Here is a 57,671-nt window from a genome sequence, read left to right as displayed (position 1 = left end):
CTGTTCGTCACGGTTGAGCACGCGCAACGCCCCGGTCGGCGGCTCGTACGCCCTCCACACCCCCACCCCCGCCGACACCACGGTCACCAGCGGCAGGCAGACGAGGGTCCACGCCCACGAGGGCCGCAGCGCCCCCGCCGAGGCGTACAGAGCCGCCGCCAGCCCCACCCCGACGTAGCCCGCCACCACGCCGCACCACGCCGGCCCGACGGCAACGGGTTCCGCTCCTCCTGCGCCCTCCAGGCCCTTCACGGTCTCCAGGCCCTCCGCGGCCTCCCCGTCCGTCACCTCCCGCGCCGCCCGGTAGAGCAGCCACACCGGCACCACGGACGCCAGCAGCGGCGCGATGCCGACGGGCGCCGGCCCCCCGGACAGCGTCTCGGTGCGGAAGAGCACCACACCGTGCGCCAGCAGCCACGACGCGGCCGCCACCCTCAGCGCCCCGCCGGGCCCGTCGTCCGGGTACGGCGCACTGATCCACAGGACGATCGCGAGCAGGGCGAACGCACCGAGCCCCGCCACCGCGGCAAGGGCTCCACCGAGCAGGCTCGCACCCAGCCCGGGCCACCGGTCGCGCGACCGGGCGAGCAGGGACGGCAACGGAATGCGACGGTCGGTCCATTGAGTCACGCCGCCATGCTCCCAACGACACGCGCTTTCCCGGCGTAACGCATGAAACACGGATGTGTCGCTAAAAATACTTTTATGTACTTTTCGGCACGGCGGGCCGCCCGATGAGGCAGACCCTGACGCCTCAGCAGGCCTTCGACGCGCTGTACGAGTACTGCGCCCCCGCCCTCGTACGGCAGGCGTACCTGCTCACCGGCCGGCGCGCCCTGGCCCGGGAGGCCGTCGAGTGTGCCTTCCAGCTGGCGTGGCAGCGCTGGCCCGAGGTGGCCGTGGACCGCGATCCCGCGGGCTGGGTACGAGCAGCGGTGCACGACCGGGCCCTCTCCCCCTGGCACCGTTTCCGCCTGCGCCACCGGCTCCCCGAGCCGCCGCCCCCGGGCCCCTCGAACCGCGCCCTGCTGCACGCGCTCCTGAAACTGCCGCCGACCCAACGACGCACCCTGCTGCTCTACGACGGCCTCGGCCTCGACCTGCCGGACGTCGCGGCCGAGACGGAGGCGAGCACCCCGGCCGCCGCCGGCCGTCTGCTGCGTGCCCGCGCCACGCTGGCCAGGCTCGTACCGGACCAGGCGCAACCGGAGGCCCTGCCCCGCCGGCTCGCCGAACTGGCCTCCTCGGAGCGCCTCCGCGCCCCCGAGGCGCCCTCGGTCCGCTCCCGCGGCGAACGCCGCACCCGCCACTGCGCCCGCGCGGCGATCGCCCTGACGACGGCGGTCATCGGCGCGACGACCCTGACCCTGCGCACCGCCGCGGACCACTACGAGGCCCCGGTGGGCCGGGGCACTCCCGTCCGGAACATTCCCCCACTCCTGGCCCAGGGGCCCCTGTCCCAGCCGCAGACGGCGCTGCGCAGCAAACTGATGTCGGCCCCGCACCATGGCCCGGCCCGACTGACACCTCAGCCCCGCTGAGCCGGTCAGCCGGTCAGCCGGTCAGCCGGTCAAGGGCTGCGGCGGCTCGCGGAAAGCCCGGTGGGCCCGCACCCCAAGGGGTACGGGCCCACCACGCGTTCAGCCGGGCGGAGTTCAGCCGGCCAGGATCTCCCGCGCGAGCTTCGCGGTCTCCGTCGGCGTCTTGCCGACCTTGACGCCCGCGGCCTCCAGCGCCTCCTTCTTCGCCTGGGCGGTGCCCGACGAACCGGAGACGATGGCGCCCGCGTGACCCATGGTCTTGCCCTCGGGCGCGGTGAAGCCCGCGACGTAGCCGACGACCGGCTTGGTCACGTTCTCCTTGATGAAGGCCGCGGCCCGCTCCTCGGCGTCGCCGCCGATCTCACCGATCATGACGATCAGGTCGGTGTCGGGGTCGTCCTGGAACGCCTTCAGCGCGTCGATGTGCGTGGTGCCGATGATCGGGTCACCGCCGATGCCGACGCAGGTCGAGAAGCCGATGTCCCGCAGCTCGTACATCATCTGGTACGTCAGCGTGCCGGACTTCGAGACCAGGCCGATGCGGCCCGGCTTGGTGATGTCGGCCGGGATGATGCCGGCGTTCGACTGACCCGGGGTGATCAGACCGGGGCAGTTCGGGCCGATGATGCGGGTCTTGTTGCCCTTCTTGCCGGCGTACGCCCAGAAGGACGCCGTGTCGTGCACCGCGATGCCCTCGGTGATGACGACGGCGAGCGGGATCTCGGCGTCGATGGCCTCGACGACCGCGTCCTTGGTGAACTTCTCCGGGACGAAGATGACCGTGACGTCGGCGCCGGTCTTCTCGATGGCCTCCTTGACGGAGCCGAAGACCGGGATCTCGGTGCCGTCGAAGTCGACGGTCTGGCCCGCCTTGCGCGGGTTCACGCCACCGACGATGTTCGTGCCGGACGCCAGCATGCGGCGGGTGTGCTTCTGGCCCTCGGAGCCGGTCATGCCCTGGACGATGACCTTGGATTCCTTGGTGAGGAAGATAGCCATGGTGTTCTGTGACCTCGTCCCTTACTTCGCGGCAGCAGCCAGCTCGGCGGCCTTGTCGGCCGCACCGTCCATGGTGTCCACACGCTGGACCAGCGGGTGGTTGCGGTCGTCCAGGATCTGGCGACCCAGTTCGGCATTGTTGCCGTCGAGACGCACGACCAGCGGCTTGGTGACCTCCTCGCCCTTGGACTCGAGGAGCTCCAGGGCCTGCACGATGCCGTTGGCGACCGCGTCACAGGCGGTGATGCCACCGAAGACGTTCACGAACACGGACTTGACGTCCGGGTCGCCGAGGATGATCTCCAGGCCGTTCGCCATGACCTCGGCGGAGGCGCCACCGCCGATGTCGAGGAAGTTGGCGGGCTTGACACCCTTGTGCTTCTCACCGGCGTAGGCGACGACATCGAGGGTGGACATGACCAGACCCGCGCCGTTGCCGATGATGCCGACCTCGCCGTCGAGCTTGACGTAGTTGAGGTTCTTCTCCTTGGCCGCGGCCTCGAGCGGGTTGGCCGCCGCCTTGTCGTGGAGCTCCTCGAACTCGGGGTGACGGAACTCGGCGTTGTCGTCCAGGGACACCTTGCCGTCGAGGGCGATGACGTCACCGGAGGCGACCTTGGCCAGCGGGTTCACCTCGACCAGGAGGGCGTCCTCCTTGATGAAGACCTCCCAGAGGCTGACCAGGACGTCGGCGACCTTGTCGGCGACCTCGGCCGGGAACTTGGCCGCGGCGACGATCTCCTGCGCCTTCGCCTTGTCCACACCGTCGATGGCGTCGATGTCGATCTTGGCGACGGCCTCGGGGCGGGTGGCCGCGACCTCCTCGATCTCCATGCCGCCCTCGACGGAGGCGATGGAGAGGAAGGTGCGGTTGGCGCGGTCGAGGAGGAAGGAGACGTAGTACTCCTCGACGATCTCCGGGGCGGTCTCGGCGATCATCACCTTGTGGACCGTGTGGCCCTTGATGTCCATGCCGAGGATGTCCGTCGCGCGGGCGACCGCCTCGTCCGGGGTGGCGGCCAGCTTGACACCGCCGGCCTTGCCGCGGCCACCGACCTTCACCTGCGCCTTGACGACCGACTTGCCGCCCAGCCGCTCGGTGATCTCGCGCGCCGCCTCAGGCGTGTCGATGACTTCACCGGCCAGCACCGGTACACCGTGCTTGGCGAAGAGGTCCCTCGCCTGGTACTCGAACAGGTCCACGCGCTTCCGTCCCTATCAGTGATCTCGCGGTTCGTTGGATGCGTGGGCGTGCCGCGAAGGGCAACGTGACGTCCGCTCTGTGTCACAAGGGAGGCGCACACGGTGTCCGAGCGCGCGGCATGTCCGTCTCGCAGGTTATCGCCGCTCGCGGGGCCTCCATAAATCGGGGGTCACACCTGAGCGGTGATACCTGTCACATGATGCCGCGCTCTCTGGCACGGGGTGCCACCGGTGAAGGGCCTCACCCGGATGGGGTCGACCCGGTGAGGCGCCTCGAACAACCGCGTAGGGCTCTGGGCGGCTGATCCCCACCCCAATGGGGACCGGCCGGCCCTTTCCGCGAGGTACCGGACGGACGAACCGACGGCTTTCGGCCGTCCCCCGAGGTCTCGCGGGGAGGAGCGCTGCCCTGATCGGGGAACTCGGGAATGTCACGTGCCGGTCCAGCGCGGTGATGTGTCCGGCTTTGGGATCCCTCGCTCGTCGCCGTCAGGCCGTCTCCGGTATCGGCAGGGGCCGCTTCTCGATCGCCGCCGCCATCACCTCCGGGAAGAGGTCGGGCGTGCACGCGAACGCCGGTGCTCCGAGCGCCGCGAGCGCTGCCGCGTGCTCCCGGTCGTACGCGGGTGCCCCCTCGTCGGAGAGCGCGAGCAGCGCCACGAACTGCACCCCCGACGCCTTCATGGCCGCCACCCGCTTGAGCATCTCGTCGCGGATGCCTCCCTCGTACAGGTCGCTGATGAGGACCACGACCGTCTCCGTGGGCCGCGTGATCTGCGACTGGCAGTACGCCAGCGCCCTGTTGATGTCCGTGCCGCCGCCGAGCTGGGTGCCGAAGAGGACGTCGACCGGGTCGTCGAGCTGGTCGGTGAGGTCCACGACGGCCGTGTCGAAGACGACGAGCCGGGTGGCGATGGACCGCATGGACGCCAGCACCGCCCCGAACACGGACGCGTACACCACCGAGGCCGCCATCGACCCCGACTGGTCGATGCAGAGGACGACCTCCTTCTTCACCGACTGGGACGCCCGCCCGTACCCGATCAGCCGCTCCGGCACCACCGTGCGGTACTCCGGCAGATAGTGCTTGAGGTTGGCGGCGATCGTGCGGTTCCAGTCGATGTCCCGGTGGCGGGGGCGGGTGATGCGGGCGCTGCGGTCGAGGGCGCCGGTGAGCGTGGCCCGGGTGCGGGTGGCGAGCCGCTTCTCCAGGTCCTCGACGACCTTGCGCACCACCGCCCGCGCCGTCTCCTTGGTGGTCTCCGGCATCGCCTTGTTGAGCGAGAGCAGCGTGCCGACCAGGTGCACGTCGGCCTCGACCGCTTCGAGCATCTCCGGTTCGAGCAGGAGTGTGGACAGCCCGAGCCGGTCTATGGCGTCACGCTGCATGACCTGGACGACGGACGAGGGGAAGTAGGTGCGGATGTCGCCGAGCCAGCGCGCCACGGACGGCGCGGACGCCCCGAGCCCCGCCGAACGGTCCCGCCCCTGCTGCGGCCTGTCCCCCTTCCCGTACAACGCGGTCAGCGCCCCGTCCATCGCCGCGTCCTGCCCGCTCAGCGCGTACCCCGTGCCGTCCGCCGCGTCTCCGCCGAGGACGAGCCGCCAGCGCCGCAGCCGCTCGTCGGCTCCGGCGGTGTCCGTCCCGTCGGTCGTGTGCGTGCTCATCCGGCCACCCCCACCAGGTCGTTGACGTCGCTGCCGTCGGGTTCGTCCAGGCCGAGCAGCAGGCGCAGCACCGGGACCACGGCGTCCGCCCGTCCCGTGTCGAGGCCGGTGCCGAACCCGGGGACACCCGCGCCGGTGGCCGCCGCGCTTCCCCGTGCGTCCGGCCCGCGGCGCACCAGCTCGCCGAGGGTTCGCCGCACTCCGGGCTCGTACGCCGAGAACGTCCGTCGCAGCAGCGGCAGTACGTCGGTGAACGCCTCCGCCGGCACCCCGGTGAGCCAGGCGTCCACCAGCGCGAGCAGCCGCTCGTCGTGCACGAGCAGCATCCCGCCGCCGGAGCCGCCTCCGACGAACCCCTCGATCCACGCGGCCGCGTCCGCCGGCGGCGTCCCCGGGGACAGCACGAGACCCATCAGCCGCGCGGCCTCGTCCTGCGCCAGCGCCCCTTCGTCCAGGAGCAGCCGCACGGCCCTCCCGCGGATCACCCCGGGCACGGTGTCCCGTCCACCGAGCACCCGCAGGACGGCACGCCAGCGCCCCCGTATGTCGCCGTGGTCCGCCGCGATGCCGTCCCCGAGCAGCCCCACCGCGCCGTGAACGGCGTCCACATGGCGCCGCATCTCCTCGGCCGCCTCCGCGTCCAGCGCCGCGCACGCCGGTGGCAGCCCGACGAACACGCGCTCGGCGAGACCCGCCGCGACGTCCGCGAGCGCCCGGGTGTCCGTACCGCGCACGTCCCCGTAGCGCAGGGAACGGACCAGGGCGGGCAGGGCCTGGGCGAGGTGGCCGACGTCGGCGTCGAGGGCGGCTCGGTCGGCGAGGACCCGCATCACCACGGGCAGCGCCGCCGGCAGCTCAGCCAGCAGGCACCGCTCGGCGAGCGCGGTGACGTCGGCGAGGGCCTGCGCGGCGGTGGCGTCCGCCTCGGCCCTGGCGGTCGCGGCGGCGAGCACGGTCGTCCCCCACACCCCGGCCTCGGCGACCCGCACCGCGAGCTCCGGTTCCCAGCGCAGCCGCCAGGTCTCCCGGAACGTCCCCGTGCTGCCCCGCGAGGCCGCGGGCTCCCCCCAGCCGATCCCGAGGAGCCGCAGCCGGTGCAGCAGCCGGCTGCGCTCGGCGTCGGTGTCCTTGCGCAGGTCCAGCTCCACGTCCCGCTCCAGCGGCTCGGGTTTGAGCCTGAGCCGCTTCTGCAGCCGGGCGAGGTCCCGCTGCAACGGCACGGCGGGAGCCGATTCCGGCACCTCCCCCATGTCGTCGCCGACCACCAGACGGTCGCGCACCAGCGCCAGCGGCACGTCCGAGCCCTCGCACATCACCGCCCGCACCGCGTCGATCGTCTCCGACAGGCCCGGAAGCGGGCGCCCGCGCAGGACGGCGAGCGTTCCGGCCAGTCGGACCGCCTCGATGACGTGCGCGGACGACACGATCCGGTCCTCCTCGCGGAGCAGCCCGGCGACCTTGGTCAGCCACCGCTCGACGGGCCGGTCGGGAGCGCGGAACAGGTGTCCGTACCAGCCCGGCGAGTCGATGCCCGCCCCGTACCCACTGGCCCGGGCGAGCCTGCGGTGGGTCCAGGGCACCCAGGTCGTGTCCGTCTTCACCTTGGGCAGGCCCTTCAGCAGCGCGCGGTCGGCGGTGACGGAGGTCCGCTCGCGCAGCGCGGGCACGTGCCAGGCCCCGCACACCACCGCCACGTCGGCCCCGAACTCCCGCTCGGCCGCGCGGACCTGGAGCCGCATGCAGGCCTCCCGCACGAGGTCCCGCTCGTGTCCCCCGGCGCCGTACTCCTCCCGCAGGGCGGCCATGGCGTCCCCGAGCACGGTGAACGGCGCAAGCGGGTCCCCCGTCCCCACGCCCCTGTGCTCGACGACATCCTCCCACCATCGCTCCGGGTCGTCGTACCCGGCGGCCTCGGCCAGCACGGCGAGGGGGTCGACACGGACGGTGGCGTCGGAGCCGTCGGCCGCGTCGGGCGCCTCGGCCTCGATCCCCGTGGCTTCTTCCTTGTCCCACACCAGTGTGTGCGCCGCCGGCAGGTCGATGAACCGGGCCGGAACCCCCTGGCGCAGGGCCCAGCGGATCGCCACCCACTCCGGGGAGAACTCGGCCAGCGGCCAGAAGGCCGATCGTCCGGGCTCGTCCACGGCGTGAGCGAGCAAGGCGACGGGGGGCCTCATGTCCGGGTGCTCCGCGAGCGGGATCAGGGCGTCCGCCTCCGGTGGCCCCTCGATCAGCACCGTCCGCGGTCGCGCCGCCTCCAGCGCGGCCCGCACGGCCCGCGCGGATCCCGGCCCGTGATGCCGCACCCCGAGCAGCAGTGGTCCCCTCCGCGGGGAGTCGGAGTCTTTCACGCGGTCACCTCCCGGCACGCGCGGTAGAAGTCGGTCCAGCCGTCGCGCTCGCGGACCACCGCTTCCAGGTACTCCTGCCAGACGACACGGTCGGCCGCCGGGTCGCGGACGACGGCGCCGAGAATGCCCGCGGCGACATCGCTCGGACGCAGCACGCCGTCGCCGAAGTGGGCGGCCAGCGCCAGTCCGTTGGTGACGACGGAGATCGCCTCGGCGGTGGACAGGGTGCCGCTGGGCGACTTCAGCTTGGTCCGGCCGTCCGTCGTGACGCCGCCCCGCAGTTCGCGGAAGACCGTCACCACGCGGCGGATCTCGTCGATGCCGTCGGGCACGGCCGGCAGGTCGAGCGAGCGGCCGATCTGGTCGACCCGGCGGGAGACGATGTCGACCTCGGCCTCCACGCTGTCCGGGAGCGGCAGCACCACCGTGTTGAAGCGGCGGCGCAGCGCGCTCGACAGGTCGTTGACCCCGCGGTCGCGGTCGTTGGCCGTGGCGATCAGGTTGAAGCCGCGGACGGCCTGCGCCTCTTCGCCCAGCTCCGGTATCGGCAGCGTCTTCTCCGACAGGATCGTGATCAGGGTGTCCTGGACGTCGGCCGGGATGCGGGTCAGCTCCTCGACGCGGGCGGTCATCCCCTCGGCCATGGCCCGCATGACGGGGCTCGGCACCAGGGCGTCGCGGCTGGGGCCGTGCGCGAGCAGCCGCGCGTAGTTCCACCCGTAGCGGATCGCCTCCTCCGGGGTCCCGGCGGTGCCCTGCACGAGCAGGGTCGAGTCGCCGCTGATGGCCGCCGCCAGGTGCTCGGACACCCAGGTCTTGGCCGTGCCCGGCACGCCGAGCAGGAGCAGGGCGCGGTCGGTGGCGAGCGTGGTGACGGCGACCTCGACGATGCGGCGCGGGCCCACGTACTTCGGTGTGATGACGGTGCCGTCCGGCAGCGTGCCGCCGAGCAGGTAGGTGGCGACGGCCCACGGCGACAGCTTCCAACGGGCCGGTCGCGGCCGGTCGTCCTGGGCGGCCAGCGCGGCGAGTTCGTGGGCGAAGGCGTCCTCGGCGTGCGGCCGCAGCGCTTCCGCGGGCGCGGTCCCCTTCTCCTGCCCGGGTGTGGGCACGGGTGCGGACTCGGGCCCGCCGGGGTCCGCGCTCCCGCTTCCGTTCGCGGGCGCGGACGGGATCGGGCTCGCTTCGACGGACTTCTGGTCAACGGACGCACGCATGGCCGTATCCCCCTCCAGCTCGGCCGGTTCGGATCTGTCACCAACCGTGCACCACACCACTGACAATGCATGGTGACCTGCGCAAACGCCGTCGCGAGGGTCGATTGTCAGTGCCGGGACCTACCGTCGACGACATGACTTGGCTGGGGGAGCGCTGGACCGCGGAGCAGGTGCTGGCACTGGCACCTGATGCGGCGTCACGCAAAGCGGGAAGCAAACTCGGGACGGCCGGGCCGTGGTCGGAGGCGGGCAGTTCCGACGAGGGGACGGTGTGGGGGCTGTGCAAGGGCAGTGGCAGCAAGCCGTATCAGACGGTCGTCGACATCGCGGACGCGGCCGGGCCCGCCTACAAGTGCAGTTGTCCGAGCAGGAAGTTCCCGTGCAAGCACGCGCTGGGGCTGCTGCTGCTCTGGGCGGGCGGGGACGGCGCGGTGCCGCGGGGACGGGAGCCCGACTGGGCGGAGCAGTGGATCAAGGGGCGCCGTCAGCGTGCGCAGGAGAAGCGGGCGGCCGGTGGTTCCCCGTCGGCCGCGTCCGCCGATCCGGAGGCGGCCCGGCGCAGGGCGGAGCGGCGGGCCGAGCGGATCACGGCGGGGGCGACGGAGCTGGAGCAGCGACTGGCCGACCTGCTGCGCGGCGGCATGGCCGCGGCCGAGCAGGCGGGGTACGGGCTGTGGGAGGAGACGGCGGCCCGCATGGTGGACGCGCAGGCTCCGGGACTCGCCGGGCGGGTGCGGGAGTTGGGGGCGCTCCCGGCCTCGGGGCCGGGCTGGCCGGTGCGGTTGCTGGAGGAGTGTGCGCTGCTGCACCTGCTGGACCAGGGCTGGCTGAGGCGTGAGCGGCTGCCGGAGGGGCTGGCCGCGACGGTCCGTTCGCGCGTCGGCCTGGCGGGTTCGCCCGACGGCTCGCCCGTCCGCGACCGCTGGCTGGTGCTGGCGCAGTACGACACCTCGGACGGCCGGCTGACCACACGCCGGATCTGGCTGTACGGGGAGAAGTCCGACCGCACGGTGCTCCTGCTCTCCTATGGAGCGGCAGGGCGCGCACCGGAGCTGTCCCTGCCGGTGGGGCTGGCCTTCGAGGCCGATGTATCGCCCTACCCGGGCGCGGGGCAGCTGCGGGCGGCGCTGGGTGAGCAGTTCACACCTCCGGCCCCGGCAGCGACGAGACCGCCGGGCGTGACCACTGCGGACGCGGCGGCGCGGTACGGGGAAGCCCTCCGGGCCGACCCGTGGCTGGACGCGTACCCCGTGACGCTGGGCCGGGTCATACCGACCCCGCAGGACGGCTCCTGGCAACTGGCGGACGCGCACGGCGGCACGGCGCTGCCGCTGACTCCGTCGGCGGGCAGCCGACCGGGCCTGTGGCGGCTGGTCGCGCTGTCGGGCGGTGCTCCGGTCACGGTCTTCGGCGAGTGCGGCCACCGCGGCTTCACTCCGCTCACCGCCTGGCCGGAGGGTGCCGGAGAGGCGGTCCCGCTGTGCTGACGACACCCGAGCGACTCGGTACCGACCCGGAAGGGGCCGACATGAATGCGACTCCCGCTCCCCCGGGCACGTCCTCCGCCGTGCCCTGGGAGGAGCTTGTCACGGTGGCCCTGCTGGGCACCGACCGGCGCACCCCGCCCTGGCTGCCGTCCGGCCCGCAGGCTCCGGCGGCGCTGCTGGACCTGGCCGCCGTGGAGACCGTCCGCCGCAGGGCCGGGCTGCGCCCCGCACCGGCCGGACCGCGCCCGGAGCCCGCGGTGGCGGACCCCCGCCCACCGCTGCCGCCCGCGGCGGCCCGCAGACTGGCCCTGCTGCTGTCGGACCGCCCCGGCACGGGCGGTGGCGGCCGCCGGGGGCCGCACCCGACCTCATGGAGTTGCTGCCGCAGTGGCTGGCGCTGGCCAACGAACGCGGCTACGCACCACCCCCGCAGGCGCTGCCGGCGCTGCTGGACGCGGCCCGCGCCCGCACGGATCTGCGACCGGCGGCGCTGGCCTTCGCCGCCCGCGCGCCCTGTGGCTGGCCCGGATGAACCCGGAGTGGCGCTTCGCGCTGCGCTCCGTGCCCGGCGGCGGTTCCGACCTGCCGCCGCCTCAGGAGCCGGACCGCGTCCGCCTGCTGTGGCAGGAGGGCCTGTTCGCCGAGCGGGTGGCCCTGCTCACCTCGCTCCGCGCTCAGCACCCCGCTCTCGCCCGGGACCTGCTGGCCGGCACCTGGGCGACGGAGCGGGCCGAGGACCGCCTGATGTTCCTCGACTCGCTGCGCACGCGACTTCAGCCGGCGGACGAGCCCTTCCTGGAGCAGGCGCTCTCCGACCGCAGCCGCAATGTGCGGGCGACGGCGGCGGAGTTGCTGTCCGCACTGCCGGATTCGGCCCTGGCCGGGCGGATGGCGGCGCGGGCTGCGGCCTGCGTGGCGGTCGACCCCACACAGGGGGAGCCGGTGATCGTGGTCGAGGCGCCGCACGAGTGCGATCCGGGCATGGAGCGCGACGGAGTGGTGCCGAAACCACCGGCAGGACGAGGCGAACGGTCGTGGTGGCTCGGCCAGTTGGTGGAGGCGGCACCGCTCGGCACATGGCAGGCGCGGCTCGGGGGGCGTACGCCGGAGGAGATCGTCGCTCTGCCGGTGGCCGACGACTGGCGGGGCGAACTGCACGCGGCCTGGTGCCGGGCGGCGGTACGGCAGCGGGACGCCGCATGGTCGCGGGCCCTGCTCGGCCCGCCGTCCGCACCGGAGGCCGCGGGCCCGGGGGCGGTGTCCCTGGCCGAGCGGGCGAAGCTGCTTTCGACGCTGGCTCCCGGGGACCGGGCCGACTGGGTCGCCGGGTTCATCGCCACGCACGGCCTGTCGGAGGCGTTCCAACTCCTCGGGGTGTGCGCGGTGCCCTGGGCCGCTCCCCTGGGCCGGGCCGTCGTCGACGCCCTCAACATCGCGCGGGACGCCGGAAGTTACCCGTGGAGCTTCAGCGGGGTGATGGGGTTGGCGGAGCGGTGCCTGGACCCGGCGGAGGCGAGCCGCCTCGACGCGCTGACGGCGATACCCGACGAGCCGGAGGACGCGTCGCCCGGTGCGGGCGGCTACTGGGCGGAGGCCTTCCAGCGTCTGACGACGACGCTGCGGCTGCGGGCGGCGATGGCGGAGGAACTGCGGGGCGCGTGAGCCGTGGGTCCACCCCAGCCCCTCGGTCCTCCGCGCCGGACGCCGATCAGCCCGCCGCGGCCGGCGGGCTGTGCCCGGCCTCCGCCAGTTGGCACCTGCGGAGGCGCGACGACGACGGCTACGGAGCTTTACGCCCCGGCCGGCTGACGTACGTTCGCCCGTACCCAGTCCACGATCGACGCGGTCGTCGCCCCGGGCGTGAAGATCTCCGCGACGCCCTTCTCCTTCAGCAGGGGGATGTCGGCCTCGGGGATGATGCCGCCGCCGAAGACCAGGATGTCCTCCGCGTCGCGCTCCTTCAGCAGTTCGATCACCGCGGCGAACAGCGTGTTGTGCGCGCCGGACAGGATCGACAGCCCGATCGCGTCGGCGTCCTCCTGGATCGCCGTGTCGACGATCTGCTCGGGCGTCTGGTGGAGACCCGTGTAGATGACCTCCATTCCCGCATCGCGCAGCGCCCGCGCGATCACCTTGGCCCCGCGATCGTGGCCGTCGAGCCCCGGCTTGGCCACCACCACGCGGATCGGACCGGCTGCCACACCCATCACTGCCTCCATGAAGCGACTACACACACCCTGTACCGATGGACCGCCTGCCGCCACATCACCGCACCGGCGGACACACGGACCGCACGGTCGGCACGCCTCGAACCGGCGGATCGGCCCCGCCGGCACCGGCGTCCCGCGCCGTACCGACCCGGGAAGTGAACGAACGTTATCGCCAGCATCCCGCAACCGGCAGTTTCGCGGTGGTGACCGAGGGGGAAATCACACAATGGGACACGTTCGCCGCGCAGGGTCCCCCCTCCCCGCGGCACACGCGCCGCGGCAGCGGCTCGAGCGCCGTGGACCGAGGGGATCGTGCGCAAGGAGAGCCGCACCAAGGCGGCCGCACCACCGCCCCACCAGCGGGGCGCCGTGGTGGTGCGGTACGCCGGCGAAAGGAATGCAAGGGCACGAAAGCGGGGAGCACCACCCGTACGAGGAGGACGGGACACCGCGCCACGAGGACGGGCGGGTCATGTCACCACGACGAGAACGGCGCCCGTCGCGTCAACCGGCGCCGTACGCGCCGCACCCGCGGCACGGCCGTACCCGCGGAACCTGCCCCACAGGCCACCGCCACGGCTTTCCATGAGGGCACACGGGGGCACGGAGACGTCCTCGCGCGTGCCGACGGGAGGTCGGCCAATGAAGGTCACCGGGGTAGTAGAGCCTCTGGTTCCGCTGTGCCAGCGCCTGTTCCCCAGCAGACTGGCCGGGCTCTCCATCGCGCTGCTGAAGGCGACCGCCCTGGAGCTGGCGATTCTCGCCGGGCACGTGCTCCTCTACCCGTCGGGAATCATCCAGGAGCGCCGCTGCGCCCCGCTCCCGCCCCCTCCGGACACCACCGCACTCCCCACCGAGGCCAAGCCTCCGGTGATCCTGCTGCACGGGTTCATCGACAACCGCTCGGTCTTCGTCCTCCTGCGCCGGAACCTCGCACAGCACGGCCGTCAGCACATCGAGTCGCTCAATTACTCGCCGTTGACGTGTGACATCCGCATCGCGGCCGAGCTGCTCGGCCGGCATGTGGAGGAGATCTGCGACCGCACCGGCCAGCGACAGGTGGACATCGTCGGACACAGCCTGGGCGGTCTGATCGCCCGGTATTACGTGCAGCGGCTCGGTGGCGACCTCCGCGTCCGCAGGCTCGTCACGCTCGGTACACCCCACTCCGGCACCCGCGTCGCCCCGCTCGCGAACGCGCACCCCATCGTCCGCCAGATGCGTCCGGGCTCGGAGCTGATCGAGGAGCTGCGTGAGCCGGCGCCCGGCTGCCGTACGCACTTCGTGAGCTTCTGGAGCGATCTGGACCCGCTGATGGATCCACTCGAGGCGGCGTGCGTCGACCATCCGGACCTGGTGGCGCAGAACATTCGGGTGAGCGGCATCGGCCATCTGGCCCTGCCGGTGCACCCCGCGGTCGCGGCCGGGATACGGCAGGCCCTGGACCTCGAGGAGCCGACGGCGGCCGCGGCCCACACCGGCGGCCTCACGGTGGCGTGAGCCCCGCCGCGCGCCATGCCTGACACAGCACCCGGCGTCCGTGCCCGACCCGGCATCCGGCCGCCCGGTGCTCACGCTCGTCACAGCACCAGGACGGCCGCCCACACCTCCCCGACACCCACCCGCACTCGAACATTCATCGAACGCAGCACCAAGGCCTTGTGCGGTGACCCCCGAAACACGGCCGAATGCCCGTTTCCTGCCCACCGGAAACCTGCGGAAGATTGTCGCGCCCGCGTACTGCCGGGTACAGTCGCCGCACTGCTCTGGCAGCCCCTGTTGTCGAGGCGAAAGAGAAGTCGGTGCACGACCGTCACCCGTCGGGGACCGCAACTCCCCCGGCTCCGGCCCCCGATGCCGCCTCGGCGCAGTACGCGTCGTACGGCCCCCAGGGTGGCCAGTACGGTGAGTTCACGACCTACGCCGACTCCACCGCGACCTTCGCGACCGATCCCCTCTTCGGCGACCTTCCGGGTGACGGCGGGACCGGTTCGTACGACACCGGCCAGTGGTCCACCGGCAGCCACGACACCGGCAGCCACGAGACCTTCGGCACCGGCACGCACCAGGCGCCGCACTACGACCCGTACGCGGCCCAGCACCACGCCGCGTTCGACACCGGCGCCCATGACACGGCGGCGTGGGCGACCGGGTACCAGCAGCTGGCCGCCATTCCCGCGCAGGCCCAGGCCCCCGACGCCACCGGCCAGTGGGACGCGCAGGCCTGGCTCGAGGCGGAGCAGTCGGCGGTCTTCACCCAGCAGTGGGAATGGGGCACGCAGACCTTCGACACGGGCACGTACGACGCCACGCAGTGGAACTCGGCGGGAAGCCCGGAACACGAGTCGGAACATGCGGCCACCGGCGGCTTCGAGCACGCCGTCCCCGACCCCTTCGCCGACGCCGAGCCCTTCGAACACCAGGCAGCCACCGCCGCCTTCGATGCGCTCCCGTCCGAGCGGCGCACCGACGACGACGCCCCGTCAGGAGCGGCCGACGACGTCTCGCTGCTCGACGACCAGGAAGAGCGCACACCCCTCCCGCCCACGCGTGCCGCATCCCGCGCCGCGAGCCGTTCCCGGCGTCGCACCCCGGCGAGGCGGTCCGCGCTGCTCACGGTCGCGGTGCCGTCGGTGTGTGTGATGGGGGTCGCCGGGATCGCCGCGGCGACCGTCGGCGTGGGCGGGAACGACGGCAAGGACACCACGGCGAGCGCCGCCGACACACCGGTGAAGCCGTCCGCCGCCAACAAGAAGCTGGACTCCCAGCTCGCGAACCTCTCGGCCGGCGCGAACGACTTCGCGGACCGGGCGAGTCGCACCCAGGAACGTATCGACCTCAAGGCCCAGCAAGTGGCCGAGCAGAAGAAGGCGGCGGCCGAGGCGGCGCTCAAGGAGCGGCTTCGCCCCAAGTTCGCGCTGCCGGTCCTGCAGAGGGGCCTCAGCGCCTACTTCGGCCAGGCGGGTGTCAACTGGATGTCCGTGCACACCGGCATCGACTTCCCGGTGGCGTACGGGACGACGGTGATGGCCGCGACCGACGGCACCGTGCAGACCAAGTGGAACAGCGCGTACGGCAACATGCTGATCCTGACCGCCAAGGACGGTACGCAGACCTGGTACTGCCACCTGTCCAGCTACCGGGTCCCCGCCGGTACGACCGTGAAGGCCGGTCAGCCGATCGCGTACTCCGGCAACTCGGGCAACTCCACCGGCCCCCACCTCCACTTCGAGGTGCGCCCCAGCGGAGGCGCCGCGATAGACCCGCTGCCGTGGCTGCGCAGCCACGGGCTCGACCCGACCTGACCGACTCGGCTCGACCGACCGGCTCCCCGAACGACTGGTTGTCGACCGGCTCACCAGACCGACCGGCTCCGCGGCGAGCCCCCGCCGTTCAGCGAGGGCCCGGAAGCGGGGCTACAGCTTCTCCACCGGCGCGTACCGCAGCAGCAGCCGCTTCGGCTTCTCATCCCCGAAGTCGATCGTCGCCTCCGCGTTCGACCCCGTGCCCTTCACAGCGACGACCGTCCCGAGGCCGAACTGGTCATGGGTGACACGGTCGCCCACCGCCAGCGAGACCACCGGCCGCTCCGTCGCCCCGCCCCGGCGCGTGGCGAACCCGGACGCGCCCGCTGCCGACGAGCGCGAACGGGACGACGACAGCGAGGCCGCCACCCCCGAGAGCGGCCCGGACGACGGCGCCGCGAAGGAACCACCCTTCCGCTTCCACTCCACGTGCTGCTCCGGGATCTCCTCCAGGAACCGCGAGGGCGGGTTGTACGACGGCTGGCCCCAGGCGCTGCGCATGGCCGACCGCGTCAGGTAGAGCCGCTCCCGCGCACGCGTGATGCCGACGTACGCCAAGCGCCGCTCCTCCTCCAGTTCCTTGGTCTGCCCGAGCGCGCGCATGTGCGGGAAGACGCCGTCCTCCATGCCGGTCAGGAAGACCACCGGGAACTCGAGGCCCTTCGCGGTGTGCAGGGTCATCAGCGTGATGACGCCGTCACCCTCTTCCCCGTCGGGAATCTGGTCGGAGTCGGCGACGAGTGCGACCTGCTCCAGGAAGTCGGCCAGAGTGCCGCCCGGGACGGCAGCCCCTGCGGTCTCCGCTCCCTCGCCGCGCTCCTGTTCGAACTCCAGGGCGACGGCGGCGAGTTCCTGAAGGTTCTCGATCCGGGTCTCGTCCTGGGGGTCGGTCGAGGACTGCAACTCGGCGAGGTAGCCGGTGCGTTCGAGGACGGCCTCGAGGACCGTGGCCGGTCCGGCGCCCGACTCCACGATCGTGCGCAGCTCCTCCATCAGCGTGTTGAACCGCTTGACCGCGTTGGTGGAGCGGGCCGCCATGCCGTACGCCTCGTCGACGCGGCGAAGGGCCTGCGAGAAGCTGATCTTCTCGCGCTGGGCGAGGGCGTCGATCATCGCCTCGGCGCGCTCGCCGATGCCCCGCTTGGGCACGTTCAGGATGCGCCGCAGCGGCACGGAGTCCTCCGGGTTCGCCAGCACCCGCAGGTAGGCCAGGACGTCCCGGACCTCCTTGCGCTCGTAGAAGCGGACGCCGCCGACGACCTTGTAGGGCAGGCCGACGCGGATGAAGACCTCTTCGAAGACACGGGACTGTGCGTTGGTGCGGTAGAAGACGGCGACGTCCCCGGCCTTGGCCTCGCCCGCGTCCGTGAGGCGGTCTATCTCGTCGGCGACGAACTGCGCCTCGTCGTGCTCGGTGTCGGCGACGTAGCCGGTGATCCGGGCGCCGGCGCCCGCGTTGGTCCACAGGTTCTTCGGACGGCGGGACTCGTTGCGCTCGATGACCGCGTTGGCGGCGGAGAGGATCGTCTGCGTGGAGCGGTAGTTCTGCTCCAGCAGGATCGTCGTGGCGTCCGGGTAGTCCTCCTCGAACTGGAGGATGTTGCGGATGGTCGCGCCGCGGAAGGCGTAGATCGACTGGTCGGCGTCGCCGACGACGCACAGCTCGGCGGGCGGGACGTCGTGCTCGTTGGGCGGGACGTCCTCGTCGTGCGCGCGGGTGCCCACGAGTTCGCGCACCAGGGCGTACTGGGCGTGGTTGGTGTCCTGGTACTCGTCGACGAGGACGTGGCGGAAACGGCGGCGGTAGTGCTCGGCGACGTCCGGGAAGGCGCGCAGCAGATTGACCGTCGTCATGATCAGATCGTCGAAGTCGAGCGCGTTCGCCTCGCGCAGCCGGGACTGGTAGAGCGCGTACGCCTGGGCGAGGGTCTTCTCGAAACCGTCGGCCGCCTGGGCGGCGAAGTCCTCCTCGTCGATCAGCTCGTTCTTCAGGTTGGAGATCTTGGCGCTGAAGGACTTGGGCGGGAAGCGCTTGGGGTCGAGGTCCAGGTCACGGCAGACGAGGGCCATCAGGCGCTTGCTGTCGGCGGCGTCGTAGATGGAGAAGGAGGACGTGAAGCCGAGCCTCTTGCTCTCCCGGCGCAGGATGCGGACGCAGGCGCTATGGAAGGTCATCACCCACATCGCGTTCGCGCGCGGGCCGACGAGCTGCTCGACCCGCTCCTTCATCTCGCCCGCGGCCTTGTTGGTGAAGGTGATCGCGAGGATCTGCCCGGGGTGGACGCCCCGCTCGGCCAGCAGGTACGCGATGCGGTGGGTGAGCACACGCGTCTTGCCGGAGCCGGCGCCGGCCACGATGAGCAGCGGGGAACCGGCGTGCACGACGGCCGCGCGCTGGTTCTCGTTCAGCCCCTCCAGCAGCGCCGCCATGTCGACGGCAGGGCGGTGCGTGCCGTTGCGGTAGTACGCGTCCCTGTCCGGTGGCAGGTCGAACTTCCCGCCGAACAGATCGTCCGGAACAGGCTCCGGAGCGTGCTGGTCCTCGGGCGGCGGGGGCTCCTCCTCGTGGGCCGGAGTGGCCTTGAGGTCCGCCAGGAAGCTGTCGTCAAAGAGGCTGCTCATCGCTCTCCGAGTCTAGGCCGCCCCACCGACAGCCCGCCGCCACCCCGGAAACTCCGCCTCGGAAGCGACCGCCCGGGCCATTGCCACCGGCAGGAATCACCCGCTCACCCTGCGCGCCCGGAAAGCGCTGCCGGCGTGAAGGTCACAAAAACGTATCGGGCATATCACGCATCAACCTTCACAGCAGCCACACCAGTTGGCTACCGTGCCGGGCGGGTCGTACGACCACCACCGGCGAACGTCGCCGGGCCGTGCGGCCTCCGCCGAGTCCGGTGCCCGATGGACAGCCGGAGCCGGGGACCCAACCGACCTTGGGGTGAATCGGCCGGCCGCCCTGCGCGGCACGGCCGTAGGGCACACCTTCCGGAACCACCCGCCCGAACCCGACAGCTAACTCGGTAGGCGGACTACGGAAGGAGACGCCTTTCATGGCGCCGCACCGCAAGGCGCGCCCCGCGGGCACGCGTATCGCCGGCATACGGACCCCCGCCCTGGCGACGGCAGCCCTCACCTCCGTGGCCCTGCTCTCGCAGACCGCCAACGCCGCGCCCTCCGCCGACGGCGGGCCCAGCGTCGAGGAGGTCGAGAAGAAGGTCGACGACCTCTACCGCCGCGCCGAGTCCGCCACCGAGCAGTACGACGCGGCGAAGGAGAAGAGCGACCAGCAGCGGGGACGCGTCTCCGCGCTCCTCGACGACGTCGCAAGACGCACCCAGAAGCTCAACGAGGCGCGGGACCGGCTGGGTTCGTTCGCCGCGGCGCAGTACCGCACCGGGGAGGCGGCCCCCGACACGGCCACCTTCCTGCTGGCCGACACGCCGCAGGACTACTTCGACCAGGCCCAGCTGATGAGCCGGCTCACCAGCCGTCAGAAGGAAGCGGTCGACGAGTACGTCACCGAGCAGGCCGCGACGATGAGGAAGCGGCAGGAGGCCACCGAGAGCCTGCGGTCGCTCACCGAGTCGCGGCTGAGGCTCCGGGCGGCCAAGGCGGAGGTGCAGAAGAAGCTCGCCGACGCGCGGGACCTGCTGTCCGAGCTGACCGCGCAGGAGAGGGCACGGCTCGCCGCGCTGGAGAAGAAGAAGCAGGAGGAGGCGCAGCGGCAGGCGCAGGAGTTGGCGCGGCAGCAGGCGGCACAGCAACAGTCGCCCCCCACGGCCCCCACCACCACGACGACCGGCTCGCCGGGCTCCCCCACGGGGGCCACGGACTCCATAGACCCCTCGTACGCGACGAAAGCCGCCAAAGCGCTGGCGTTCGCCCGTGCCCAGATCGGCAAGCCGTATGTGTGGGGCGCCACCGGGCCCGGCTCGTACGACTGCTCGGGCCTGACCCAGGCCGCCTGGAAGGCTGCCGGGGTGTCACTGCCGCGCACCACCTACGACCAGGTGAACGTGGGCACGACGGTCCCGCTCGCCGACGCGCAGCCCGGTGATCTGATCTTCTTCTACGACGACATCAGCCATGTCGGCCTCTACATCGGCAACGGCATGATGATCCACGCGCCGAAGCCGGGGGCGTACGTCCGCGAGGAGTCGATCTACTACGGGGGCGCGCCGATCATCCACAGCGTGGTGCGCCCGGCCTGACCCACGCTCGCCGAGCAGGTGCGCGTGGGGACGCCCGCCGTCCGGCACGCGCGCGTGGGGTTGTTTTCCGTCCTCGCGCGCGTGCCCCCGTACGCAACCCGTGTGCGCGTCCCTAGCATCGGGCGCATGTCAGGCACCTCCGCGCTGCGCACCTGGTGGGCGCCGCGTCCGCCCGCCACCGGGTCCGCCGTCATGGCGACCGGCATCCTGTCGGTCGGGCTCCACCTGACCGGCCAGCAGATCCTCTCCCGCCTCGCCCTGGTCCTGGCGGGTGCCGCCTGGCTGGGGCTCGCCGCCGACATCGCCCTGCAACTGCTGTGGGACCGGGAGCAGTGGCGGGCCCGGGCCGGCTCGCCGGCCGCGCTCACCATGGTGCCGGCGACCACCGTGCTGGGCTCAGGGGTGTCCGCTCTGAACGGGCAGCCGCTCGCCGAGGCACTGCTCGCACTGGCCGTGGTGCTCTGGGCCTGCCTGGTCCCGTTGACCGTGCCGGACTGGGAGCGCCGGATGCCCGGCGCGGTGTTCCTCGGGTGCGTGGCGACGGAGGGGATCGCGATGCTCGGGGCGGTGCTCGCGGCGGCCGAGGGGGTGGCCTGGCTCGCCCACACGGCGCTGGTGTTCTTCTGGTTCGGGCTGGTGTTCTACCTGATCGGGCTGGGCTGCTTCGACCCTCGGCAGGTGGTGACCGGGCCGGGCGACCAGTGGATCTCAGGTGGCGCACTCGCCCTCTCGGCGCTGGCCGGTTCGCAGCTCATGAGCGCCGCGCACAAAGGGCCCTACTTGTGGAACAACGACGACAGCGGCGTCCTGCGCGGTGTGACCGTCGCCCTCCTCGTCCTCGCCCTGGCCTGCTACGTCGTCCTGGCGGTGGCGGAGGTGCTGCGGCCCCGGTTCCGCTACGACGTCCGGCGCTGGTCGACCGTGTTCCCGATGGGGATGACGGCGGTGGCGGCGCTGTCCGTCGCCTCCTCCGTCGGCGTGCCGTGGCTGCGCGGCCTCGGCCGGGTGTTGCTGTGGATCGCGGTGGCCGCCTGGCTCCTGGTCCTCGCCGGAGCGGTCGCGTCCGCCGTGGACGGCGTCAGGTCCAGAGCACGGCGATGAAGATGTTCGCCAGGGTCGCGGCGCCGACGAGGCCGAAGAGGGGCTTCTCGACGGTCTCCTCGTCCCGCTTCACATAGACCAGGCCCAGGATGACGATCAGCAGGGCCAGCTTGATCCCGATCTTGATCGTGTTGACCGAGTGGTGGTCCGCCTGGTTGAGGCCGACCAGCGCCACCCCCGTGACCAGCATGGTCAGCGCGCCGTGCAGCATGGCGGGCACGAAGCGGGCCGTGCCCTTGCCCAGCGCCTTCATCTGGGTGAGGAAGCCGCCGAGGAGCGCGGCGATGCCGACGATGTGCAGCCCGACGAAGAGGTGGATGAGTACGTCCATGGGGCCGGAGCCTAATCAGCGCGTCTGTGCCCGCTGACACCGCCCCGGCGGATGTGACGCCGCTCGCTCGGCCCTCCGGATCGGCCGCATATATGCGCCCTATAGCACTCGACGGCCGCCCGGTGCGCCGGATGCGCCGCATTGGTCATCGCAGAGCGTGAAGACGGCGACCCGGCATCGGGATCGCGGTCACATACGGTCACCGTCAGTCCGGTCGGGCCACTTCCGTACATCCGGTCACCATCGCATCACGGACGGGTTTAGCGTCCTCCCCCAGGTGCCCGGCTCCCCATCGCCGCCCGGGCCAGGGGCGGCCGTCGGGCACCACCGCCGAGAAGGTCCGGCGGCGGCCTGTTCCCCCTGTGCGGACCGCCGCCGGACGCGTGACACCGCCCGCGGCCCCGGCGGTCGTACGAAAGGACGTGACGTCCAGGTGGCAGCGCACCGCAAGCCCAGACAGCGTTCGCTCGGGGGCGGCACGGCCCGCACCGCCGCCACGATCGCCCTCGCGGGAGCGGCTACCGCGACCGGTTTCGACGGCACGGGGCACGCCGAGCCGCCCCTCTCGCCGGCCCAGGTCAAGGCCAAGGTCGACAAGCTGTACCAGGAGGCGGAGGCCGCCACCCAGAAGTACGACGGCGCCGAGGAACAGGCGGAGGCGGCGCAGAAACGGCTGAACGCCCTGCGGGACGAGGCGGCCCGCCGCACGGACCGGCTGAACTCCGCCCGGGACGCCCTGGGTTCCTCGGCGGCGGCGCAGTACCGCGACGGGGGCCTCGACCCCGCGGTGCGGCTGCTGCTCTCCTCGGATCCCGGGCAATACCTCGACAACGCCGCGTTCGCCGAGCGCGTGGACAACCGCCAGGCGGCGGCTGTGACGCGCGTACGCGACCAACTGCGGGAGATCGAACGGCTGCGCGGTGCGGCACGGGTCGAACTGGCCTCACTGGCGTCCCGGCAGGCGGAGCTGCGGCGGCAGAAGCGGACGATCACCGAAAAGCTGGGCGAAGCACGACAGCTGCTGTCCCAGCTCACGCAGGGACAGCGGGCAGGGGCCTCGGCGGACGGGGGCGCGGGACGGACGTCGCGGTCCGTGGGGCGCGATCTGCTGGGCGCCGTGCCGCCGCGACAGCGACGGCCGAGGCGCCGGACGCCCGGGCGGCGGCCGCGGTGGCGTACGCGTACGGCAAGCTCGGCAGCCCCTACGTCTGGGGCGCGACCGGACCGAACGCCTTCGACTGCTCGGGACTGGTCCAGGCCGCGTACCGCTCGGCGGGCATCTCGCTGCCCCGGACGACCTACTCCCAGATCGGCGCGGGCCGGCGCGTCCCGCGCTCCGAACTCCTCCCCGGTGACCTGGTGTTCTTCTACTCCGGGATCAGCCATGTGGGGATCTACGTCGGCCACGGGCAGATGATCCACGCCCCGAACCCCTCGGCACCGGTCCGCCTGGCGCCGATCGACGAGATGCCGTTCGCGGGAGCCACGCGGGTGGTGTGATCCGGAGGTCCGTGCTCACACCAGCCGGCGTGCCGTCGCCCAGCGTGTCAGCTCATGCCGGTTCGACAGCTGGAGCTTGCGCAGGACCGCCGAGACATGGGACTCGACCGTCTTCACCGAGATGAACAGCTGCTTGGCGATCTCCTTGTACGCGTAGCCGCGGGCGATGAGGCGCAGGACCTCGCGTTCGCGCTGGGTGAGGCGGTCCAGGTCCTCGTCGACGGGCGGCGCGTCGGTCGAGGCGAAGGCGTCCAGGACGAAGCCGGCCAGGCGCGGGGAGAAGACGGCGTCGCCCTCCTGGACGCGGAAGATGGAGTCGATGAGGTCCGAGCCGGTGATCGTCTTCGTCACATAGCCGCGGGCGCCACCGCGGATCACGCCGATCACGTCCTCGGCCGCATCCGACACCGACAGCGCCAGGAACCGCACCGGCTGCTCGGGGTCGGCCGTCAGCGAAGCGCAGCGGCGCAGCACTTCCACCCCGCCGCCACCCGGCAGGTGGACGTCGAGAAGGACGACCTCGGGGCGGGTGGCGATGATGACGGCTACCGCCTGGTCGACGTCGGCCGCCTCACCGACGACCTCGACGCCGGTCAGCTCCGTCTGCCCGATCTCGGCCTGGACTCCCGTACGGAACATACGGTGGTCGTCGACGAGTACGACCCGCACCCGCCGGTCCGCGTTTCCACCGGACACCGCGGCCTCCCCGTTCGCGTCGCTCATGACGTCGTCTCCGCCCTCTCCATCTCCAACTCGACCTCCGTGCCGCCGTCGGGCACCGCGCGCAGTCGTGCCGTGCCGCCGTTGCGCTCCATACGGCCGATGATCGATTCTCTGACACCCATGCGGTCGGCGGGTATCGCGTCGAGGTCGAAGCCGGGCCCGCGGTCGCGGACGGACACGAACACCGTCCTGCCCTCGACCTCGGCGTAGACCTGGACGGCGCCGCCCTCGCCACCGTACTTGGCGGCGTTCACCATCGCTTCGCGCGCGGCCTGCATCTGTGCGCCGATCCGTTCGTCGAGGGGGCAGTCGCCGACGATGACGACCTCTATGGGGACGCCGTGCTTGTCCTCCACCTCCGCCGCGTTGCGCCGGACCGCCTCCGCCAGGGTGTCCGGCTCCTCGGCCTCGTCCTTGCCGGTGCCCTCCGGTTTGTACAGCCAGGCGCGCAGGTCGCGCTCCTGGGCGCGGGCGAGGCGGCGCACCTCGTTCGCGTTCTCCGCGTTGCGCTGGATCAGGGTCAGGGTGTGCAGCACCGAGTCGTGGACGTGGGCGGCGACCTCGGCGCGCTCCTGGGCGCGGATGCGCATCAGGCGCTCCTCGGACAGGTCCTGGGTGATCCGCACCAGGTACGGTCCGGCGAGCAGCGTGATGCCGACGAGAACCGCCAGCGCTGCCTGGAGGACCGAGCCGAGGTGGGCGGCGGAGCCCTGCAGTACGAACATGCCGGAGACACCCGCGGTGACCAGCAGGACACCGGCCGCGGCACGCAGCAGGGTGAGCGTGCGGCGGCGGCTGCCGACCTCCATCCAGCGGGCCCGTCGCGCGTTGTCCGCCTGGCGCCAGACCAGGGCGACGCCCGCGGCGACGAGCACGGCCGGTATGAGGTAGACCTTGGCGACGCCGTCGAGCTTCATGCTGCCCACGAAGGTCAGCGCGACGACGACCATCAGGAGCAGAGCGACGATCTGCCCCCGGTCGGGCTTGCGGGCGACCAGTCTGCGGCGGCCGTGGGGTGAGGTCTCGGTGCCGACCAGGGACGGGGCACGCCGTTCGTCGACACCGCCGACCCCGAGCGGGACGAAGAACCAGAACGCCGCGTACAGCAGCGCGCCGAAGCCGTGTGCCAGGAACAGGCCGACGAAGACGAGGCGCACCCAGATCACGGGCAGCCCGAGATGCCCTGCGAGCCCCCGCGCCACGCCCCCGAGCCAGCGTCCGTCGCTGCTGCGGTAGAGCTTGCGCGGCGGCCGCGGATCGACGAGGGGCAGGGTTGCGGCGTCCGGCATGCCAACGATGGTCACACGACCGGACCGGCCGGGCATCAGGGTCGGCCCCTTAGACACCCCTGATCTTCGAATGACGGGTGATCGAACACTTCCCCCGGCAGCCCGTCAGGGCAGATTTCAGGGTTGGGCCAGGGTCGTCCCGACTGCCGCCCGGCGCCCGCGGCGGCGACCATGGACGCATGACAGATCAGCAGCACGCGGCAGCGGGGCACGGCCCTGGTGCGGGGCACGCCTCCACCGCGGGGCGCGGCCCCGGCGGGGAGCGGGGTGGCCGGCCGCCGGGGGACGGCGCGCCGGGCGCCGCCCCGCAGCACGCCGTGCCCGCGTCCGGCCCTGCCGGGTCCGCTGCGAACGAGGAGCCGCGCGCGCGGGCGGGCGCGGACGTGCGGCAGGATGCGGCCGTGCGCGAGAACGGAGGCGAGGACGCCGGCATGGGCCAGGACGCGGGCGGACACCGGGAGCCGGGCGCCCGCACGGGTGCGGCCGCGCGTGAGCGGGCCGGGGCCGGGAAGGACATGCCCGGACGCGGCGGAACCGCCACGTCCGACCACGCGGCGGTGGCCGAGGAGCCGGGCCGGTTCCGGCGTGACCGGCGGCACAAGATGCTGGCGGGGGTCTGTTCGGGCCTGGCCCGGCAGTGCGACATGGATCCGGCGATCTTCCGGATCGTGCTGGCGGTGCTCTCGGCGGCGGGCGGCCTCGGCCTCATCTTCTACGGCTTCGTCTGGCTCCTCGTGCCCTACGGGGACGAGGAGGAGAACGAGATCCGCAAGCTGCTGACGGGCCGCGTCGACGGTCAGGCCCTGGCCGCGGTGCTCTTCGCCCTGGTGGGCTGCGGCATCTTCCTTTCGATGCTCAGGAACGGCAGCGTGCTGACCTTCGCCGCCGTCCTGTCCCTGCTCCTCGCGGGCGCGGCGTACTGGTCGCGGCAGCGCGGCGCTCCCGACGCCGACCCGCTCACCACGCAGGCGGTGGCCGACGCCCCGCCGGAGGCCACGGCACCGCCGGTCCCCGCCTCCTACCCCTCCTGGTGGCGCGAGCCCATCGTCAAGGACGGCACCCACGTGGGCGGCACGGGCTATCTGTGGGGCCCGACCGACACCGCCGGCCGAGACGTCGCGGCGGCGGTCGCCATCGCCCGCGGTTCCTCTTACGCCGAGCGCATACGGACCGAGCAGCGGCACAGACCTCGGGGGCCGCGCTGGATCGGCGGCTGGGTGTTTCTCCTCGCCCTGCTCGCGGGCGGCCTCGGCACCCTGCTGACCTGGGACGACCGGGCGCTTGGCACGAGTCTGCAGACGGGCCTGGCGTGCGCGCTGGTGGTGTTCGGCGTGGGCATCGCGGTCAGCTCGTTGCTGGGGCGTACGGGGGCGGGGTCGGTCTTCCTCGCGGTACTCACGGCGGCCCTGCTCGCCGCCTCGGCGGCCCTGCCGAAGGACATCGGCACCCAGTGGAGGCGTGCCACCTGGGCGCCGGCCTCGGTGGCCGCCGTGCGGGAGAAGTACGACCTGGGCACCGGTGTCGGCACTCTGGATCTCAGCCGTCTCAGGCTCGCCGGGAACCAGACGGTGACGACGCGGGCCCAGGTGGGGGTGGGTCAGCTGAAGGTGGTGGTTCCCAGGGAGGCGACGGTGGAGCTGAACATCGACACGGGTGTGGGCGACATCCGGTTGCCGGGGGAGACCCACAAGGACGTGGATGTGAAGCCGGGCAAGCACCGGACGGTGACGCTCACCCCCGCGGCGGGGACGAAGAAGGCGGCCACGCTCCGCCTCGACCTCGAGGTCGGCGTGGGCCAGGTGGAGGTGGACCGTGCTGCGTCATGAGTTCCAGCCGGGTCGGCTCGTGGCCGGGGCCTTCCTGGCCGGCGCGGGCGTCGCTTACGTCGGTGATGCCGACGGGGCGTGGGAGACACCCTGGTTCGCGATCATCCCCATCGTGATGGGCGGCCTCTGCCTCGCGGCCGTGACCGGCCTGCTGGCCCGCGCGATACGCAGGCACCGGGCGCCCCGCGCCGGCCGGCAGGCCGAATCGGAGGGGCGGGGGCGGCCGCGGTGCCGCCGACTCAGCGGTAGCCGCCCGTGCGTTGCCGTCGTCGGGCCCGCAGGGCGGCGTCGAGGGACAGGACCGGGGTGCCGGCGAGGACCAGGGGGATCCAGGCCATCAGATAGGCGAGGTCGTTGCCGTAGTAGTAGGGGGTCGAGGCCCAGCTGACGGTCAGCCACAGGCTCAGCGAGATCAGCGCGCCGCCGAGCGCGGCGAGGCGTCCCAACAGGCCGACGAGCGTGCCGATTCCGACGGCGAGTTCACCGAAGGCGATGGCGTAGCCGAAGCCGACGGGATGCTTCAACGCCAGGTCGACCAGGGCCGGGATCGCCGACGAGCCGCGCACGGAGTGCATCAGCTCACCGATGGACCCGGAGCCGGAGGCATGCATGAAAGCGCTGTTGGTGAGCTTGTCCAGGCCCGCGTAGATGAAGGTGATGCCGAGGAAGACGCGCAGTGGAAGCAGTGCGTACCGCACGGCGGTGTCCCGCCAGGTGCTGCCCTCGTCGACGTAGGAGGTGTGGGAGTCCGTGCGAATGCCATGAACCATCGTGCCGCCGCCTCTCGCCCGCCGTGCCCAACCCTTGCCCTCAACAGACCATACGTACGAAAGGGGGCAACCGCTCAACCACTGCGCACACACTTTTCCGGCTCCTTGGCCCGGGAGTTCCGCATCGGCCCCGGACCGACGGGACGACGCCCCCGATCGGCAGGGCGGACCGGAGGCATCCCGGCTGGACCGAACGGGGCACCGCACCCGGCGGTCACGAGACTCCGGAGCCTGCTCGCCCAGCCCGTGCCCGGTCACTCCGTCACGTCGATGGCCACCCGGTTGGTCTCCACCCCGGCAGCCGTCACCACCTGCACCTCGACCCTGCCCGGTTCCACATCCGCCGGCACCGGCACCGTCAGCAGGGTGTCCGTCGGGTTGCTGAAGCCGCCGGTGACCGGGACCAACGGGACATGGACGTGCACGGAGCCGATCCGGACCACCATCCGGGACAGCCGGTCCGCGTTCTGGGCGCCGGGCGGTACGAAACCGGCGCCGCGGATCTCGATGTCGTCGCCCGTGCGGATCGGCGCGTCCAGGTCCCCCGCCTCCCGCGCCCGGACCACCGAGAGGATCACCGGACGTCCGCCCTCCGCGTACTTCCCGGCGAGGTAGGTGGCCGCCGAGACCAGGACCAGCAGCGCGAGTCCCCACGGCAGATCGGGCAGTTGCTCGGGGCGGCGGGCCAGCCGTACCACCGCGAAGACCAGGGCGACCGCGCTGACGATCACGTACTGGGTGTCAGGGAAGCTGCCCCGCCCCGAGTCGTCCGTGAGCAGGTCCGCCGCACGCGGCCGGTCGGCGCGCACCTTCTGCAGCCGCTGACCGAGCACCCGCAGCCCCACCACCCGCCGCACCAGCACCGCGATCCCGCACATCACTGCGACCACGGTCACCACACCCACGCCGCGCGCGAGGCCGAGCCCGGCGATCAGTTCGTCGCGCCGGCCCTCGGCCGAGGCCGCCGTCAGCTCAACGACCAGCACCAGCACCGCGTACAGGATGAACAGCACCCAGCCCGTCGCCACCGCACGGGAGGTCGACAGCCGGTTGTCCTCCCCGATGACGGGCGCGAACACCCCGCCGCGCGCGGTGCAGATACCCCGCGGCGGTCAGCGCCGCTCCCACCAGCACCGCCGCGACCAACCCGGCCGTGCGCGCCACGGTCCACCCCCGCCGATCGCGGTGAGCGCCTGTGCCAGCAGCAGGACGCCTACGGCACCCCACACCGCGATCGCCGTGCGTCGCCACAGCCGGCCCAGCCAGGCCTCGGCGTCCGCGCGACCGCGCTCGGCGACGACCGCGGCGGACTGGGTCAGCTCGTCGGACACCCACTGACGGGAGGCGGACGCGGAGTGCGCGACCGCCGCGGGCAGTCCCCGCCCGGACGCGAACTCCTCCCGCTTCGCCAGGAACTCGGCGACCGCGCGCCGGTGTCCCTCGCGTGCGCCGTGCGGGCAGTCCTCACAGGTGCAGCCACCCTCGTGCGCACGCGGGCCGCTCCCGCGCCGTTCGTCCTGCCTCGCCTCCTGCACCGCCACGCCGCTGCCGCCTTCCCCGCGCCCGAACACCACCCCGCGCCCGGCCGCCGATCGGGCCGGACGTACGCTCACCGGAGCCACCCGGCCCCGCCGTACAACTTCCGTGTGACGACAGCGACTTGTGCCGTACGGAACGCCTTCCGCGTCCCTGAGGTGCGGTCAGGACGGGTGAAAGCGCGAACCCCCGGTTGACCTCGTCGGTCGCCGTCGATGATCCCTGACCGACCGCCGCCGGAATACCCCTGGTGATCCGGCTGCGAGAACGGACACCGCTGCGGAACGGACGAGGATTTCGCTGCCACGCAGCCGGTCGTGCTGCGCGGCTTCCGGGCGTTGCGGCGTCGGCGGGTCAGCCGAGCAGATCCGGTTCGCTGCGGGTGATGTCCTGCCACAGCGGCTGGTAGTTGATCCAGGCCACCAGGTCGCCGCCGAGCTGCTCCCGGGTGGCCACCGCCTGTCGGTGGTCGATCAGGACGGGGCGTCCCGCGGCCTTCGCGGTCAGCTGCACCTGGCAGGAGCGTTCCATCGACAGGAACCACCAGGCCGCCGCGTCCACCGAGTCGCCCACCGTCAACAGTCCGTGGTTGCGCAGGACGAGGGCCTTGCGGCTGTCGAGCGCGGTCGCGATCCGGCGTCCCTCCTCGGCGTCGACGGCGACCCCGGTGTAGGCGTCGTACACGGCGTGGTCCTCGTAGAAGGCGCAGGACTCCTGGGTGATGGGGTCCAGCAGGTCGCCGAGTGCGGCGAGGGCCCGTCCGTGCACCGAGTGGCAGTGGGCGACGGCGACGACATCGGGGCGGGCGGCGTGGACCTGGGCGTGCACGGTGAACGCGGCCTGGTTCACGTGGTAGCGGCCGTCGATCACCTGCCCGTCCTGGTTGGCGAGCACCAGGTCGCTCACGGTGACGTGCCGGAACGACATACCGAAGGGGTTGACCCAGAAGCAGTCCGTGAACTCCGGGTCGCGTGCGGTGATGTGTCCGGACACCCCGTCCTCGAAACCGAGCCGCCCGAAGATCCGCAGGGCGCCCGCGAGCCGTTCCTTGCGGTGCCGTCGCTCGTCCTCGACCGACTCGTGCATCGGCGGCATGGCGAACCGCAGCTGGTCGGTGGGCAGGGGCGGGGGCGGAGTGGGGCCGTGCATGGGTCCTCCGGCACTTGACTTCGTCAACGGGCCGGAAGGTACCGCCGGTCGGGCGAGGATGACAGCGCTGGTTGGTAAAGATGCGGCGCAGGCGGTGCCGGGAGGCAGCTTGAACCCGAGCCGGATGCGCCCGACACCCGAGCCCGCAGACCCGCCCCGCAGACCCAAGCCCCGCAGACCCAAGCCCCGCGGACCCGACACCCGAGCCCCGCGGGCCCGACACCCGAGCCCCGCGGGCCCGACACCCGAGCCCCGCAGGCCCAACCCCCGCCGACCCGACACCCGAGCCCCGCAGACCCAAGCCCCGCAGGCCCGACACCCGAGCCCCGCGGGCCCGACACCCGAGCCCCGCGGGCCCGACACCCGAGCCCCGCAGGCCCAACCCCCGCAGGCCCGAGCCCCGCGGGCCCGACACCCGAGCCCCGCGGACCCGACACCCGAGACCGGCGGATACGACACCCCGCCCCGCGGATCCGATACCCGACAAAAGATGTCGGGTATCGGCGTCAGACTCGCCGTATGGCAGCAACGAGCATGTCGACGAGCTGGGCGGCCTTCGCCGAAGCGGAACCGGACCTGGCCCGGACCGTCGAGGAACGCTTCGGTTCCTTCACTCACCACGTCCTGGCGACGCTGCGCAGGGACGGCTCGCCCCGCACCACCGGTCTGGAGGTCCGCTTCCTGAACGGCGAGCTCTGGCTCGGCATGATGCCCGGCTCGCTCAAGGCACTCGACCTGCGCCGCGACCCCCGCTTCGCGCTCCAGGCGAACCCGGGGCCGGGCACCGGGATGGGCGGCGGTGATGTGCGGATCAGCGGGCGGGCCGTGGAGGTCGAGGACGGCAGGACCAAGGGCGCGTACGTGAAAGAGGTGGAACCGCCGGAGCCGTTCCACCTCTTCCGCACCGAGCTGACGGAGGTCGTCAGGACCTGCGTCGAGGACGACACGTACCTCGTCGTCCAGGTCTGGAGGCCCGGAGAGCCGGTGCGCACTCTCAGACGGACGTGACCTGCGGGCTCACTCCCACTCGATGGTGCCCGGCGGCTTGGACGTGACGTCCAGGACCACGCGGTTGACGTCGCGGACCTCGTTGGTGATCCGGGTGGAGATCTTCGCCAGGACGTCGTACGGGAGCCGGGACCAGTCGGCGGTCATGGCGTCCTCGGAGGAGACCGGGCGCAGCACGATCGGGTGGCCGTACGTGCGGCCGTCGCCCTGGACGCCGACGCTGCGGACGTCCGCGAGCAGGACCACCGGGCACTGCCAGATCTCCCGGTCGAGGCCGGCCGCCGTCAGCTCCTCGCGAGCGATGGCGTCGGCCTCGCGCAGCAGGTCCAGGCGGTCCTTGGTGACCTCGCCGACGATACGGATGCCGAGGCCGGGGCCCGGGAACGGCTGGCGCTGGACGATCTCGTCCGGCAGGCCGAGCTCCTGGCCGACCATGCGGACCTCGTCCTTGAACAGCTTGCGCAGCGGCTCGATCAGCTTGAACTCGAGGTCCTCTGGCAGGCCGCCGACGTTGTGGTGCGACTTGATGTTGGCGGTGCCGGTGCCGCCACCGGACTCGACCACGTCCGGGTACAGGGTGCCCTGGACCAGGAACTCCACGGCCGGGCCCTCGTCGGCGATGATCTCGGCCTGCGCCTGCTCGAAGACGCGGATGAACTCGCGGCCGATGATCTTCCGCTTCTCCTCGGGGTCGCTGACCCCGGCGAGCGCCTCGAGGAAGCGCTCCTCGGCGTCGACGACCTTCAGCTGCACGCCGGTGGCCGCGACGAAGTCCTTCTCGACCTGCTCGGTCTCGCCCTTGCGCATCAGGCCGTGGTCGACGTAGACGCAGGTCAGCTGGGAGCCGATGGCCTTCTGGACGAGGGCGGCGGCGACGGCGGAGTCCACGCCGCCGGACAGCCCGCAGATCGCGCGCTTGTCGCCGACCAGCGCGCGGATCGCCTCGACCTGCTCCTCGATCACGTTGCCGGTGGTCCAGGTGGGCTTCAGGCCCGCGCCGCGGTAGAGGAAGTGCTCCAGTACCTGCTGGCCGTGCGTGGAGTGCATGACCTCCGGGTGGTACTGGACGCCGTAGAGCTTCTTCTCGTCGTTCTCGAAGGCGGCGACCGGGACGACGTCCGTGGAGGCCGTGACGGTGAAGCCCTCGGGGGCGGCGGAGCAGGCGTCGCCGTGGGACATCCAGACGGACTGCTCGGCCGGGGTGCCCTCGAAGAGGGTGGACGACGGCTTGGAGACGGCGAGGGCCGTACGGCCGTACTCCCGCGCTCCGGTGTTGTCGACGGTGCCGCCGAGGGTCTGCGCCATCAGCTGGAAGCCGTAGCACATGCCGAAGACGGGGACGCCGGACTCGAAGATCTCGCGGTCGAGACGGGGGGCGCCCTCCTCGTACACCGACGAGGGGCCGCCGGAGAGGATGATCGCCGCCGGGTTCTTGGCGAGCATCTCCTTCACCGGCATGGTGCTCGGCACGATCTCGCTGTAGACCCGGGCCTCGCGGACGCGACGGGCGATGAGCTGGGCGTACTGCGCACCGAAGTCGACGACCAGGACGGTGTCGGGAGCGGCGGCAGCGGGGGTCGCTGATGACACGGGGTGCCTTCCGGCGGTTGGGCGGGTCCTTGTGCCACCCGATTCTACCGAGGTGGCCGTGGGTGCCGTCCCGCGCTGCCGGGGCCGCCGCCTGTGGAGCACGTCTCACCATGCGGGCCGCTTTGGACGCCGCCTTCCCCCACGGCATACTGGCCCCATGTTCAAGCGTGCGACGATCTTCGTCTTTACCTATGGCAACCGGCCCACCGGCTGCCATGGTCGTGCTGCTTGAGCTACTGACAAGCGACTTCCCAGGCGCCCCGGGCCGACAAGGTCCGGGGCGCCTGGCGTTTCCCGGGTCCTGTCGCTCCAGGGCACCGCGCACCCGTCCACGAGGAGCCCCGCATGACCGCCACCGCAGCCACCGAGAAGACCGGCGCCCGCACCGACGACGCCGCGAACCTGATCAGCGACGCCCGTGAACGCATCGACTCGCTCGACGACCGCATCATCGGCCTCATCCAGGAACGGATGGCCGTCTCCGCCGTCATCCAGGAGGCCCGTATCGCCTCCGGCGGTCGGCGCGTGAACCTCTCCCGCGAGATGGAGGTCCTCGGCCACTACCGGGACGCGCTGGGCAAGCCCGGCACGGCCCTCGCGATGACCCTGCTCGAGCTGTGCCGGGGCCGGATCTGAGGCCGGGCCCGACCGGATCCGCGTTCCGCGGACGTGCGTACGCATATCCCCTCACCCGTACGGCGCGTGACCGGGCTCATGACGACTTCGTTGAGCCGGGCGTCCGTGCCAGCCAGGGGCGGGCCCGAAAGAACCACGCGTGGCTCCGCTGGAGCGATGAGACGTACGCATCGTGCTGTGCGTCGTGGGACCTCGCTCCAGGGATGTGACCGGACGGCAGGGGACAGCAGCCCGGTCACCAGTAAACGGTCGGCTCCGGGGACGCCCGGAGCCGACCGGCGGAATCTGTTCAGAGGTGGTCGAAACGGTTGCGGAGGCCGTGACCCATCCAGCACGATGCGAGGAACAGAGAGTCGACGTCACCCCGCACGGTCCCTGGCAGACAACAGCATCGCTCCTCCCACCGACTGCCAATGGTCGACACCACGCGCGCTCCTCGCGCGCGCCGGAGCGCACCACCGGCGGTCACACAGACAAGCGGCGCACCCCCCGGCGCCGCCCCGGGCACCGGCGCTGCCCTGACGTCGGTGCTGACGGAGAAGGGCCCCGCGGATTCCCCGAGCCCTCGGCCACGCCGAGCCGGGGTCCCCCCGCCGCGGGGCCTTTCGCCGTCCCAGGGCTCTGCCGACGGTCCCGTGTCGTGTGACGCAGCACACATAAGAATTCTGTGAATGTGAGCGCAACCATTCACATCGCACACAGGTCACACCTGGCGAATCACGGGCCACACCCGCGCCGCCACGCGGCGGTTCCCCAAGATGCGTCGCGTCGTAGCGGCGCACCGGACTCTCTTCGAGGTCTTCATGAAGCTTCGCCGTGCCCTGGCCGCCGCGGCGGCGACGGCTGCCATAGCCCCGCTCGCGCTGCTGTCGGCACCGGCCGCGTTCGCGTCGGACGACACGTCGTCTCCGTCGGCCACCGTTTCGCCCTCCGACACGTCGTCCGCCAGCGCGTCCACGTCCGCGTCCGCGAGCCAGTCGGCGTCCTCCAGCGCTTCCGCTTCCGCGTCCGCGAGCCAGTCGGCGTCCTCCTCCGCCTCGTCCTCCGCCTCGCAGTCCACCCCGGCCGGCACACCGAGCAACACCTCCACGCCGAGCGACGAGCCCACCGAGCCCGTCGGCGAGTGCACGGACTCCAAGGCCGACGTCAGCATCAGCGGACTGCCGGGCAAGATCGCCGCGGGCAGCGGTTGGCACAAGTTCTCACTGAACGTGGCCAACAACTCGGACTCGACGCTTGAGAATCTCAGCTTCTTCGCCGGGGCCTCTGCCGACAAGAACGGCGACGACCTGTTCAAGAGGAAGCAGGTTCAGCTCCAGGCCTGGAACCCGGACAGCAAGAAGTGGGAGACCCTCAACGAGGACGGCTACGCGGTCGGTTACGTCGGCACCGCCGATGAACTCAAGCCCGACTACGAGATCGACATCCCGATGCGCATCAACGTCACGTCGTCCGCCCCGGTCGGCGCCGGCTTCTCACTCGGCGCGACGATCTACGACGACAACGCCGAGAAGTGCATCGGTCTCGGCGAGATCGCGTACAAGTTCCAGATCGTCGCAGCCGGCACCGACACCGACGGTACGAAGCCGCAGGAGGGCGGCAAGGCCCCGGTCACGACCACGAAGCCGAGCAGCAGCACGCCTGAGGTGACCGGCACCCTCGCCTCCACCGGTTCCTCCTCCGCGCTGCCGACCATCGCGCTCGTCGGCGGTGTCGCCGTCGTCGCCGGTGGTGGCGTGATCTTCGCGGTGCGGCGCCGCAAGGCCGGGGGCCACGCCGCCGCGTAACGGTCGCGGGCGTGGGCGGACCGTGTGAGCGGTTCGCCTCGCACCAAGGAGAAGGACCTGGGCTCGGAGGGGGGCTCAGGTCCTTCGTCACCTCTCCGGCGCTACTGCTTCGGCGGCACCGCGGGCATCCCGAGGAACGGCAGCCGCAGCGCCCCGAACGCCTCGGCCGGCACCGCCGGGTGACGGGGTTCCACCGGCTTGAGCCGCTCGTACCGCGCCCCCTGCGCCGGGCGCGGATCCGCCTCGCCCTTGTTCGGCCAGTACGACATGGCCCGCTCGGCCTGCGCGGTGATCGTCAGCGAGGGGTTGACGCCCAGGTTCGCCGACACCGCCGCGCCGTCGACCACCGAGATGCCGGGGTGGCCGTAGAGCCGGTGGTAGGGGTCGATGACGCCGGTCTCGCGGGAGTCGCCGATCGGGCAGCCGCCGAGGAAGTGGGCGGTCAGCGGGGTGCCCATCAGTTCGCCGACGTTGCTGCCCGCGAAACCGTTGATCTCGGCGGCGAGCACGGACGCCGCCTCGGAGGCCGCCCTGATCTGCTTCGGGTTGGGTCGGCCATGACCTTGACGCGCCGTCAGCAGGCCCTTGCCGACGCCGTTCGGCTTCAGATACGTCGTCAGGGAGTTGTCCAGCGACTGCATCACCAGGCCGATGATGGTCCGCTCCGACCAGCGCCGGTTGGACAGGGAGCGAACCATCAGCCACGGGTGACGTGCCGCGTTCGTGAGCCAGGCCAGGGCGCGGGAACGGCCCTCCGCGTAGGGGACCTGGAGGATCGACAGGCCGCCCATCGCGTTCGAGCCCTTGCCGTAGCGGACCGGCTCGATGTGCGTGTTCTCGTCCGGGTGGATCGAGGACGTGATCGCCACGCCCCGCGTGAAGTCGACCTTCGGCGCACCGTGCGTCGTGCGGTAGCGCCGGTTGTCGGTCTGCGCGCCCACCAGTGCCTCGGAGTTGGTGCGGGTCAGCTCGCCCAGCCGGTCGGAGATGTACGGCAGTTGGCCGTTCGTCTTCATGCGGTGCAGCAGGGTCTGGGTTCCGTACGTGCCCGCCGCGAGCACCACCTTCCGCGCCTTGAAGACGCGCCCCCTGCCCTTGCGCCGGTCGTCCGTCGGCAGGGTCGCCACGGCGTACCCGCCCTGGGAGTCGTCCGTGACCGACACGACCGTCGTCATGGGGTGCACGACCGCGCCCGCCTTCTCGGCGAGGTGGAGGTAGTTCTCGTTGAGGGTGTTCTTCGCGCCGTGCCGGCAGCCCGTCATGCACTCGCCGCACTCGGTGCACGCCCGGCGGGCCGGGCCGGCGCCGCCGAAGTACGGGTCCGGGGCCTCCTCGCCCGGCCGCGCCTTCACCGTTCCGTCGGCGTCCTCGCCGTCACCGAAGAACACGCCCACCGGTGCCAGGTGGAAGGTGTCCCCGACCCCCATCCGCTCGGCGGCCGCCTTGAGGTGCACGTCGGAGGGGGTCATGGTCGGGTTGAGCCGTACGCCGAGCATGCGCCGGGCCTGGTCGTAGTACGGGTTCAGCTCCTCCTGCCAGTCGGTGATCCCCCGCCACTGCGGGTCGTCGAAGAAGGCCTTCGGCGGTACGTAGAGGGTGTTGGCGTAGTTGAGGGAGCCACCGCCGACGCCGGCGCCCGCGAGGACCATGACGTTGCCCAGCAGGTGGATGCGCTGGATGCCGTACATGCCCAGGGTGGGCGCCCAGAGGTAGTTCTTCAGGTCCCAGGAGTTCTTCGGCAGCGTCTCGCGGGTGAAGCGGCGGCCCGCCTCGAGAACCCCGACGCGGTAGCCCTTCTCGGTCAGCCGGAGCGCGGAGACGGATCCGCCGAACCCCGAGCCCACCACGATGACGTCGTAGTCGTACCCGTCCTCGTCCCGGGTCTGGACAGACTTCTCCTGCGACACGTGCTCTCCTCGTTGAGAACGGGTTGCCTGTTGGGGAACTAGCGGAGGCGGAGCGCCTTCATCACCTTCAGGCTCCGGCTCATGAACGCCGCGTACTTCTCGTCGTCCATCCCCAGCGACGGGGCCATCGGCAGCAGTCGCTGCTGGGCGACCGTCTGGGCCTCGGTGTACTTGAGGATGCCCTCCGAGCCGTGGCGGCGGCCGAGGCCGGAGTCCTTCATGCCGCCCATCGGGGACTGGACGCTGCCGTACGCCGGTGCGTAGCCCTCGTTGACGTTGACGGTGCCCGTGCGCAGCCGGGCCGCGACCTCGCGCCCCCGTCGGCCGTTCTTCGTCCAGACCGACGAATTCAGGCCGTACGGCGTGGCGTTGGCGCGCTCGATCGCCTCGTCCTCGCTCTTGAAGCGGTAGATCGACACGACCGGGCCGAAGGTCTCCTCCGCGCACACCGCCATCGGGGCCTCGACGCCGTCGAGGATGGTCGGCTCGTAGAAGTACGGGCCGACGTCCGGGCGGGCCACCCCGCCGGCCAGCACCTTCGCCCCCTTGGCCACGGCCTCCTCGACATGCCGGGTCACGGTCTCGAGCTGCCGCTCTCCGACCAGCGACCCCATGTCGGCGCCGTAGGCGAGGGACGTGCCGAGTCGCAGGGCCTTGGTGCGGGCGACGAACCGCTCCAGGAAGGCGTCCGCGATCGACTCGTGGACGTACAACCGCTCGATGGAGATGCACAGTTGCCCGGCAGAGGAGAAGCAGGCCCGCACCGCGCCCTCGGCGGCCTTCTCGATGTCCGCGTCCTCGAGGACCAGCATGGCGTTCTTGCCGCCGAGTTCGAGGGAGACGCCGACGAGCCGGGCGGCGGCGCCCTGGGCGACCTCCCGGCCGGTGCGGGTGGAGCCGGTGAAGGAGACGTAGTCGGCGTGCTTGACGACCTCCGGGCCGACGACCGGGCCGTCGCCGATGACGACCTGGAAGACCTCGGCGGGCAGTCCGGCCTCGATCAGCAGGTCGCGCGCCCACAGCGCGGTCAGGCAGGTCTCCGTGTCGGGCTTCATCACGACGGCGTTGCCCGCGGCGAAGGCGGGGAGCGCGTCGCCGACCGACAGCTCCAGCGGGTAGTTCCAGGGGGCGATCTGGCCGACCACGCCGCGCGGGTGGCGCAGTTCGGTGACCTTGGTCAGCGTCGGCACGGCGCCGGTGTGCCGCTTCGGCCTCAGGTACGAGGGCGCCTTGCGGCCGTAGTGCCGGGCCGCGACGGCGACGGCCTGCACCTCCTCGTGGGCGTGCAGACGGGCCTTTCCGGTCTCCAGCTGGATCAGGTCGAGGACCTCGGCCTGCCGCTCCAGCACCAGGTCGTGGAAACGGAGGAGCACCGCGGCGCGCTGCCGTACGGGGGTCCCCGCCCAGGCGACCTGGGCGACGCGGGCCCGCTCGAAGGCGAGAGCGACGTCCTCGGGGGTGGACTCGGGCAGGTCGGCCAGCTTCTGGCCGGTGAACGGCGCGTGGTTGGCGGTGCGGCCCGAGCCGGCCACGCCCTTGGTGAGCTGGGCGACCAACTCGGGCGTCACCACGTCGACGGCGGTGCGGGCGCCCGTGGGGGCGGGAGCGAGGGGGTTGGTGCCGGCCGTGCCCGTACCGGTCTGTGCGGTGGCCTTCTCCGGGGCCTGCGAGTCCGTCATGAGGCGCAGGGTATGCCGGGGCGGAGCGTTTGGGTACCCGTCGGTAACGCGCTTTCACGGGGCGTCCACACCGCGCCAGTGACCGCTGGCAGCGAACGCGCTGATCAGGGCGTCGTCAGGACCCCAGCATGTCCTTGCCCACTTTCAGGCGGTCCCGGGCGCCCTTGAACAGCGAGGTGCCGCGCTTTTCGTCCGGGGTGCCCTTCGGCATGTCCACGCGCAGCACGTAGTACTCGCGGGCGGTTGTGACGATCAGCAGTTGCAGGACGCGGTACCGCTTCTTCCCCACCGTGTAGGTGGTGTCGGTGAGCATGGCGTCGTCGCCGTGGAAGCTCGTAGGGGTGTAGAGGGTGCCGGGGTCGTCGGCGCGCAAGGAGGCGGTGGCCTGCCGCGCCCAGGCCTTCAGCGGGGTGGGGACCGATGTCTCCCGGGTCAGGCGGAGCCGAACGGTGTCGTCGCCGTAGGTGACCGTGCGTTCCGTGGCGGTGCCCCGGGCGATGTCCGACGGTACGGAGACGACCGCGCCGAGTTTCGCCTCGCGGTGGGCGGTCCAGGAGCTGGGGGAGGCCATGGCCGGGGCCGAGCCGTAGGTGGCGGTGTGTTCGGTGCTCCCCTCGCTCTCGGGGGTGTCGAAGTAGGAGGTGCCGAACCAGGTGCCGCCGACGAGGAGGACGCCGAGCGCGGCGACGGGGGCCGGGCGGAGGAGGGCGGGGCGCTTGGGCTTCGCCACCGGCACCGGCACCGCCACGGCGACGGTCGCCGGGGCGGACGGCGCGGGGGCCTCCGGCTCGGACGGCTTGGCGTCGGCGGCTCTGACGGCTTGACGGCCCCCGCTCGGACGGCGGCGGGGCCTCCGCCTGCGGCGCGGTTTCCGGTGACGTGTCGGGACCGCCGTCGTCCACGGTGCCGGGACCGCCGTCGTCCACGGTGCCGGGACCGCCGTCGTCCACGGTGCCGGGGCCGCCGTCGCTGGAACCGTCGTCCTCGGCAGGCCGCGGCGCCGCGGCCCCGAACCGTACCGTCCCGGTGTCATCGGCGAACTCGCTCAAGGTGGAAGCGTCCTGAGCATCCGTCGACTCCCCCCGTTCCGCACCCGGCACCGGCCACCCCCCGGCCACCGTCTCCAGCACCGCACCGACCTGCTCCGCGTCGGGCCGCCGCTCGGGTTCCTTGACCAGCAGCCGTGCGATGAGCGGCCCGAGCCTCCCGGCCTGCCGGGGTTCGGGAGGATCGGTGGCGAGGATCGCGGCGAGCGTGGACTCCACCGTCGTACGGCGGAAGGGGGACGATCCCTCGACGGCGGCGTACAGCAGTACGCCCAACGACCACAGGTCGGAGGCGGGACCGGCGATCCGGCCGGACATCCTTTCCGGTGCGATGAACTCCAGCGAGCCGACGAACTCCCCGGTGACGGTGAGGGATTCCTCGCCCTGGACGTGTGCGATGCCGAAGTCGGTGAGGACCACTCGGCCGCGCGGACCCAGCAGGACGTTCGCCGGCTTCACGTCGCGGTGCACGATGCCGACGCGGTGCGCCGCGTCCAGCGCGCCGACGACGGCGAGCCCGATGCGCGCCGCCTCCTCGGCCGGCAGCGGCCCACGGCGCAGCGCGTCCGCCAGGGACTCCCCTCGGACCAACTCCATGACGATCCAGGGGCATCCGTCCTCGACGGTCACGTCGTGGATCGACACGGCCGCGGGATGGTCGACGCGGGCCGCGGCTCGTGCCTCGCGGTAGAGACGGTGGGCGGCGCGCCGGTGTGCCTCGTCCTCCGGATCGCCGGGCAGATGGGGCTGCTTGACGGCGACGTCGCGCTCCATGAGCTCGTCCACGGCACGCCACACGGTGCCCATGCCGCCGGAGCCGAGGCGTTCGGTCAGCCGGTAGCGACCGTCGATCAGACGTCCCGCGTCAGTACGCATGTCCCATGAGTACCTTGCGGGATCACGAGTTGTCGAAGCGGGGCCCCGGTCGTCGGACGCATACCGTTACCGTCCTACGGCGAGGCACATGAGGTCAGAGTGTGTCGATCTCCAGGTTCGCCATCGCCGTCCGCGCCACTTCGCGGCCGCGTTCCGTGAAGTCGCCCTTCCCCGGGTAACTGACCGTCAGTTTGTACATGTCGCCCCGGGAGTTCTTGTAATAGAAGATCGTCAGCTCGCGCGGGCGCGGATTCAGGCTGTCGTCGGTCGTGTAGGCGACGGTGTTCTCGGCGGCTTTCCTGTCGTGGTACGTGATGTCGTCCTTCGGGGCCGTCCTCGGGCTCTTCGGCATGTCGAACTGGTAGGCGCCGCTGTTCTTGAAGGCGTCGTTGTCCGCGTACATCTCGGCTGCCGACGAGTCCTTGATCTGGTGGGAGGTGTCCTGGGACTTCCTCGCAAGGTGCAGGCCGATCGAGATGCTGCCGCTCCAGTCGGTGTACGTCACCCAGTTCTTGTCGGTGTCGTCCTTCTTCGGCCGGCTCGGCTGGTAGTCGGCGGGCACGGCGAGTATGGCGCCCAGCGCCTTCTCCGGCTGCTGCCGCCAGCCGCCCGGCAGCGGGCCGGCGAACGGGTCCGCGACCACGAGGTACGCCGCCACCACCGCGGCCGCGACGACGGCCGCCCCGGCCGCGAGCAGGGTGCCGCGGCCCAGGCGGACGCCCTTGCGGCCGGGCACGGCGATCCGCACGGGCGCCGGTTCCCTCGCCGCCTCCTGGAGCAGCCGGCGCACCTCGGCCGCGTTCGGGCGGCGCGCCGGGTCCTTGTTCAGCAGGCCGCCGATGGCGTCGGCGAGCGGGCCACGGGCGGAGGCCGGGGGCGCCGGAGTGGAGTTGAGGACCGACTGCAGGATGGCGGGCGTGTTGGTGCGCCGGAACGGCGAGACACCCTCCGTCGCCGCGTACAGCACCACCCCCAGCGACCACAGGTCCGACTCGGGGCCCGGGCGCCGGCCCAGCACCCGCTCCGGCGCGATGTACTCGGGGGAGCCGACGAAGCCGCCCGTCTCCGTCAGCTTCGTCTCGCCCTCGATCTGTGCGATGCCGAAGTCGGTGAGCACCACGCGGTCGTACCGGCCGAGCAGGATGTTGTCGGGCTTCACGTCCCGGTGCAGGACGCCCGCCGCGTGGGCGGCCTCCAGAGCGCCGAGCACCTCCAGGCCGATCCGTGCCGCCTCGCGCACGCCGAGCGTGCCCTCCTGGAGGGCATCGCCCAGGGAGCGGCCCCGCACCAGCTCCATCACGATCCACGGCCTGCCGTCCACGACGGCGACGTCGTGCACGTCGACGACCGCGGGGTGGTCGAGGCGGGCGGCGGCCCGTGCCTCACGGCGCATCCGCTCGTAGGCGTTGGCCTGTTCACGTTCGGGAAGGTGGTCGGGGACCCTGGGTTCCTTGACGGCGACCTCCCGGTCCACCGTCTCGTCCTTGGCCCGCCACACCGTGCCCATGCCGCCGTGCCCGAGCTTGGCGAGCAGCCGGTAGCGTCCGGCGACGAGCCGCCCGGTGCCCGGGTCCCGCGGCGCCTCGGGGGCGGCCCGGGTGGGGACGGCGTGGGTCTCCGGCTGCGGCCGGGCGTAGGGGTTCCCCGGGTACGGCACGGCCGGCCGCGGCGGTTGCAGTCCGAAACTCGTCGGTTCGCCCGCCTGCTGAGGTGCTCCCCCGTGGTCGCTCATGCGCTCATGCTTATCGCGTCGGCCGCCCCCTCAGCCACCCTTGTCCCCTTGCGGTCACAGACCCGTGACGCAGGGGCTTGATACAAGGTCACCCCGGAGCGAACGTGTCCACCGCCACGTCGAAGTACTCCTTCGCCTCCCGGACCTTCCCGACCGGCGCCGACACCCATACGTCGTACATCCGGCCGCTCTCGTCCCAGCACAGGTCGTAGGTGTGCCGCGGGCCCTCGGCCGCGGTGAAGCCGTCCCAGGTGAACTCCCACAGTGCCGCCGGGTTTCCGCGGTGCGAGGTCTCGGTGACCCGGCCGTCGTGGTAGCCCGGGTTGGTGGACGGCCCGTCGGCGTCCGAGCGCCGCATCACCGCGAGGGGGCCGCCCGCCGCGGGGTCCGCCACCTTGACGCCTAGGCGGAAGGTCCCTCCCGGCGACACGTAGAAGATGCGCTCGCCCTGCGGACTGCGGGTGAACCCGTCCGGTACGGCCAGCGAGAAACCGTTCGGGTCCCGCACCAGCCGGTACCCGGAGGGCGCCCTGCGGGTGACCTCCGACGTCGCCGAGGCCGGCGTACGCGTCACCGTCACCGTGGGGGCGGGCCGGGCGGTGGACGGGAGCATCGGCCCCCGGCTCACCGACGTGCGCTCCGGCCCCGGGCTCGCCGGCGCTCCCCCGCCGTCGCCGCCGTCGCGCAGCAGCAGCGCCGCCGCCGAGACACCCGCGCCCGCCATGGCCGCGACCAGGGCGGCCGCCACGAACACGCCCCGCACGGACTGCCTGCCGGAGGCCGCGCGCCACGGGCGCGTCCTGCGGCGACGGCGGGGCGCTGCGAGGCACGTCCCGCTGCGTCGGCGTGTACGGCACAGACGCCGTCGGTGTACGCCCGGTCTCCAGGAACTCACGCAGCAGCCGCTCCGCCTCCGCCGCGTCCAGACGCCGGTCGGGATCGCGTTCCAGCAGCCCCCGGATGACGGGCAGGATCGGACCGGCCTGCTCGGGCGGGCGGATCTCGCCCGCGACCACCGCGTGCAGGATGCCGCCCAACGAGTCGCGGCGGAACGGCGACTCGCCGCTCAGCGCCGTACACAGCAGGGCCCCGAGGGACCACAGGTCGGACTCGGGCCCGGTCCGTTCGCCGGACATCCGTTCGGGCGCGGTGTACTCGGGGGACCCGACGAAGGCGCCGGTCTCGGTGAGCGTGGTGGCACCCGTGACCTGGGCGATGCCGAAGTCGGTGAGGACGACGCGGCCGGTGCCCGACTCCATCAGGACGTTCGCGGGTTTCAGATCGCGGTGCAGCACGCCTGCGTCGTGCGCGCGGCGCAGCGCGCCGAGCAGGGCGATGCCGATGCGGGCGGCCTCCCGGGCGTCGACCGGGCCGCGGGTGGCGATGCGCTGGGCCAGCGAGCCGCCGACGATCAGCTCCATCACGATGTACGGGCGTTCGTCGTGCTCCACGACGTCGTGGACGACGATGATGTGCGGGTGCCGCAACCGCGCCACCGCGCGCGCCTCGCGCAGGGTGCGCTCACGGTGCAGCCGGGCCTCCTCGGCGGACAGGGAGAGGTCGAGGACGAGTTCCTTGACGGCCACCTGCCGGTCGAGGAGTTCGTCGGACGCCCGCCAGACGACGCCCATGCCGCCGCGGCCGATCCGCTCCTGAAGCCGGTAACGCCCCGCTACGAGCCGGCCGTTCTCCCCCTCGGTCCCCATGCGCCCCATCATGCCGCACCGGACGAGGACCTCCGGAACGACGCCGCGACGGTGGCCGACAACCGACCCACCGGGGGCTCACGAGCCGCGCACGACGGCCCGCCCGGGCCCGGTGCCCGTCAATCCGTAGGCGGACGCCACCCCCGCAGCACCGCCTGGAACTGCTGCCGCGTCGTCGTCCAGTCCGCCTCCGGGCCGGACATGTAGATGGCGTACTCGACGCCGTCGCGGGAGAAGTACGTCTCCTCGACGGCGTGGCGCGGCCCGGGGGCGGTCGTCGAGTCCTTCGCCAGCGCGGTCCAGGTGTACTCCCACAGGGACCCCGGGCGGTCGCGGTAGATGTTCTTCCGCAGGACCACGCGCTTGTAGTCGACCAGCCGGTGGAGCTGCTGCTCCAGATCGATCTGGTGGTCGTACGCGGTTTCGAAGTCGGGTGAGCTGTCGACGGCGATGCGGATGAAGTGCTCGCCGCTGTCGGGGGTGTAGTCGACCTGGTGGGTGGCCTCGTCGAACACCTTCCGCTTCCAGTCCTTGGAGGGCACGGCGAGGCTGAATCCGTAGGGGTCGCGGTGGCGCACCCAGCCGGCGGGGAGGTCGCCCGTCGCGTCGGCCTCCTGCGTTCCCTGGGCGCTGGGCAGCAGGGACGGCGAAGCGGAGGAGGAGACGGACGCACCGGCCTGCCGGTCGCCCCCGTCCCACTTCTGCCACGCCACCGCGCCCCCGCGCCGACGACCGCGGCCAGCGCGAGCACGAGCGCGGCCGTACGGGCCCGGTGCCGCTTGCGGGACCGGGGTGGTGCGGGCGGCATGGCGGCTGGGGCACGGTGCCGCGGGCCGTCGCCGCCTCGCGCGCCTGCCGGGGGTGCGGCACATTCGCGGTCGTGTCCCCGAACCCGCTCAGGTCGACGTGCTGCGTCGCCACGTACTCCTGTGCCGCCCTCGGCCGCCGTCCCTCGACCGCCTCGGCCAGCATCGCCTCCAGCTGGGACGCGTCGGGCCGCTCGGCCGGATCCTTGCGCAGCAGGCCCGAGATCACCGCTTCCAGGGCGCCCGCGAACCGCGGCGGCGCCGGCTCCTCGTCGACGACGGCCTGCATGGTGGTCAGCGGCGAGGTCCGCCGGAACGGCGACCTGCCCTCCACCGCCGTGTACAGCGTGGCGCCGAGCGCCCACAGGTCGGCGGCCGGGCCCGGGTCGTGGCCGCGGACGCGCTCGGGCGCGAGGTAGTCGACCGACCCGACGATCTCTCCCGTGCGGGTGATGGTGGTGTCGCCCTCGACCTGCGCGATCCCGAAGTCGGTGAGCAGCACCCGCCCGTCGGCGGCGAGCAGGACGTTGCCGGGCTTCACGTCGCGGTGCAGCACGCCCGCGGAGTGCGCCGCACGCAGTGCGCGCAGCACCCACAGCCCGATCCGCGCGGCTTCGGTGGGCTCGACCCGGCCGCGTTCCTTGACCGCGTCGGCCAGCGAGCCGCCCTCGACGAGCTCCATGACGATCCACGGCCGGTTGTCGTGCTCCAGGACGTCGTGCACCGTGACGACGGCCGAGTGGTTGATGCGCGCGGCGGCCCGTGCCTCGGCGTGGGTACGGGCGAGGAGTACGGCTCGGTCACTTTCCGTGACGTACAGTGCGGCCGTCAGTTCCTTGATGGCGACCGCCCGGTGCAGCACCTCGTCGTGGGCGCGCCACACCCGGCCCATGCCGCCGCTGCCGATCGAGTCGACGAGCCGGTAGCGGCCCGCGAGGAGCAGGCCCTGCATCTGATTCACGTTTCCCCGCAATGTTCTTGACGAGGTCACATTAAAGAGCGGTCCCCGTGCAGGGAACCGGCGGGGCCGTAACGGAGACCGCACTGTGACGGTTCTCCCTTCCCCGTACGGGACGGAACCACCGCACACTCAGCGCAATCGGACCACTGTGGGGCCCGGGATCGGTCAGTTCGTCACCCTGTAGGTCGCCTCGGCCTGTTCGAACAGCCGGGTGACCTCGTCGCGTTCGGCGTCGGGGCCGCGCACCTGCACCACGTGATAATGGCCGCCGACGAGGACGGCGAGGTTGCGCACGAACAGCTGCTGCCCGTTGCCGTTCGTCCAGGTGAACTGGCCCTCGACCATGGTCCGTCCGCCGACGTCGATGCGCCGCATCCCGCTGGAGGTGGCCCAGGTCGAGTCGCGGAACGGCTGCAGTTCGGGCTCCGACTCCCTCTGGTACGTCAGCGGGTCGCTCCCGTACCTGCCGGTGGTGTCGCGTCCGGGCACGACGATCAGCTGGAAGTCGCCCTGGGAGTAGACGACCTGGCCCTGCGCGTTCTTCGGCGTCCGGTCCCAGCCGTCGGCCACGGCGACGCTGAAGCCTTCGGGGTCCTTGCGCAGGGTGAACCCTTGGGCGACTTGGGTGCTTGTGGCCTGCGTCTGCGGTGAGTCGGCCGGTTTCGAGGGGCTGGTGGAGCCGCCCTGCTGCGGCTGACCCGCGCCGTCCGTGTCCGACTGCTGCGGGGCGGGGCTCGCCTTCCCGGCGGTGCCGGTGCGCTCCCCCGCCGTGCCGCTGCCACTGCTGGTCCCGGCCTTCGGCATGAACGCCATCGCGTACGCGATCGCCGCGGCCAGCGCGAGCAGGATCAGCAGAAGAAGGGTGCGGCCGAGGCGGCGGGGCTGGGGACGGCCGTCCTTGGCCCGTTTGTGGCGGGCGTGGGTGGTCGCGGGCAGCCCGGCGCGCCGTCTGCGGACCAGTTCGCCCCGGCGTCGCACGATCGGCAGGCGGGCGGGGTCGACGGGCGGTGCCGCTATGACGTGCGTCCCCGCCTCCGGTTCGGGTGCGGACCGCACGAGGGAGCGCAGCCAGCCGCGCAGCTCCTCGAAGTCGGGCCGCTCGGTCGGGTCCTGGCGCAGCAGCGACTCCACGACCGGACGCAGCGGGCCGCACTCCTCGGCGAAGGCGGGCGGCTCGGAGCAGACGAGCTGCACCAGCTCGGCGGTACTCTCTTCGGGGTAGGGCGCGTGCCCCTGGACGGCCCGGAACAGCAGCGCGCCCAGCGCCCACAGATCGGTCGCGGGACCGATCGGCGGTGCCAGCTGCCAGTTCTCGTGCACGGGCCCGGCCTGTTCGGGCGCCCACCGCTCGGTGACCGGCCCGACCACGGCCATCCGGGCCTGCCGCGCCCGCTCGGCGGCGAGGGGGTGGCGGGGCCGCGGTGGGGCCAGGGGGTGGCGGAAGGGGGAGCGCGGCCTTGTCGTACGGGCCGCTGCCGTTGCCCTGAGGCCCGGGTGCGGCGTCGTGGGTGGGGGCCGTGGGGCGGGGGACGGCGCCGTGCCAGGACGCCGTACGGCCCGTCCCATACTGGTCGGCGATCCGGCCCGGGGGCGGGGTGTCGGGGCCGCCGCCCTGGCCGGACGGCGGCTGCGGCGGGGTGTCGGGGCCGGTCTCGGCCGGGCGGGGTGCGGGCAACGCCGTGTGGGTGCCGCGCTGTTCCTCCTGCACCCGTGCCGCGGCCCGGGCTCCGGCGCGGTAGGCCGCGATCGCCCCGGCCCGTGCCGCGCGCACGTCCTCCGCGGATTCCAACGTGCGGGGCGCCACGGCGGGCACACCGGCGCCGGCCGGGCCCGCGCCCGGAGCGGCACCGTTCGCCCGCGCCTCGATCGCTGCCCGCCGCGCGGCATCGGCGTCCACACCGCGCAGCGACCCCCGGGCCCGAACGGGTCCCCGCCGGATCCACCGGGCCGGGGGGCGGGCACCGGGGCCGTGGAGTCCCGATCCGTCGTACCGGGCTCAGGCTCCGGCTCCCGTGCCGGCACCGGGTCGTACCCGCACAGCGCCTCTTCGGCCGCTCCGGCGGCCAGGCCGGTCAGTATCACGCGGCCGTCCTCGCAGACGAGCACCGTGCGGGCGGTGATGTTGCGGTGCACCCAGCCGTGGGCGTGCAGGACGCGCAACGCCATGAGGACGTCGGAGGCGACCTCGGCCGCGCGGTACGGCGTCAGCGGCTGCTCCGCGAGCAGCGCGGTGAGCGGGGTCGCGGCCACGAGTTCGCTCACGATCCACAGCGAGCCGCCCTCGGCGAACACGTCGAAGACCTGGTCGAGGCGAGGGTGGTCGGGTATCTGCGCCGCGGCCTGCGCGGCCTCGACGGCGCGCCGCACGGCCGGGTCGGCGGGCGGCGCGTGGCCGTCGTCCGGCCCGGACCACCGCCGGGGCCGCCGCGGCCGTCGCGCGCCACGAACCCCGCGGGCAGCCCGTCCGCGTCGAGCACCTCCGCCTCGACGACCTCGGGCAACGGCACCTGCCGTATCAGGACCTCCTGCCCGCTGTAGGTGTCGAAGGCCCGTGTCTCGGCCAACTCGTACTCGTCGGCGGGGGGCAGCGGCAGGCGGTAGCGGTCGGCGAGTACCCGTCCCGCATAGTCGTCCACGATGCCTCCCCCGGCCGCCCGGTCGGTCAAGTCCGTTCGTCCCGCGTCCTGTTCCGGATGCGTACGGTTCGCGATCCGTCCTTCACGATACGTGCCGGAGGCAACCCGCAACCCGGGGATGTCATATCTGCCCGCGACACGATCGGACGGAACGTCAGACGGACGCTCGGTACGTCACGACTTCGGCTGGAACGTCTGGGTCAGCGTCTTCCAGGTGTTCTTGCGCAGGTCCCCGTCCCAGTCGTCCGCCTTCGCCGTGTACATCAGCCCGTACCCCAGGTGCGAGTTGACGACGAATCCGCGGTCGATCACCCGGTAGGTGGTGCCCGAGTCCACGTAGGTGAACTCCCAGTCGGCGGTGTTCCAGCCGCGGTAGTCCACCTTCTCGATCCCGATCCGGTGGTACTGGGGGCGCACCATGTAGCGCTCCTGGCTGTTCCAGTCCGCCACCGGGTCGTCCTTGGGCGTGGACGTCCAGGCGACCAGCAGCTTCTGCCCGTTCGGCCCGGTGAAGCGGTCACCGGCGTCATCCGACGACGCGTACTTCCAGCCGGTCGGCAGCCCGATCGAGTAGCCCTGCCCACCCTTGTGCGTCGTCACCGCGGCGCCGCTGCCCGCCGCACCGGAGGCCAACGCACTGGCGCTCGCGGCGGACGTGCTGTCCGCCGCGTTCTGCTGGTCCGATCCGTCCGTCGTGGTCGTGCCGTTGCTGCCGCTGCCCGAGGGGGTCCCGCCACCGCCCTTGCCGCCGCTGCCCTTGCCGCCGCCGGTGGTCACGGCGGGCTTGGTGGCACCCTTCGAGCCGGTCTGCGAGCCGTCGTCCCCGCCCCACGGGATGAGCGCGAGCACGATCCCCAGAACCGCGAGCGCCACGACGACGGCGACGATCACCAGCGTCCGCTTGGGCACCACGTCGGTGAGCGGTGCGCGGGGCGGCGTCACCGGCCGCGGCGGCCGGTCCGGGTCCGGCACGATGGGCCATCCCGAACTCGGCTTCGCCGGACCGGAGTTCGATCCGAGGGCAGCCGTGTGTGACCGTGCGTCCGCCGAGGTGACCCCCGCGCGTCCGGCGTCGGAGGCCCCGGTCGCGGGAGCATCCACACGCGCGGCCACCGCACCCTCGGCCACCTCGGCGGGGGCGGACCCCTTGGTCCGCGCGGCCGTCGCGGCACCGGCCGTCGCCGCGCCCGCCGACGCAGCCGCCTTGCGCACCGACCGCAGGGCCCCGCGCAGCCGATCCGCGGCCTCCTCGCCCCGCTTGGCCCCGGAGCCCGACGCGCGCTTCTCCTTCTCCTTGGACTCCTCCGGCACCGGGGGCAACGCCACGACCCGCGTCGCGTCCGCCGGCACCTCCTCCTCCGTATCGGGCGCGTGGATGACCTCGTTGAGCATCGCCCGCGCGCCCGCGTCGTCGAGCCGCTGCCCCGGGTCCTTGGTGAGCAGCCCGTAGATGACGTTCTTCAGCGGGCCGGCGTTCTTCGGCTCCTCGAGCGGCTCGGTCATCACCGCGGTCAGGGTGGCGATGGCCGACCCCTTGTCGTACGGCGGCACGCCCTCGACGGCCGCGTACAGCAGTCCGCCGAGCGACCACAGGTCCGCCGCCGGGCCGGGCTTGTGCCCGCGGGCCCGCTCCGGCGAGATGTAGGAGGGGGCGCCGACGAGCATGCCGGTGGAGGTGATGGACGGGTCGCCCTCGACCTGAGCGATGCCGAAGTCGGTGAGCACGACCCGGCCGTCCTCGTCGATCAGCACGTTCGACGGCTTCACGTCGCGATGCAGGATGCCCTCGCGGTGCGCGGCGCGCAGCACGTCGAGGATCGCGAGCCCGACCTCGGCGGCGCGCTTAGGTTCGAGCAGACCGTCCTCGCGGATGACCTCGGCGAGCGACTTGCCCTCGATCAGCTCCATGACGATCCACGGCCGGTCGTCCTCGTGGACCACGTCGTAGACGGTCACCGCGCCGTTGTTGCGGATCCGGGCGATCGCCTTGGCCTCCCGCAGCGTGCGCGTGATGAGCCGGCGCTTCTCGTCCTCGTCGATGTTCGACGGGAACCTGAGCTCCTTGACGGCGACCGTACGCCCCAGGGTCTCGTCCTCGGCCCTCCACACCGTGCCCATGCCGCCGCGGCCGAGTACGTCCCCCAGCCGGTACCGCCCGGCGAGGAGACGTTCGCTCTTGTCCTGACGGGTTGTCCCCGCCCGCTCCGCCTCCGACATGCGTCCCCTCATGCAACCCGCCCTGACAGAGCCTCCATTGTCCCCCACGCACGGACCGCCCCACGCCCAGGGTGCCCCTGATTCGACGGCTCCCCCCGGTCGGAGGACGCCCGGAGGCGGCGCACCGGGGCGGTGCGGCGGCCCGGGCGTACGCCGGGCACCCGGATGGCGCCGATGTCGCACCCTGCCGCGCCGCACAGCGCCCTACCGCGCCGCCACGGCCTGCCCGTCGGCGTCCCCCCACACAGTACTTTGACGCGCCTTCAGGCCGTACGTGTCACACTCGCGCCCGCCCGCGCCCTTCCTCGCCCTTCCTCGCCCTTCCTACAAGGGCACTATGTCCGGCGCTCCCAGCCTCGCCGCGTCCGCCGTCAGGTCGTCGGGCTGCCGCTGGGACTCCCTCTCCGCCTGGACCCGTTTCTCGTAGTGCTCCACCTCGCGCTCGATCTGGTCGCCGTCCCAGCCCAGCACCGGCGCCATCAGTTCGGCCGCCTCCCGGGCGCTGCGCGCGCCGCGGTCGAACGTCTCGAACGAGATGCGGGTCCGCCGGGTCAGCACGTCGTCCAGGTGGCGCGCTCCCTCGTGCGACGCCGCGTAGACGACCTCCGCGCGCAGGTAGTCGTCGGCCGCGTGCAGCGGTTCGCCCAGTGACGGATCGTCGGCGATCAGGTCGAGCACTTCCTCCGCCAGCGAGCCGTAGCGGTTCAGCAGGTGTTCCACCCGTACCACGTGCAGCCCCGTGCGCGCCGCTGTGCGGGCACGCGCGTTCCACAGCGCCCGGTAGCCCTCGGCGCCCAGCAGCGGGACGTCCTCGGTGACGCAGTCGGCGACCCGCCGGTCCAGGGCGCGCACCGCCTCGTCGACGGCGTCCTTGGCCATCACCCGGTACGTCGTGTACTTGCCGCCCGCCACGACCACCAGGCCGGGCACCGGGTGCGCCACGGTGTGCTCGCGGGAGAGCTTGCTGGTCGCGTCCGACTCCCCGGCGAGCAGGGGCCGCAGGCCCGCGTACACGCCCTCCACGTCGTCGCGGGTGAGCGGCACCGCCAGGACGGAGTTCACGTGCTCCAGCAAGTAGTCGATGTCCGCGCTGGAGGCCGCCGGGTGCGCCTTGTCGAGGCTCCATTCGGTGTCGGTCGTCCCGATGATCCAGTGCCGGCCCCAGGGGATGACGAAGAGGACCGACTTCTCGGTCCGCAGGATCAGGCCCGTCGTGGAGTTGACCCGGTCCTTCGGCACCACCAGATGGATGCCCTTGGACGCCCGCACGTGGAACTGGCCCCGCTCGCCCACCATCGCCTGGGTGTCGTCGGTCCACACCCCCGTCGCGTTGACGACCTGCTGGGCGCGGATCTCGTACTCCCCGCCGGCCTCCACGTCCTGCACCCTCGCGCCGACGACCCGCTCGCCCTCCCGCAGGAAGCCGGTCACCCGCGCACGGTTGGCGACCTTCGCGCCGTACCACGCGGCCGTGCGCACCAGCGTCGCGACGAAGCGGGCGTCGTCCATCTGCGCGTCGTAGTACTGCAACGCCCCGACGAGCGCGTCCTTCTTCAAGCAGGGAGCCACTCGCAGAGCGTGACGACGGCTCAGGTGACGGTGCAGCGGCAGGCCCCGGCCGTGGCCGCGCGCCATCGACATGGCGTCGTAGAGGGCGACGCCCGAGCCCGCGTACAGCCGCTCCCAGCCCTTGTGCTGGAGCGGATACAGGAACGGCACCGGCTTCACGAGATGGGGCGCCAGGCGCTCCAGCAGCAGCCCGCGCTCCTTCAGTGCCTCGCGTACGAGGGCGAAGTCCAGCATCTCCAGATAGCGCAGGCCGCCGTGTATCAGCTTGCTGGACCTGCTCGAGGTGCCCGACGCCCAGTCACGCGCCTCGACGAGACCCGTGGACAGACCACGTGTGACGGAGTCCAGCGCGACGCCGGCACCGACCACGCCGCCGCCCACGACCAGTACGTCCAGCTCGCGCTCGGCCATTCCCGCCAGTGACTCGGCGCGCTGCGCCGGCCCCAGTGCCGCTGTCCTCACCGCTGCCTCCCGCTCGGTCGCGCCGGCCGCACCCGTCAGTCAGGCGAAGCCCTGCTCCTTTCCCCCATGCCCAAAGTCTGACCGTGATGCCCGACTTCGGCCACCACGCGCCCGCGGCCTGTGGACAACACTCACGGAAACGCCACCAGTCAATACCGCAAATCGGTCATATTTACTCCTAGTCTGACATTGCGCTCGCTCGTTCTGTCCACAGCGCTTGCGCACCTCTCCCACCTCGGCTATTGGGAAGGACGGCCCACGCCATGCCCGCAGATCTCGCCGTCATCGGACTCGGTCATCTCGGCCTGCCCCTGGCCCAGGCCGCCGTCGCCGCCGACATCTCCACGCTCGGCTACCGGACCGGCCCCGAGGCCGGTTCCCTCACCGCCGCCGAACTGCGCCGGATGCTCGCCCGGGGCTTCCGCCCGACCGCCAACCCCGCCGAGCTCGGCCGCGTCCGCACCGCCGTCATCTGCGCCCCCGTCCCGCGCGGCGCCGACGGCGGGCTCGACCTCACCCAGGTGGAGGCGGCCGCCCGCACCCTCGCCGCGCGGCTGCGCCCGCACACCACCGTGATCCTGGAGTCGCCGGTGCCGCCGGGCACCACGGAGGGGTTCCTGCGCCCGCTCCTCGAGAAGACCTCCGGGCTGCGCGCCGGACGCGACTTCCACCTCGCGTACTCACCGAGCCGCGTCGACCCCGGCAACCGCGACTTCCACGCCGCCAACACCCCCAAGGTCATCGGCGGCCTCACCCCCGCCTGCACCGAGTCGGCCGCCACCTTCTACGGGCGCCTCACCGACAAGGTGGTACGCGCGCGGGGACCCCGCGAGGCGGAGACCGTGCAGGTGCTGGAGACGAACTACCGGCAGGTCAACATCGCCCTGGTCAACGAGATGGCAGTGCTCTGCCACGACCTCGGCGTCGACCTGTGGGACGTCATCCGCTGCGCGGAGACCAAGCCGTTCGGCTTCCAGGCCTTCCGCCCCGGCCCCGGCGTCGGCGGCCACTCCGTCGCCCAGGACCTGTCGGACACGGCCGGGCGCACCCTGCGGATGGTCGAACTGGCCCAGCAGGTCAACGGCCGTATGCCCCAGTACGTCGTCCAGCGCGCCGCCACCCTCCTGAACGAGCACGGCAAGTCGGCCCGCGGCGCCCGCGTCCTGCTGCTCGGCGTGACGTACAAGCCGGACGTCGCCGACCTGCACGGCTCCCCCGCGCAGGAGGTCGCGCTACGGCTGATGGAACTGGGCGCGTCCGTCAGCTACCACGACCCGTACGTCCCCGCGTGGAGCGTCCTCGACCGGCCGATCCCGCGCGCGGATTCCCTGTACGAGGCGGCGGCGGGGGCGGACCTGACGGTTCTGTTGCAACAGCACCGGACGTACGACCTGCAGGGGCTGTCGGTGAAGGCGCAGTTGTTGCTGGACACGCGGGGGGCAACGCCTACGGGGGCGGCGCATCGGTTGTGAAGTCGGGGCGCGTGGGTGCTCGGGCCGCTGGGTCTGGTGGTGCGGGGCAGTCCGACGTCGGTCGGCCCGGCCCACCCCGAAGGGTGAACCGGGCCCCTGAACGCCGTACGGCTACCGGCGGTGCTGCGAGTCCGCCACCGTCACCTCGACCCGCTGGAACTCCTTCAGCTCGCTGTACCCGGTGGTGGCCATCGCCCGCCGCAGCGCGCCGAAGAAGTTCATCGAGCCGTCCGGCGTGTGCGACGGGCCCGTGAGGACCTCCTCGATGGTGCCGACCGTGCCGAGGTCGACCTTCTTGCCGCGCGGCAGCTCCTCGTTCACGGCCTCCATGCCCCAGTGGTGGCCCTTGCCCGGGGCGTCGGTCGCACGCGCGAGCGGCGAACCCATCATCACCGCGTCCGCACCGCAGGCGATCGCCTTGGGCAGGTCACCGGACCAGCCGACGCCGCCGTCCGCGATCACGTGCACGTACCGGCCGCCGGACTCGTCCATGTAGTCGCGGCGGGCCGCCGCCACGTCCGCGACCGCCGTCGCCATGGGCACCTGGATGCCGAGCACGTTGCGCGTGGTGTGCGCGGCGCCGCCGCCGAAGCCGACCAGGACGCCCGCCGCGCCGGTGCGCATCAGGTGCAGGGCCGCGGTGTACGTGGCGCAGCCGCCGACGATCACGGGGACGTCGAGCTCGTAGATGAACTGCTTCAGGTTCAGCGGCTCGTGCGAGCCGGAGACGTGCTCCGCCGACACCGTGGTGCCGCGGATGACGAAGATGTCCACGCCCGCGTCGACGACCGCCTTGGAGAACTGCGCCGTGCGCTGCGGGGAGAGCGCGGCCGCGGTGACCACGCCCGAGTCGCGCACCTCCTTGATGCGCGCCCCGATCAGCTCCTCCTTGATCGGGGCCGCGTAGATCTCCTGCAAGCGCCGGGTCGCGGTCTCGGCCGGCAGTTCGGCGATCTCGTCGAGCAGCGGCTGCGGGTCCTCGTACCGCGTCCACAGGCCCTCGAGGTTGAGCACGCCGAGGCCGCCGAGCTCGCCGATCCGGATCGCGGTGGCCGGGGAGACGACGGAGTCCATGGGAGCGGCCAGGAACGGCAGCTCGAAGCGGTAGGCGTCGATCTGCCAGGCGATCGAGACCTCCTTCGGGTCCCGCGTACGGCGGCTGGGGACGACGGCGATGTCGTCGAAGGCGTACGCCCGGCGGCCGCGCTTGCCGCGCCCGATCTCGATCTCAGTCACGTCTGTGGCCTTTCCCTGATGCGTTTCAGCGTCTTCCAGTATCGCCGACGGCTGCGACGGCGGCCCTCCGCAGGTACGGCGAGGGCGGCCCCGGTGTCCGGGACCGCCCTCTGTAGAACCTTCACGCGTGCGTGTGCGTCACTTCTGGGCGCTGTAGTTCGGCGCCTCGACCGTCATCTGGATGTCGTGCGGGTGGCTCTCCTTCAGGCCCGCCGAGGTGATGCGCACGAAGCGGCCCTTGGACTCCATCTCCTCGATGGTGGCGGCGCCCACGTAGCCCATGGTCTGGCGCAGACCGCCCACGAGCTGGTGCAGCACGTTGGACAGCGGGCCGCGGTAGGGCACCTGGCCCTCGACGCCCTCGGGCACGAGCTTGTCGTCGGAGGAGACCTCGGCCTGGAAGTAGCGGTCCTTGGAGTACGACTTGCCCTGGCCGCGGGACTGCATGGCACCGAGCGAGCCCATGCCGCGGTACGACTTGAACTGCTTGCCGTTGATGAAGAGCAGCTCGCCCGGCGACTCCTCGCAGCCCGCCAGAAGGCTGCCGAGCATCACCGTGTCGGCACCGGCGGCGAGCGCCTTGCCGATGTCGCCGGAGTACTGCAGGCCGCCGTCGCCGATCAGCGGGATGCCCGCCGGGCGGGCGGCGAGGGAGGCCTCGTAGATGGCGGTGACCTGCGGGACACCGATGCCGGCGACCACACGGGTCGTACAGATCGAGCCGGGGCCCACGCCCACCTTGATGCCGTCGACGCCGGCGTCGATCAGGGCCTGGGCGCCGTCGCGGGTGGCGACGTTGCCGCCGATCACGTCGACGTCCACGCTCGACTTGATCTTCGACATCCAGCTGAGGGCGTTGCTGTTGTGGCCGTGCGAGGTGTCGACGACCAGGAAGTCCACCCCGGCCTCGGCGAGGGCCTGGGCGCGCTCCAGCGCCTCGGGGCTGGCGCCCACGGCGGCACCGACGAGCAGGCGGCCCTCGGCGTCCTTGGCGGCGTTGGGGTACTTCTCGGCCTTGACGAAGTCCTTGACCGTGATGAGGCCCTTGAGGAGCCCGGCGTCGTCGACCAGGGGAAGCTTCTCGATCTTGTGGCGGCGCAGCAGTTCCATGGCCTCGGTGCCGGAGATGCCGACCTTGCCGGTGACCAGCGGCATCGGCGTCATGACCTCGCGCACCTGCCGGGAACGGTCGGTCTCGAAGGCCATGTCGCGGTTGGTGACGATACCGAGCAGCTTGCCGGCCGGGTCGGTGACCGGGACGCCGCTGATGCGGAACTTGGCGCACAGGGCGTCCGCCTCGGCGAGCGTCGCCTCGGGGTGCACGGTGATGGGGTCGGTGACCATGCCGGACTCGGACCGCTTGACCAGGTCGACCTGGTTGACCTGGTCCTCGATGGAGAGGTTGCGGTGCAGCACGCCGACGCCGCCCAGGCGGGCCATCGCGATCGCCATGCGGGACTCGGTCACCTTGTCCATGGCCGCCGAGAGCAGCGGGATGTTCACCCGGACGTTGCGGGAGATGCGGGACGAGGTGTCGACCGCGCTCGGGAGCACCTCGGACGCTCCCGGCAGCAGCAGCACGTCGTCGTAGGTCAGCCCGAGTGTCGCGAATTTCTCGGGCACTCCGTCGACGTTTGCAGTCATGACACCTTCCCCAAATGGCCTTGATCGGTGCGGATGTCCATGCTAACGGGAAGCATGGGGCTCTCATTCCACGGTTGAGGGTGCTGCTCGGCTTCGTATGTTCCTACGGAGTCCGTGAGCTGCCTGTTCATGCACGGGCCCGACGGCCTCCGTCCCCACGGCAACCGAGTTGGGTACCGCCGGAACTGCGCCGTCGTGGCTGGTCGCCGTCGCGGCGGACAGGAACTCGTTACTGCTCGGCGAGCGCCCGCAGGCGGCTCAAGGCCCTGTGCTGGGCCACCCTC

Annotated in this window: 36 protein-coding genes, 6 pseudogenes and 1 riboswitch (2 of these 43 cut by a window edge); of the genes and pseudogenes, 13 read left to right on the top strand and 29 right to left on the bottom strand. The window is 72.3% G+C overall.

From position 1 onward, the window contains the following. Window positions 1-630: the start of a cell division protein PerM gene (locus N8I84_RS24490; RefSeq protein ID WP_263231533.1), read on the bottom strand. 969 nt of this gene lie to the left of the window's left edge; only the first 630 of its 1,599 coding nucleotides appear in the window; it begins with the start codon at window positions 628-630; its stop codon lies beyond the left edge, outside the window. Window positions 631-734: 104 nt separating this feature from the next. Between N8I84_RS24490 and N8I84_RS24485 the strand changes: the two genes are divergently transcribed. Next, window positions 735-1,541 carry a sigma factor-like helix-turn-helix DNA-binding protein gene (locus N8I84_RS24485; RefSeq protein WP_263231532.1) on the top strand — a complete coding sequence of 269 codons (807 nt, stop codon included), beginning with the start codon at window positions 735-737 and terminating at the stop codon, window positions 1,539-1,541. A 114-nt stretch (window positions 1,542-1,655) separates the two neighbouring features. Here the strand turns inward: N8I84_RS24485 and sucD are convergent, their stop codons facing one another. The 5 genes from sucD to N8I84_RS24460 form a co-directional block, all read right to left on the bottom strand. Next, complete coding sequence (gene sucD, locus N8I84_RS24480; RefSeq protein WP_263231531.1) at window positions 1,656-2,540, bottom strand: succinate--CoA ligase subunit alpha; 885 nt, start codon at window positions 2,538-2,540, stop codon at window positions 1,656-1,658. 21 nt (window positions 2,541-2,561) lie between these two features. Then, window positions 2,562-3,743, bottom strand: coding sequence for an ADP-forming succinate--CoA ligase subunit beta (sucC, locus tag N8I84_RS24475; protein ID WP_263231530.1), 1,182 nt, complete (start codon window positions 3,741-3,743; stop codon window positions 2,562-2,564). A 489-nt stretch (window positions 3,744-4,232) separates the two neighbouring features. Further along, a complete protein-coding gene (locus N8I84_RS24470) occupies window positions 4,233-5,411 on the bottom strand; it encodes a VWA domain-containing protein (protein ID WP_263231529.1) in 1,179 nt (392 codons plus the stop codon). Further along, complete coding sequence (locus tag N8I84_RS24465; protein ID WP_263231528.1) at window positions 5,408-7,762, bottom strand: DUF5682 family protein; 2,355 nt, start codon at window positions 7,760-7,762, stop codon at window positions 5,408-5,410. The genes N8I84_RS24470 and N8I84_RS24465 overlap by 4 nt, the downstream gene beginning before the upstream one ends. After that, window positions 7,759-8,979 (bottom strand): ATP-binding protein, encoded by a 1,221-nt coding sequence (locus N8I84_RS24460; protein WP_263231527.1) that lies wholly within the window; start codon window positions 8,977-8,979, stop codon window positions 7,759-7,761. Before N8I84_RS24460 ends, N8I84_RS24465 begins: the two co-directional genes overlap by 4 nt. Before the next feature lie 134 nt (window positions 8,980-9,113). Here N8I84_RS24460 and N8I84_RS24455 point away from each other — a divergent pair, with 134 nt between their 5' ends. Together N8I84_RS24455 and N8I84_RS24450 are read left to right on the top strand one after the other, a co-directional pair. Then, window positions 9,114-10,466: an SWIM zinc finger family protein gene (locus N8I84_RS24455; RefSeq protein WP_263231525.1), complete on the top strand. Its 1,353-nt coding sequence runs from the start codon at window positions 9,114-9,116 to the stop codon at window positions 10,464-10,466. 41 nt (window positions 10,467-10,507) lie between these two features. Beyond that, a pseudogene (locus tag N8I84_RS24450) lies at window positions 10,508-12,128 on the top strand (DUF5691 domain-containing protein). Window positions 12,129-12,256: 128 nt separating this feature from the next. On the opposite strand, the gene N8I84_RS24445 reads toward N8I84_RS24450, so the two are convergent. Then, window positions 12,257-12,673, bottom strand: coding sequence for a cobalamin B12-binding domain-containing protein (locus N8I84_RS24445; RefSeq protein WP_263231524.1), 417 nt, complete (start codon window positions 12,671-12,673; stop codon window positions 12,257-12,259). A 645-nt stretch (window positions 12,674-13,318) separates the two neighbouring features. On the opposite strand from N8I84_RS24445, the gene N8I84_RS24440 reads away from it, so the two are divergent. Further along, a complete protein-coding gene (locus N8I84_RS24440) occupies window positions 13,319-14,176 on the top strand; it encodes a lipase family alpha/beta hydrolase (RefSeq protein ID WP_263231523.1) in 858 nt (285 codons plus the stop codon). Between the two features lie 188 nt (window positions 14,177-14,364). After that, complete coding sequence (locus tag N8I84_RS24435; protein WP_390898940.1) at window positions 14,365-15,981, top strand: M23 family metallopeptidase; 1,617 nt, start codon at window positions 14,365-14,367, stop codon at window positions 15,979-15,981. Window positions 15,982-16,092: 111 nt separating this feature from the next. Here N8I84_RS24435 and pcrA read toward each other — a convergent pair whose 3' ends face one another. Further along, on the bottom strand, window positions 16,093-18,603 hold the full coding sequence (gene pcrA, locus N8I84_RS24430; protein WP_263231521.1) for a DNA helicase PcrA: 2,511 nt from the start codon (window positions 18,601-18,603) through the stop codon (window positions 16,093-16,095). Between the two features lie 251 nt (window positions 18,604-18,854). Beyond that, window positions 18,855-19,023: riboswitch (cyclic di-AMP (ydaO/yuaA leader) on the top strand. 8 nt (window positions 19,024-19,031) lie between these two features. Between pcrA and N8I84_RS24425 the strand changes: the two genes are divergently transcribed. Beyond that, a complete protein-coding gene (locus tag N8I84_RS24425) occupies window positions 19,032-20,192 on the top strand; it encodes a C40 family peptidase (RefSeq protein WP_263231520.1) in 1,161 nt (386 codons plus the stop codon). Window positions 20,193-20,318: 126 nt separating this feature from the next. After that, complete coding sequence (locus tag N8I84_RS24420; RefSeq protein WP_263231519.1) at window positions 20,319-21,293, top strand: tellurite resistance/C4-dicarboxylate transporter family protein; 975 nt, start codon at window positions 20,319-20,321, stop codon at window positions 21,291-21,293. Here N8I84_RS24420 and N8I84_RS24415 read toward each other — a convergent pair. Continuing rightward, entirely contained in the window at window positions 21,271-21,624 is a 354-nt protein-coding gene (locus N8I84_RS24415) for a hypothetical protein (RefSeq protein WP_263231518.1), read from the bottom strand. The two genes, N8I84_RS24420 and N8I84_RS24415, sit on opposite strands and share 23 nt — an antisense overlap. Before the next feature lie 433 nt (window positions 21,625-22,057). Between N8I84_RS24415 and N8I84_RS24410 the strand changes: the two are divergent. Continuing rightward, window positions 22,058-23,124: pseudogene (locus tag N8I84_RS24410) on the top strand (NlpC/P60 family protein). Between the two features lie 15 nt (window positions 23,125-23,139). Here N8I84_RS24410 and N8I84_RS24405 read toward each other — a convergent pair. Together N8I84_RS24405 and N8I84_RS24400 are read right to left on the bottom strand one after the other, a co-directional pair. After that, on the bottom strand, window positions 23,140-23,847 hold the full coding sequence (locus N8I84_RS24405; RefSeq protein WP_263231516.1) for a LuxR C-terminal-related transcriptional regulator: 708 nt from the start codon (window positions 23,845-23,847) through the stop codon (window positions 23,140-23,142). After that, complete coding sequence (locus N8I84_RS24400; protein ID WP_263231515.1) at window positions 23,844-25,136, bottom strand: ATP-binding protein; 1,293 nt, start codon at window positions 25,134-25,136, stop codon at window positions 23,844-23,846. Before N8I84_RS24400 ends, N8I84_RS24405 begins: the two co-directional genes overlap by 4 nt. Window positions 25,137-25,315: 179 nt before the next feature. On the opposite strand from N8I84_RS24400, the gene N8I84_RS24395 reads away from it, so the two are divergent. Then, window positions 25,316-26,962 carry a PspC domain-containing protein gene (locus tag N8I84_RS24395; RefSeq protein ID WP_263231514.1) on the top strand — a complete coding sequence of 549 codons (1,647 nt, stop codon included), beginning with the start codon at window positions 25,316-25,318 and terminating at the stop codon, window positions 26,960-26,962. Between the two features lie 239 nt (window positions 26,963-27,201). Here N8I84_RS24395 and N8I84_RS24385 read toward each other — a convergent pair whose 3' ends face one another. The 3 genes and pseudogenes from N8I84_RS24385 to N8I84_RS24375 form a co-directional block, all read right to left on the bottom strand. After that, window positions 27,202-27,732, bottom strand: coding sequence for a DoxX family protein (locus tag N8I84_RS24385; protein WP_263231513.1), 531 nt, complete (start codon window positions 27,730-27,732; stop codon window positions 27,202-27,204). Window positions 27,733-27,986: 254 nt separating this feature from the next. Then, window positions 27,987-29,273 (bottom strand): annotated as a pseudogene (locus N8I84_RS24380) (hypothetical protein). 349 nt (window positions 29,274-29,622) lie between these two features. Beyond that, the gene (locus tag N8I84_RS24375; protein ID WP_263231511.1) at window positions 29,623-30,417 is read right to left on the bottom strand and encodes a class II aldolase/adducin family protein; all 795 of its coding nucleotides are present in this window, start codon (window positions 30,415-30,417) and stop codon (window positions 29,623-29,625) included. 534 nt (window positions 30,418-30,951) lie between these two features. On the opposite strand from N8I84_RS24375, the gene N8I84_RS24370 reads away from it, so the two are divergent. Then, window positions 30,952-31,425 (top strand): pyridoxamine 5'-phosphate oxidase family protein, encoded by a 474-nt coding sequence (locus N8I84_RS24370; protein WP_263234874.1) that lies wholly within the window; start codon window positions 30,952-30,954, stop codon window positions 31,423-31,425. A gap of 9 nt (window positions 31,426-31,434) precedes the next feature. On the opposite strand, the gene guaA is transcribed toward N8I84_RS24370, so the two are convergent. Continuing rightward, window positions 31,435-33,015, bottom strand: coding sequence for a glutamine-hydrolyzing GMP synthase (gene guaA, locus N8I84_RS24365; RefSeq protein ID WP_263231509.1), 1,581 nt, complete (start codon window positions 33,013-33,015; stop codon window positions 31,435-31,437). A gap of 345 nt (window positions 33,016-33,360) precedes the next feature. Here guaA and N8I84_RS24360 point away from each other — a divergent pair, with 345 nt between their 5' ends. Together N8I84_RS24360 and N8I84_RS24355 are read left to right on the top strand one after the other, a co-directional pair. Further along, window positions 33,361-33,651 (top strand): chorismate mutase, encoded by a 291-nt coding sequence (locus N8I84_RS24360; protein WP_103837487.1) that lies wholly within the window; start codon window positions 33,361-33,363, stop codon window positions 33,649-33,651. Between the two features lie 758 nt (window positions 33,652-34,409). Next, window positions 34,410-35,438 carry an LPXTG cell wall anchor domain-containing protein gene (locus N8I84_RS24355; RefSeq protein WP_313884281.1) on the top strand — a complete coding sequence of 343 codons (1,029 nt, stop codon included), beginning with the start codon at window positions 34,410-34,412 and terminating at the stop codon, window positions 35,436-35,438. A gap of 101 nt (window positions 35,439-35,539) precedes the next feature. On the opposite strand, the gene N8I84_RS24350 is transcribed toward N8I84_RS24355, so the two are convergent. From N8I84_RS24350 to N8I84_RS24305, 11 genes and pseudogenes are all read right to left on the bottom strand, one after another. Then, complete coding sequence (locus N8I84_RS24350) at window positions 35,540-37,345, bottom strand: GMC family oxidoreductase N-terminal domain-containing protein (RefSeq protein WP_263231506.1); 1,806 nt, start codon at window positions 37,343-37,345, stop codon at window positions 35,540-35,542. Window positions 37,346-37,383: 38 nt separating this feature from the next. Then, window positions 37,384-39,024: a succinic semialdehyde dehydrogenase gene (locus tag N8I84_RS24345; protein ID WP_263231505.1), complete on the bottom strand. Its 1,641-nt coding sequence runs from the start codon at window positions 39,022-39,024 to the stop codon at window positions 37,384-37,386. Between the two features lie 115 nt (window positions 39,025-39,139). Continuing rightward, window positions 39,140-39,754, bottom strand: a complete 615-nt coding sequence (locus N8I84_RS24340) for a hypothetical protein (protein WP_263235069.1) — start codon at window positions 39,752-39,754, stop codon at window positions 39,140-39,142. Between the two features lie 364 nt (window positions 39,755-40,118). Beyond that, window positions 40,119-40,946, bottom strand: a pseudogene (locus N8I84_RS24335) (serine/threonine-protein kinase); the annotation flags it as partial. Window positions 40,947-41,040: 94 nt separating this feature from the next. Beyond that, complete coding sequence (locus N8I84_RS24330) at window positions 41,041-42,678, bottom strand: serine/threonine-protein kinase (protein ID WP_263231503.1); 1,638 nt, start codon at window positions 42,676-42,678, stop codon at window positions 41,041-41,043. Then, window positions 42,678-44,384, bottom strand: a pseudogene (locus N8I84_RS24325) (serine/threonine-protein kinase); the annotation flags it as partial. The gene N8I84_RS24330 and the pseudogene N8I84_RS24325, both read right to left, overlap by 1 nt. Before the next feature lie 119 nt (window positions 44,385-44,503). Continuing rightward, window positions 44,504-46,142 (bottom strand): annotated as a pseudogene (locus N8I84_RS24320) (serine/threonine-protein kinase). Between the two features lie 174 nt (window positions 46,143-46,316). After that, window positions 46,317-48,518: a protein kinase gene (locus N8I84_RS24315; RefSeq protein WP_313884280.1), complete on the bottom strand. Its 2,202-nt coding sequence runs from the start codon at window positions 48,516-48,518 to the stop codon at window positions 46,317-46,319. Continuing rightward, a complete protein-coding gene (locus tag N8I84_RS42775) occupies window positions 48,410-48,787 on the bottom strand; it encodes a hypothetical protein (protein ID WP_313884279.1) in 378 nt (125 codons plus the stop codon). The genes N8I84_RS24315 and N8I84_RS42775 overlap by 109 nt, the downstream gene beginning before the upstream one ends. A 174-nt stretch (window positions 48,788-48,961) precedes the next feature. Continuing rightward, entirely contained in the window at window positions 48,962-51,004 is a 2,043-nt protein-coding gene (locus N8I84_RS24310; RefSeq protein WP_263234872.1) for a serine/threonine-protein kinase, read from the bottom strand. A 324-nt stretch (window positions 51,005-51,328) separates the two neighbouring features. Next, window positions 51,329-53,035 (bottom strand): glycerol-3-phosphate dehydrogenase/oxidase, encoded by a 1,707-nt coding sequence (locus tag N8I84_RS24305; RefSeq protein WP_263231501.1) that lies wholly within the window; start codon window positions 53,033-53,035, stop codon window positions 51,329-51,331. A gap of 263 nt (window positions 53,036-53,298) precedes the next feature. Between N8I84_RS24305 and N8I84_RS24300 the strand changes: the two genes are divergently transcribed. Next, on the top strand, window positions 53,299-54,507 hold the full coding sequence (locus N8I84_RS24300) for a nucleotide sugar dehydrogenase (RefSeq protein WP_263231499.1): 1,209 nt from the start codon (window positions 53,299-53,301) through the stop codon (window positions 54,505-54,507). A gap of 111 nt (window positions 54,508-54,618) precedes the next feature. Here the strand turns inward: N8I84_RS24300 and N8I84_RS24295 are convergent, their stop codons facing one another. From N8I84_RS24295 to N8I84_RS24285, 3 genes are all read right to left on the bottom strand, one after another. Continuing rightward, a complete protein-coding gene (locus N8I84_RS24295; protein WP_263231498.1) occupies window positions 54,619-55,743 on the bottom strand; it encodes a GuaB3 family IMP dehydrogenase-related protein in 1,125 nt (374 codons plus the stop codon). A gap of 138 nt (window positions 55,744-55,881) precedes the next feature. Further along, window positions 55,882-57,387 (bottom strand): IMP dehydrogenase, encoded by a 1,506-nt coding sequence (guaB, locus tag N8I84_RS24290; RefSeq protein ID WP_263231496.1) that lies wholly within the window; start codon window positions 57,385-57,387, stop codon window positions 55,882-55,884. Between the two features lie 229 nt (window positions 57,388-57,616). After that, on the bottom strand, window positions 57,617-57,671 hold the end of the coding sequence (locus N8I84_RS24285; protein WP_055493219.1) for a sigma-70 family RNA polymerase sigma factor. The gene runs 521 nt beyond the window's last position; the window shows 55 of its 576 coding nt (coding positions 522-576); its start codon lies off the right edge, out of view — the gene reads right to left on this strand; the stop codon is at window positions 57,617-57,619.

The sequence above is a fragment of the Streptomyces cynarae genome (assembly GCF_025642135.1).
Taxonomy (GTDB): Bacteria; Actinomycetota; Actinomycetes; order Streptomycetales; family Streptomycetaceae; genus Streptomyces; species Streptomyces cynarae.
The sequence above is the reverse complement of the archived record's forward strand: the minus strand, read 5'-3'. Positions and strand labels throughout refer to the sequence as shown.

Excerpts from the sequence above, each read along its gene's own strand:
- N8I84_RS24455 (WP_263231525.1), top strand. The coding sequence starts at position 9,114 with ATGACTTGGCTGGGGGAGCGCTGGACCGCGGAGCAGGTGCTGGCACTG.
- N8I84_RS24405 (WP_263231516.1), bottom strand. The coding sequence starts at position 23,847 with ATGAGCGACGCGAACGGGGAGGCCGCGGTGTCCGGTGGAAACGCGGAC.
- pcrA (WP_263231521.1), bottom strand. The coding sequence starts at position 18,603 with ATGAGCAGCCTCTTTGACGACAGCTTCCTGGCGGACCTCAAGGCCACT.
- N8I84_RS24420 (WP_263231519.1), top strand. The coding sequence starts at position 20,319 with ATGTCAGGCACCTCCGCGCTGCGCACCTGGTGGGCGCCGCGTCCGCCC.
- N8I84_RS24395 (WP_263231514.1), top strand. The coding sequence starts at position 25,316 with ATGACAGATCAGCAGCACGCGGCAGCGGGGCACGGCCCTGGTGCGGGG.
- N8I84_RS24425 (WP_263231520.1), top strand. The coding sequence starts at position 19,032 with ATGGCGCCGCACCGCAAGGCGCGCCCCGCGGGCACGCGTATCGCCGGC.
- N8I84_RS24345 (WP_263231505.1), bottom strand. The coding sequence starts at position 39,024 with ATGACGGACTCGCAGGCCCCGGAGAAGGCCACCGCACAGACCGGTACG.
- N8I84_RS24435 (WP_390898940.1), top strand. The coding sequence starts at position 14,365 with ATGCCCGTTTCCTGCCCACCGGAAACCTGCGGAAGATTGTCGCGCCCG.
- N8I84_RS24375 (WP_263231511.1), bottom strand. The coding sequence starts at position 30,417 with ATGCACGGCCCCACTCCGCCCCCGCCCCTGCCCACCGACCAGCTGCGG.
- N8I84_RS24485 (WP_263231532.1), top strand. The coding sequence starts at position 735 with ATGAGGCAGACCCTGACGCCTCAGCAGGCCTTCGACGCGCTGTACGAG.
- N8I84_RS24400 (WP_263231515.1), bottom strand. The coding sequence starts at position 25,136 with ATGCCGGACGCCGCAACCCTGCCCCTCGTCGATCCGCGGCCGCCGCGC.
- N8I84_RS24415 (WP_263231518.1), bottom strand. The coding sequence starts at position 21,624 with ATGGACGTACTCATCCACCTCTTCGTCGGGCTGCACATCGTCGGCATC.
- N8I84_RS24300 (WP_263231499.1), top strand. The coding sequence starts at position 53,299 with ATGCCCGCAGATCTCGCCGTCATCGGACTCGGTCATCTCGGCCTGCCC.
- N8I84_RS24310 (WP_263234872.1), bottom strand. The coding sequence starts at position 51,004 with ATGTCGGAGGCGGAGCGGGCGGGGACAACCCGTCAGGACAAGAGCGAA.
- sucD (WP_263231531.1), bottom strand. The coding sequence starts at position 2,540 with ATGGCTATCTTCCTCACCAAGGAATCCAAGGTCATCGTCCAGGGCATG.
- N8I84_RS24460 (WP_263231527.1), bottom strand. The coding sequence starts at position 8,979 with ATGCGTGCGTCCGTTGACCAGAAGTCCGTCGAAGCGAGCCCGATCCCG.
- N8I84_RS24470 (WP_263231529.1), bottom strand. The coding sequence starts at position 5,411 with ATGAGCACGCACACGACCGACGGGACGGACACCGCCGGAGCCGACGAG.
- guaB (WP_263231496.1), bottom strand. The coding sequence starts at position 57,387 with ATGACTGCAAACGTCGACGGAGTGCCCGAGAAATTCGCGACACTCGGG.
- N8I84_RS24330 (WP_263231503.1), bottom strand. The coding sequence starts at position 42,678 with ATGAGCGACCACGGGGGAGCACCTCAGCAGGCGGGCGAACCGACGAGT.
- N8I84_RS24360 (WP_103837487.1), top strand. The coding sequence starts at position 33,361 with ATGACCGCCACCGCAGCCACCGAGAAGACCGGCGCCCGCACCGACGAC.
- N8I84_RS24370 (WP_263234874.1), top strand. The coding sequence starts at position 30,952 with ATGTCGACGAGCTGGGCGGCCTTCGCCGAAGCGGAACCGGACCTGGCC.
- N8I84_RS24355 (WP_313884281.1), top strand. The coding sequence starts at position 34,410 with ATGCGTCGCGTCGTAGCGGCGCACCGGACTCTCTTCGAGGTCTTCATG.
- N8I84_RS24445 (WP_263231524.1), bottom strand. The coding sequence starts at position 12,673 with ATGGGTGTGGCAGCCGGTCCGATCCGCGTGGTGGTGGCCAAGCCGGGG.
- N8I84_RS24440 (WP_263231523.1), top strand. The coding sequence starts at position 13,319 with ATGAAGGTCACCGGGGTAGTAGAGCCTCTGGTTCCGCTGTGCCAGCGC.
- N8I84_RS24385 (WP_263231513.1), bottom strand. The coding sequence starts at position 27,732 with ATGGTTCATGGCATTCGCACGGACTCCCACACCTCCTACGTCGACGAG.